The sequence below is a fragment of the Diplocloster hominis genome, assembly GCF_032380655.1.
Lineage (GTDB): Bacteria > Bacillota > Clostridia > Lachnospirales > Lachnospiraceae > Diplocloster > Diplocloster hominis.
In genome coordinates, this window is the sequence record NZ_JAWDIY010000034.1 from 1 (window position 1) to 50,414 (window position 50,414).

Genomic DNA, 50,414 nt, shown 5'->3' on the forward strand with positions numbered 1-50,414 from the left:
CGGGCCCTGCCAATAAGAGGTTCTCCCGTCTTCGGAGTTAGCCGTTCTTAGGTCCGGCCGAAGTGATTTGGCCCCGCGAGATTTGCTGCCCGGCTCCCCAAGACACGCCGCTTCCCTTCCGCCCGGACCTCAGTATCAAAATCCCCATTTACCAAAGCTGGCCGTGAATAATAACAAGAAATTTATTATTTTTGAAAAACTGTATTGACATTGAATGAGTGAGAATATATAATGATTGATATAGAGTACACGTGTACGCAAATAAAAATCACGAAAGAACTGGAGAAGAGTAACGGTAACTGTGGGCAAATTCCATGAAAAATGGAAAGAAATCTGTCTGATTGTACAAGACAGAAAGAAAATGGAGGAAAATTATGAGAATGAAAAAATGGTGGAGTTTACTGATCGCGGCAGTGCTGGTGGGCAGTTCCCTGGCCGGCTGCGGCAGCAAGCAGGAGGAGGCACCAGCGGATGCCGGGGCGCCTGCACAGAGTGAAAGCCCTGCGAAGGATGCGGCTGGTACGGCTGCGCCGGATGCCGGGGGAGAAACCGGGGAAGCGGTTACTTTGAACTTCTGGAACGTGTTTACCGGGTCTGATGGAGATATCCTTCGGGAGATCGTGGATAAATACAATGAGACAAATACGGATAACATTACGATAAATATGGACATTATGCCCAATGATACCCTTCAGCAGAAGCTGCCGGCTTCCATCGCAACGAATACCGCGCCGGATTTTGTACTGTTTGGCGTTGAGAATATCGCTCCCTATGTGAGCAATGATTCCCTGGAAGATATCAGCGATTTCTGGGATACGGCGGGAGTGGATAAGTCCAATTTCCTGGATAATGTGGTAGACTTATCTTATGTGGACGGCAAGCTTTACGGAACGCCGATGCAGTACAATGTGCAGTACTTATACTGGAATAAGGATCTGTTCAAAGCGGCGGGACTGGACCCCGATACACCTCCGGCCACGATGGAGGAACTGGCTGATTTTGCAGTGAAACTGACGGATGCTTCGAAGAAGCAGTACGGCCTGGCACTGCCCACCAGTGTTACCTATATGCAGTTCCTGTGGGCCAACGGCGGAGACGCGGATGATACGGAAACGAATACGAACCTGCTGAACTCCGAAGAGAACTTAAAGACTCTGGAATGGCTTCAGGATCTGGCTGTAAATAAAAAAGTGACACCGGAGAATATCACCGGACCTGATGCGGATACTATGCTGCAGGCGGGACAGGTGGCTATGTACATGAGCGGTCCGTGGCAGATCAACGGTCTGAATGAGGCAGGAATTAATTTTGGTATCGCTCCCTGTGTGGCGGGCAGCGCGGGTTCCTTCTCACCGGCAGGCGGATGCAGCTTTGTGATTCCCAAGGGAACTGATGAAGTGAAGAAAGCTGCTGCTTACAAATTTATGAAATATTGGCTGACGGACGAAGTGCTCAAAGAGTGGTCCCAGAGAAATGGTTTCCCGGTATGGTCCAAGACGCTGACGGAAGATCCTGAGATCCAGAATGACGAAGTCTTGAGTTCTATTTCCAAAGCTACAGAGATCGGCCGTTCCTATAACCTGGGATATTCCCTGGCAAGCCAGATCGATAACGATGTTATGATACCGCTGTTTGAAAAAGTAATTACCGGTGCCAGCACGCCGAAGGATGCGCTGGATGAAGCGTCCAAAGCGATGGATGCCGTGTTAGGCAGTAACTAAAAAAGGCGGCTCCCGGCTGATACAGCCGGGGGCCGAAAAAAGGAGCAGATTATGAGCAAAAAGAAAAAATTCCGGCCCCATCAGCAAAGACAGGCATATCTGTTTATTCTTCCGTCGATGATCATCCTGTCGGTCTTTGTGTTCATACCGCTGGGAGCTTCCCTTGTGATCAGCCTGCTGAACATGAATATTTTTATGAAGGATATTTCTTTTGCGGGGATCCATAATTTTGTCAAATTATTTTCGGATCACAGAGTGGCAAATGCGACGTTTAACAGTTTCTATTTTACCCTTTTTGAAGTACCGCTCCAGGTGGGCCTGGCGCTTCTGCTGACCATGTATGTGGCGAAAAACAATAAATATACGAAATTACTGAGATCGACCTACTATCTGCCATTTGTCTGCTCCATGACAGCCATGGGTATCGTCTGGTCCATGATGCTGGACCCGAATATGGGTCTGGTTCCCTATTGGCTCAGTAAGATCGGGATAGATTCGATTTCCTTTTTAAAGGACCCGAACCTTGCTATGCCCACGGTCATTGCCGTGACAGCCTGGAAAGGATTTGGCTATACATTGACGCTTCTGACCGCTGCGGTCCTGAATATTTCCTCCTCCCTGTATGAGGCAGCCGATATGGATGGCGCGGGCCAATGGAAGAAATTTATACATATTACCATCCCCGGTATCTTTCCGACGATCAGCTTCTGCATCGTGACGACCACGATCAGTTCCCTGCAGGTCTTTGACCAGACCTACGTCATGACCCAGGGAGGGCCGTTAAACCGTACGGAGACGGTGGTTCAGTATATCTATGACAGAGGCTTTCAGACTGCGCCTTATGATCTGGGTTATGCTTCGGCCATATCCGTTTATTTATTTGTCATCATCGCCATTGTAACTTTTGTGCTGAAACGTTTTGTTCTGAATAAGGGGGAGGAAGCCAATGACTAAAAAAGTAAAACCGGTCAAAATCGTGGGCTTTGTCCTGACCTTTCTGATCGCCCTCAGTGTTTTGGTCCCGATCATCTGGCTGTTTGTTTCATCTTTTAAGACAGATGTGGGCGTCATCCAGTATCCGCCCAAATTTTTTCCGACGGAGTGGACACTGAAGCAGTATCAGCACGTAACGAAGAGTATTCCTATATTTAAGATGGCGAAAAATACCTTCATCTTTGCCGGCGCCGTAACGGTGATCAGTGTATTCTTCGATTCCATGGCGGGCTATGCTTTTGCGCGGATGAACTTCAAAGGATCGAAACTGATCTTTTCCATCATTTTGCTGACGATGATGGTACCCTTCCAGATTATCATGACCCCGTTATACATTGAAGTATACAAATTAAACCTGCTGGATACCTATGCCGGACTGATCCTGCCAAGAGCCACCAGCGCTTTTGGTATCTACATGATGCGTTCTTTCTTCGCCGGACTTCCAAAGTCCATCGAAGAGTCCGGGCGTATGGACGGAATGGGAGAGTTCCGCATCTATTGGTCCCTGATGCTTCCATTATGTAAACCGGCTATTGCCAGCCTTGGAATCTTTCATTTTATGAATAACTGGAACGACCTTTTATATCCTCTGATGCTGACCAGTTCCGCCGACAAGCGAACGCTGTCCGCAGGTCTGGCCGTCCTGGTGGGAAATAAAGTGATCAAATACGGACCTACTCTGGCAGCGACCATGATCTCGCTGGCACCATTGTTAATACTATACATATTCTGTCAGAAATATTTCGTGGAAGGAATCGCGACCGCTGGCATGAAGGAATAAAGGAGCATAAAAACGATGAAGAAAGCATCTATGATCATCAACAGAAATTTTACAAGAGGTCAGATTGACCCGCGGATCTACAGCTCATTTGTGGAGCACATGGGACGGGTGGTCTATTCGGGAATCTACGAGCCCGGCCATCCGGCAGCGGACGCCGACGGATTCCGGACCGACGTATTAGATAAAGTAAAGGAAATGGGAGTGACCGGGGTTCGCTATCCCGGGGGCAATTTTGTCTCCTGCTATGACTGGCGGGACGGAGTGGGCCCTGTGGACAAACGGCCCAGGCGTCTGGAAATTGCCTGGCGTTCCATCGAAACCAACCATTTTGGTATCAATGAGTTTATGAAGTGGGCCGGGAAAGCCGGAGTCGAACCGGTATTCGCGGTTAATCTGGGAACAAAGGGGATCGAAAATGCCGTATCTATGGTGGAATACTGCAACATACCCGGCGGTACTTTATACAGTGATCTTCGAAAAGAACACGGAATAGAAAACCCCTATGGAATCAAAACCTGGTGTCTGGGCAATGAGATGGACGGAGACTGGCAGGTGGGCCATAAGACAGCCGAAGAATACGGACGAATCGCACAGGAGACCGCCAAAGCCATGAAATTGGTAGACACAGATATCCAATTGGTATCCTGCGGCAGTTCCAAATCCTCCATGGCCACCTATCCCGAGTGGGAAGCCCAGACCCTGGAATATACCTACCCCTACGTAGACTACATATCCCTGCATCAATACTACGACGGCCAGGACCGGGGCACCCCCTACTTCCTCGCCCAGTCCCTGGATATGGAGAACTACATCCGCACCGTAATCGGAACCTGCGACTACGTAAAAGCCAAAAAGCGTTCCAACAAAGAGCTCTTCATCAGCTTCGACGAATGGGGTGTCTGGTCTATGGCAGACAAAGAAGTGGCCGCTCAGGTCGACGAAAAGCCCTGGCAGATCGCACCCAGGATCAGCGAACAGATCTACAGCCTGGAGGACAGCCTGCTCTTCGCCAGCATGATGATGAATTTCCTCAAATACTCCGACCGCATCAAGATCGCATGCCAATCCCTGCTGACCAACATCAGCGCCGCGATCATGACCAAGCAGGGCGGCGAAGTATGGGTACAGCCCATCTTCTACCCGTTTTCCTACATGTCCCGCTACGGAAGAGGCCAAACCCTTCAATCCGTCCTGGACTGTCCCACCTACGACGCGCAGGAGTTCAGACAGGTCCCCTTCATAGACAGTGTAGCGGTGTACGATCGGGACCAGAGTGAAATAGCCGTCTTCCTGGTAAACAGAAGCGAAGACGAGACCATCCCCTTTGACATCCAGCTGGAAGACTTCGGTGCAGGCACACCGGTCCAGCATATAGAACTGACCTCCCAGGACAAAAAAGCCACAAACCAATACCGGCACGACACCGTAGTTCCACGAGAACGAAAGGATCTGACATCCGATCCCACGAATCATACGGTAACGTGCAAATTAACCCCTCTCTCCTGGAACATGATCCGCATCGCAGTAACAGAGCCTTTGAAAACCAGGGAATGAGATTTGCCGTCCATCCCCCAGGTCCCGCCGCCTCTCTCACCTTCCGGCCCATAGCCGCCCCCAGCCCAGTATCCGATACATCTGGACAACGACCGGAAAAAAGGACTATAATAGGAAAAGATACAGTATCCGGGCTTAAGTATTCGGTCTGGAGATAGGACTGTAAAGAAAAAATGAGTAAGGGTGTGTGGAGGAGAAATGGGAATCACATCGAAAGAGCTGGCGGAACTGTGCGGGGTGTCCAGAACAACGGTGCACAGGGCTTTATATAATACCGGCAGGATTAATCCGGAGACAAAAGAGATGATTTTGAGAAAGGCCAAGGAATATGATTTTCGGCCGGATCTGCTGGCCAGAGGGCTTGTGACCGGAAAGACTTTTTATATCGGAGTCGTGATTATGGACTCGGACAACCGGTATTTTTCGCAGATGCTGAATGCGATTGTCCGGGAAGCCAGGAAAAAAGGCTATTCGGTTAATATTACCTTTCATGAGAATAATGCGGATATTGAAAAAGAGCAGATCTGCAGATTGGTTGATTACCGGGTGGATGGTATTATCTTGTCTTCCATACGCAAAGGGACCGAATACCGGAAATTTTTGAAGGGCCTGAATACGCCGGTGGTTACCATCGATAATAAGGTGGCGAAAGATCTGCCTTTTGTGGGGATCAATGGGAAAAAAGCGACTTATGAGGCTGCGGAGCAGATCATAGGAAAAGGATATGAGAAAGTGGTGCTGGTATGTCCGCCGCTTGCGGATGCCGCCAGGGAAAATGTGTATGTTCATGAGGAAAGAGCGGCGGGCTTCAGTAAGGCAATGAGAAAACACCCGGATGTAAAAAGTGTGATCATTGATGACTGGGACTATGCAAAAAAGGCGTTTCAGGAGCTCGTGGATTCTGATGTAAGAACTGCGTTTTTCTGCACTGCAGATATCTTTGCCCTGGAGATCATGCAGTATTTCCGGGAGCAAGGGAAAAAGGTGCAGAGGGATTATGGAATTATGGGCTTTGACAATATTGATATTTTGAGGTATATTTCTCCGAAGCTTTGTACGATCTATAATTCCGTGGAAGAAGTGGCCAGGAATGCGGTGGATCTTTTGTTTGCGCTGATGGATGAGGAAGAGGCGCCTGTGGAGAAAATTGTGGATTATATCCCTGTGGATGGGGAGACATTATAGCAGATAGCAATTTATGCAAAGAGTTGGTGCGTTCGGAGTGAGAGCGCATTGACTCTTTTTTTAAAATGGAAGAAAAAGGAAAGCGTTCGAACACTTCTACATTTTTCGACACGTATCTGAAATAAGATGGTTCTTAGAACTCCGGATGTTGTGAGAAATGTGAGTCTGGCTTATGTATTATTGTTAAATATGCCAATGCCAAAAACACGGCAATCAGATTGACAGAAAGTTACGAAAAGACTATAATATAGCTAGTGGACACGTGTACGCATAACAATTCAGGAGGGGTAATATGAACAAAAGATTAAAAAAGATTCTGGCGTTATTATTGACGGCAGCTATGGTCTTTGGCTGCTCTGTCACGGCATTTGCTCAAATGACGGGCAATGGAACAGCGGCAATGAGTATCTCTTTTCAGACAGCTTTTGAAGAACAGGCGATTACCTATACCAGAATTTTGTGTCTGAAGAACAGCGGTAATGCGAATGGAACACTGCTGATGACCTGTGACCAGCATTCCTGGGTAGACGGCGAACAGGTATGGCCGATTTACCGGAGTACGGATAATGGAAATACCTGGTCTCATGTCTCGGATGTGAAGGATACGGTATTCGGTACGAACCGAAAGGCGCAGCCCATGCTGTTCGAGCTTCCGCAGGCAGTCGGGAATCTGCCGAAGGGAACGGTACTGCTGGCAGGCAACCTGGTTCCGGACGACCAGTCTTCCTCCAGAATCGTAATCTATAAGAGTGCGAATCAGGGAAGCTCCTGGGAATATGTAAGCACCGTGGATACCGGAGGCCCCTTTGAGTATGATCCGTCTCCGACATCGACCACGACCACCGTATGGGAACCGTTTCTGTATATGGATGCTTACGGACATCTGGTCTGCGCGTATTCGGATGAACGGCAGAAGGCCAATGGGGTTTTGCAGGCCCTGAGCCTGCGGTATACGTCTGACGGTACTAACTGGAGCGAACTGCAGAATATCGTGGCTGTCGGTAACCAGAACGACCGTCCCGGTATGATTACCGTAGATCAGATGCCGAACGGTAAATTCATCGCCACCTACGAGGTGGTAAATAAACCAAGCCTGAGCCAGAACAGTTCCATAGTATACTATAAGACTTCCGACGACGGACTGTCCTGGAACCCGTCGGACGTGGGGACTTTACTGGAGACAGAGGATGGATTGTGCCTGGGCTCCTCCCCCTATGTTAAATGGGTAAATGCGGGCGGGCCGAACGGAATGGTCATCGTCGGCTCCAAATGGGCAATCAATAAGAACGGCGATATCCAGGAGGGCGGTCAGAATTTCTTTGTCAACTATAATCTGGGAGAAGGACCGTGGGAACGCTATCCGCAGCCACTGACCTGGGATGCGGAAGGGATCAAATATCTGGATGCGTTCAGTCAGTGTATTGAGACAAATGTGGATGACACGGTACTATATGAATCAGCCAATATACTAAGCCCTGACGGATCGGGAATCGATGTCCGATTCGGGACGCTGCCGCTGACCTATGCGCTGTATGAAGCGGAAAATGCCGGTCTGACCAATGTACAGAGCATAGAGTGTTATGATTCCTCCGGCGGATATGAAGTGGGATATATCAACTATTCCGACAGCAAGGTGCTGTTTGACAAAGTGGTGGTTCCGGAAAGCGGAACGTATACCGTCTATGTGCGCTATAATAACGGGACAGGAAGCAACAGCAGCCATAAAGTATCTGTGAACGGCGGCAGCAGTTCGACGGTGACCTATCCGGCGACTGCGGACTGGAACCGGTATCAGTGGGCTTCCTTCGATTGTCCTTTAAAAGCGGGCAATAACACCATTCAATTCAGCTTCAACGGAACTTACGCGGAACTGGACTGTATCATGGTAGGAAAAGCAGGGACGGATCTGAACCGTGATTTTATGATCAAAAACAAAAACAGCGGGTTATATCTGGAGACTCCCAGCATGGGGACCGCTGACAATGCGGTGTTAGGACAGTATTCCAAGACCGTGTATCCCTGCCAGCTCTGGGAAATCAAAGCTTCCGGCAGCGGCAGTACCCTGATGAACCGCAACAGCGGCAAATACTGCCAGATTCAGAATGCTTCCACGGCAGACGGGGCGAAGGCGGTACAGTACACCTACAGCGGTGCCCCGACACAGATCTGGTCCTTTGAGAATGTGTCCGGCGGTTATTTCTTCCTTAAGAATCAGAACAGCCAGAAGCTGTTGGAAATAGCCGGAAATTCCACGGAGCTGGGGGCTGAAGCCGGCCAGTGGGGAGATACCGGTTATGACTGCCAGAAATGGACGCTGGTGAAAGAAAGCATGCGTTAGAGAGTGAGGATCAGGGGAGGTACAGATAGAAGGAAACAGCAAACCGAAGAGAGGAAAACGATGTCGCTATGAATCAAACGGATACAGCAAAAACATGGGCCATACAGCCCTGGATCATGCAGCGGGCAGACCCGTATGTCTACCGGCATACAGATGGATATTATTATTTTACCGCATCGGTGCCGGAGTATGACAGGATTATCCTCAGGCGCGGAAAAAGCCTGCAGGAGCTGGCGGATACGGAAGAAGCGGTGCTGTGGCATAGACATGAGAGCGGAATTATGAGCTGCCATATCTGGGCCCCGGAACTGCATTATCTGGACAATGCCTGGTATATTTACTTTGCGGCCGGCGCCGCCGGGGATATCTGGGCCATACGTCCTTATGTAATCAGATGCACCGGGGAGGACCCGATTGCCGGACCCTGGGAGGAACTGGGACAGGTACAGCCGTATGATGACTATACCTTTCAGGATTTTTCTCTGGATATGACGGTCTTTACTCATCGGGAAAAGTTATATGCGGTCTGGGCGGAAAAAGTGAGTGTCGGCAAAAAGATTTCGAATCTGTATATAGCGGAAATGGAGAATCCCTGGAAACTGGGTACTCAGCAGGTCCTTTTAAGTTCCCCCGATTACGGCTGGGAGAGAGAGGATTTTTGGGTCAATGAAGGGCCTGCTGTGATCCGGCATGGCAAAAAGCTGTTCCTGACCTACTCGGCAAGCGCTACCGGCGCCTGCTACTGCATGGGGCTGTTGAGTATTGAGGAGGACCGGGACCTTCTGGACCCGGAAAACTGGGAAAAATCCAGGTCTCCGGTCTTAATGACGCAGGAGGAGCTGGGGATCTATGGGCCGGGACATAACAGCTTTACCGTGGACGAAACGGGAGAAAATGATATCTGCGTATATCATGCAAGACCTTACAGGGATATTGTGGGAGATCCGCTGTACGATCCTAACCGGCATGCCTACTTAATGAATATGAAGTGGGATGAGCGGGGCTATCCTGTGTTTTCCCCTGCCCCGTAACAGCCGGATAAAACTGGGTGTCACTTAAATCTGCAATAGCACCTTCGATTTCCATCTAAAGGATGGCAAGCGAAGGTGCTATTTATTTCAGGACAAAGGGATCTTATCTGCCGGTTCTCAAGCTTTGTAGTTTTGCTTCTGTGTTTGAAATTTTCTCCGTTGCCTAATCGTAAAGGATAGTGTATGATAGGTAAGGTGAATTTTTTTATCTAATTGTATTTTTTATAATAATGTAGGAGTTCAAAAAGAATGGAGATATTAAAACGTTTCTGGCACTGGCTGGAACATTTGATGCGCATTATAATTACCTGGTTTCTGGGACTGTTTCATAAGGAGATTTCGGACGAGCAGTGGAACTCATTTATGCAGTTTGTAAAATTCTCGGTTGTGGGACTGAGCAACACGGTCGTCTCCTATGTCATATTTTTAATCGGAGTTTCCCTGGGATTCCATTATCAGATCAGCAATCTGATCGGTTACATGCTGGGAATCCTGAATTCTTTCTTCTGGAATAACCGGCTGGTGTTTGAGAAGAAAGAGGAAGAAGAGCGGAATATGTGGCAGGCGCTGGTGAAGGTGTATGCCTCCTACGCATTTTCCTATGTGGTATCCGCGGTACTCTTATTCCTCTGGGTGGATCTGCTGCATGTGCCGGAATTCCTGGGACCGATCATCACCGTGGTGGTCACCACGCCGATTAACTTTATTCTGAATAAATTCTGGGCTTTCAAAGGAAAGAAAAGCACAGCGAAAGAGAAAGAAGAGTCAGAACGGATATAGGATTAGATACAGAGCAATGAGATACAGGTAAATGGGTAAAGAAAGAACGGTGATGCAGGTGGGTATGATTCGGACTGCAAAATTAGTATATGATTATATTAAACGGGACGAAGAGGGAAACGTCGAAGAAGTGGACCGGGCAGTTGACCACGTGGATCTGGATGTGGAAAAAGGGGATTTTGTAGCGATTCTGGGCCATAACGGTTCCGGAAAATCCACGCTGGCCAAGCATATCAACGCGATCCTGGTGCCCTCAGAAGGCACTGTCTGGATCGGGGATATGGATACCAGGGACGAACGGCATCTGTGGGATATCCGTCAGTCAGCCGGTATGGTGTTCCAGAATCCGGATAATCAGATCATTGGAACCATTGTGGAGGAGGATGTGGGATTCGGCCCGGAGAATATGGGCGTACCCACAAAGGAAATCTGGGAACGGGTAGACGAAAGTCTGAAGGCAGTAGGTATGACTGCCTACCGTCATCACTCGCCCAATAAACTGTCCGGCGGCCAGAAACAGCGGGTGGCCATCGCCGGAGTAGTGGCCATGCATCCCCAGTGTATTATTCTGGATGAGCCGACAGCCATGCTGGACCCCAATGGACGCAAAGAAGTGATCCGAACCATCCGTGCGTTAAATCAGGTGGAGGATGTGACGGTACTTCTGATTACCCACTATATGGAAGAAGTGGTATACGCCGATAAAGTGGTGGTGATGGACGAGGGAAAGATCGTCATGCGAGGAACACCCAGGGAAATATTCAGCAGGGTGGACGAATTGAAACAGTACCGGCTGGATGTGCCGCAGGTGACTTTGCTGGCACATGAGCTGAAAAAAGAAGGGATTCCGCTGCCAGATGGAATTCTCTCAATCGATGAGTTGGTGAATGCATTATGTCAGAATTAAAAGTGATACCGGTCTTAAAAGCAGAACATGTCAATTATATATATGCAGCGGAGACCGCCTACGAGATCCAGGCGCTCAAAGATATCAGCCTGGAGATCCCCAAAGGGCAGTTTGTCGGCCTGATCGGTCATACCGGTTCGGGAAAATCCACGCTGATCCAGCATCTGAACGGATTGATCCGGGCTACCAGCGGCCATATCTATTTCCAGGGGCAGGACATCTACGGGGCACACTATAATATGAAGGATCTGCGCAGCCGGGTCGGGCTGGTATTTCAGTATCCGGAACACCAGCTGTTCGAGATCGACGTGCTGAGCGATGTCTGCTATGGGCCAAAAAACCAGGGTTTCACCCGTGAGGAGGCCGAGGAACGCGCGAAGGAAGCGCTGCGGCTGGTAGGGGTATCGGAGGAATTCTACGGGCACTCCCCGTTTGAACTCTCCGGCGGACAGAAGCGCCGGGTGGCGATCGCCGGCGTGCTGGCTATGAAGCCGGAGGTTCTGATCCTGGATGAACCTACCGCCGGGCTGGACCCGAAGGGGCGGGATGATATCCTTGACCAGATCGCGAAGCTGCATCAGGAGAGCGGATTGACCGTCATTTTAGTCTCACACAGTATGGAAGACATTGCCAAATATGTGGACAGGATCATAGTGATGAATCAGGGAGCGGTCATGTTTGACGCGGTACCAAAAGAAGTATTCCGGCATTACAAAGAACTGGAGCAAGTCGGTCTGGCAGCGCCTCAGGTCACCTACATCATGCACCGGCTGCAGGAGCGGGGATTGGATGTGGATACCGATGCCACCACAGTGGAGGAGGCGAGGGAACAGATCGTAAAGGCATGGAAGAAAAAGCACGACAGCGCAGGGAATAGGTGTGAGAATGTATGATTAGGGATATAACGATAGGACAATATTATCCGGTGGATTCCCCGATTCACCGGCTGGACCCCAGGACAAAGCTGATCGGTACGCTGACCTTTATCATTTCTTTGTTCCTGTTTAAAAGTATCGCCGGATACCTGGTGGCCACGGCATTTCTTGTCACGGTCATCAGGCTATCCAAGGTCCCGTTTAAATTTATGGTACGGGGATTAAAGGCTATCCTGCTGATCCTGATCATTGCCATGCTGTTCAATGTGCTGCTGATCCGGGACGGCAACGTCCTTTTTGATAAATGGTTTATCCGAATCACGGACCAGGGACTGTACACCGCCGCTTTTATGGCGGTGCGGCTTGCGTATCTGGTCATCGGGTCCTCGGTCATGACATTGACCACAACGCCCAACGACCTGACGGACGGATTAGAGAGCGTACTGGGCCCTTTGAAAAAAATCCATATACCCGTGCATGAAATCGCCATGATGATGTCCATCGCCCTTCGGTTTATTCCAATTCTTCTGGAAGAAACCGATAAAATTATGAAAGCGCAGATTGCCCGGGGAGCGGATTTTGAAAATGGGAATCTGATTCAAAAAGCAAAGAACATGGTGCCGCTTCTCGTTCCGCTGTTTATCTCCGCGTTCCGCCGGGCGGACGATCTGGCGATGGCCATGGAAGCCAGATGCTATCACGGCGGAGAAGGCAGAACGAAAATGAAACCGCTGCATTATGGTAAAAATGATGCGGCCGCATTTGTGTTCTTGTTGATATACCTGGCAGCGATCCTGGTGGCCAAGCAATTCTGGATCATTTTGTAGATATCCATTATATAACTGTATATACGGGACAGGATAGTTCACTAAAACAGCATGGCTATCCAATTCTAATGGAAAACCGAAGCGAGGAATACCCATTTTTCAGGTGAGTATATATGAAAAGAATTAAACTAATCGTCGCTTATGACGGGACGAACTATAGTGGATTTCAAATCCAGAACAACGCGCCCACGATAGAGGGGGAGCTTAAAAGGTTCCTGACAACACTTCTGCAGGAAGAAGTAGAACTAATTGGCGCCAGCCGCACCGATTCAGGGGTCCATGCGCTGGGAAATGTAGCGGTCTTTGACACTGCCACCAGGATACCGGCGGAAAAGATCTCCTATGCCTTAAACGTCCGTCTCCCGGAGGATATAAGGATACAGGACTCCTGTGAGGTACCGCCTGACTGGCATCCCCGATATCAGAGCTCGATAAAAACATACGAATACCGGATCTACAACCGGCCGTTTCCCAACCCGGTCGTCAGGCTCTACAGCCATCATGTCTATTGGCCTCTGGATACGGCCAAAATGGCGGAGGCGGCAAAGTACCTGACAGGAGAACATGATTTCGCCAGCTTCTGCAGTGCCGGCGCCCAGGTCCAGACCACGGTGCGCACGATCTTTGAGGCTGGGGTACAGGCAGAAGAAACAGGAATGATTACGATTCGCCTGAAAGGAAACGGATTTCTCTATAATATGGTCCGCATTATTGCAGGAACGCTCATGGAAGCCGGTAGAGGAAGTCTGTCGCCGGAGCAGATCCGGGATATATTGGCGTCCTGTGACAGATCTAAGGCAGGGCCCACCGCCCCGGCCAAAGGACTGACCCTTATGGGCATCCAATATATGTAAAACGCGGGGAGGGGTTTTATGAATCTGAAAAAAATATTCGGTGCCGTGGATATGACGGAGGGTATCCCATGGCATAAAATCTTATTTTTCACGGTTCCCATGCTGATCGGAAATATAGCCCAGCAGCTATATAACACGGTAGACAGTGTGGTCGTCGGTAATTATGTAGGGGATAACGCCCTGGCTGCCGTAGGCAGTGCAGGGCCCATTTTAAACCTGTTAATCGTGCTTTTTATCGGAATCAGCGTGGGAGCCGGAATTATGGTATCCCAATATTTCGGTGCGAAAAAGAGAGAAGAACTATCCAGTACCATCGGAAACTGTCTCGTGCTGACTGCCCTGGCGTCCGTCTTTGTTATGATCGTTGCCACGCTGGCCGCCAGGCCCTTGCTGCAGCTGTTAAATACTCCCGACAGTATCATTGACTGGTGTACCTCCTATTTAAGAATCCTCTTTCTGGGAGTTGCCGGACTGGCCTTTTACAATATATTAAGCGGTATCCTCCGGGGGCTCGGAGATTCTGTCTCTGCCCTTTTGTACCTGGTCATATCCTGTATCCTGAATATTATCCTGGATCTGGTATTCGTGATCTATTTCCATATGGGGGTTTCCGGAGTAGCGCTGGCTACCATCATCGCCCAGGCGGTATCCGCTGTCCTGTGTTACATTAAGCTGTCCCGCATGACCGAGGTCTTCGACCTGAAAGCAAGGTATATGAAGCTTCACAAAAAGCATTCCACGGCCATCATCAGACTGGGGCTGCCTTCCGGAATCACCCAGGCGATCATGTCCATGGCTATGATCGTAGTCCAGTCCCTGACCAACAGCTACGGGGAAATGTTCATCGCAGCCAACGTTATGGTCATGCGGGTGGACGGATTCGCAATGCTGCCCAATTTTTCCTTCGGAACAGCCATGACTACCTACACAGGACAAAACGTCGGTGCTCAGCGCTATGACAATGTACATACCGGAGCAAAGCAGGGCACCGTAATGGCCGTCCTTACCTCCGCAGCCATAACCCTCCTGATTCTCCTGTTCGGCCGCCATCTGATGGGGATCTTCACCAACACCCCTGATCTGGTGACCTTAAGTATGCGCATGATGCAGATCCTTGCAGTGGGTTACATCGCCATGGCAGTCACGCAGAGCCTGTCCGGTGTCATGAGAGGGGCCGGCGATACCATGACGCCCATGTGGATCTCCATCGTCACCACCATCATAATCCGGGTTCCTATCGCCTACGGAATTGCTTTTCTCACCAGGAGTCCTGAGTTCCCTGGCGGCAGGCAGGAATGTGTATACATTTCCCTGCTGATCTCCTGGCTGCTGGGCGCTGTCATCACCTGGTTTTTCTACTGCCGGGGGAAATGGCGGGAGAAAGCGATCTGAGCCATTTGCATTTGCAGCATTTTTATAATTATTTAGAAGTTTTAGAAGTATTTAGAAGTAAATTAAAAAAATCGGAAAATTTACTTGACACACACGGATCAGTATAATATAATATCTCAATGTGACGAAGTGCGTAAATGTCTGAATCCAAGCCCCGGTAACAGGCATTTTCCATATGAAGGAAACTGAGATTTAAGGAGGAAAACCAATGAAGAGTTACATGGCTAGTCCGGCAACAGTGGAAAGAAAATGGTATGTAGTTGACGCTACTGGACATACATTAGGCCGTTTGGCATCAGAAGTAGCAAAAGTTTTAAGAGGTAAGAACAAACCGATCTTCACTCCTCACGTGGATACCGGTGATTACGTAATCGTAGTCAATGCCGACAAGATCAAAGTTACCGGCAAGAAAATGGATCAGAAAATTTATTACCATCATTCCGATTATGTGGGCGGTATGAGAGAAACCACCTTAAAAGAGATGATGGACAAAAAACCGGAAAAAGTTCTGGAATTAGCTGTAAAAGGCATGCTTCCGAAAGGACCTTTGGGAAGACAAATGTATAAGAAACTTCATGTATACGCAGGCGCAGAGCACGGACATGAGGCTCAGAAGCCCGAAGTATTAACATTTTAAGAAAGGTACGATAAGGAGGTAAATTACAGTGGCGAAAGCAAGATATTATGGAACCGGAAGAAGAAAAAAATCGATTGCCAGAGTATATTTGGTACCTGGAACCGGTAATATTACAATAAATAAAAGAAGCATCGACGAGTATCTGGGAATGGAAACCTTAAAGGTTATCGTTCGTCAGCCTCTGACCGCGACCGAGACAGCAGACAAGTTTGACGTGCTGGTAAATGTACGCGGAGGCGGCTTCACAGGACAGGCGGGTGCGATCCGTCATGGTATCGCAAGAGCTCTGCTTCAGGCAGATCCGGAATATCGTCCGATCCTGAAAAAGGCCGGATACCTGACCAGAGATCCGAGAATGAAAGAGCGTAAGAAATATGGTCTCAAAGCAGCCCGTAGAGCTCCTCAGTTCTCAAAACGATAGGAAATTGCATATCTTATTGTATGGTAAACCCACAAACATCGTGTTTGTGGGTTTTTTTTAGGTGATAACTGTGGTAAACTTATATTAATAAATGATGCTGGGAGGGATGGCATTGTACCAAATAGGCAATTTTAAAGAAATAAATAGACTTGAAAAAATAGCAATTACAAAACATGCCAAGGAAAGACTGGAAGAACGTGGAATAAAAGTCGATGATGATACTCATTGTATTGATACAGGAGAGATAATCAAACAGTATGAGGATGATAAACCATTGCCAAGCTGTTTATTATTAGGGGAAACGGCTGATAATAAATACATGCATATAGTGCTTAGCAGAGACGAAGACTTTATATATCTGATAACAGCCTATTATCCCGACCCTGCACAATGGGAATCAGATTTAAAGACTAGAAAGGAGCGATAAATATGTTATGTATGGAATGTGGCGCTAAGGCAGAAAAAGGATTCACAACAGATGTGACAGATTTGGGAAACTGTCTGGTGATTGTCAGAAATGTTCCCTGCTATAAATGCACAGAGTGCAATGAGGTGATTTACACGGCAGATGTAGTGAAGCAGTTGGAAAATATTGTGGAGCAGGCAAAGAAAGTAATGCAGGAAATTTCTATTATTGATTATAGTAAAGTGGCATGATTTATATTTAAAGTAATAGTATGCACATATATGAGAGCATATGGGTAACTAACACGTAAGTGACAAATGGCTCAAAAATCCTTTAAAATGGGTGTTCGGAGTTATTCAAGAGATAGGAAATTGCATATTATTTATGTATGGAAAACCCGCAAACATCAAGTTTGTGGGTTTTTTTAAGGTGATAACTGTGGTAAACTTATATTATCAAGTAAATATAGTCAACTATATATGCGATAGAATGAAATGAGGAGGTAAATATAATGCCAGAGATATCGTTGTTTTATGGAATCAGAGTTACAATGTATTATGATGACCATAATCCTCCACATTTCCATGCGGAATATAATGGAAATAAGGCGATTATCGAAATTGATGCAGCAAGGTGTATAAAAGGTGCATTACCATCACGGCAACTCAAATTGATTTTAGCATGGTGTGTTATACATCAGGATGAACTGATGCAGAATTGGGAATTATCAAAAGATGGAAAACCAATGAACCGAATCAATCCGTTAGTTTAAAAGTGAGGTGAACGTTATGTTTCCGAAGGTTGTGCAGGTAATACCAATGGATAATTATTCGGTATATGTATACTTTGAAGATGGTAAAATCGTATATTATGATATGACTCAGATGATTGAGAAAGAGGTATTTCGTCCATTGAAAGATATCACTGTTTTTAAAGAGGCCTGTACAGTGATGAATGATACATTGGCATGGGATATCGGGGGGAGCCGAGATAATACGAAATGTTTGGATATTGACCCGGACACACTGTATGAATTACCGATGGCGGTGGAAAAGATAGCATAATATATGGTCTGGTGACAGTATGCGCACATATGAGCGTATATGGGTAACTGACACGTAACTGACAAATGGCTTGAAAATGATGTATTTACAGCGTTTGGAGTTCAGCAAGAGATAATCAGATATTATCAGTCAATAAGGCACAAAAACCCCGGAATGAAGGCTTTCCGGGGTTTTCTTATTTCATAGGAAAGTGCTCCTATGAAATAAAACGCTCCGCGGGGATCGCACTGCGGCGGAAAGGAAGATGCCGCTTACGCGGCCCGCCGCAGGCGGAGAGTTTCGCAAGCGAAACTCTTTTTCATGCCCGGATCGCTGACTTGGTTTGCCTGTTTTTGGTTGGATTTAAGCTGTTCGCATACAGCATCACCGAAGCAGTGAAGGTGTCCGTAGTGTAGGTGAAATCGGCCATGCCGCCGTATCTTGCGGCCATTGCCCGGACGCTGGCGATGCCCACGCCCTCGGCTTTGTTCCGGCCCGGCTTGCCGGACAAAAACCGTCCGCCCTCCTGGCAGACCAGCCCGCCGTAGCCGTTCTCCATGCGGATTAAAATTTGGTCCTCCTGTGCCTGTACCTGCAGGCGGATAAACTTTCGGCCTTCGCCCGCGTCCAGCGCGGCGGCGACAGCGTTCTCCCACAGATTGCCCAGGATAACCGCCAGATCACTGCCCGTGACCCCTGGCTCATTAGGCAGCGACGCGCTGATGGAAACCTCCACCCCCGCCTGCCTTGCCAGCGTTTCATAGCGGCGGCAGAGGGTGTCGGCCACAAAGTTTTCGCACAGCGGCGGCTGGATAGCCTTTGCCATACTCCCCTCGTAATCCTCCAGATAGGTAAGGGCCTCCGGCACCTCTCCCTTCTCCAGCAAGCCCCGCAGCACCTTCACATGCTGTCTGCGGTCGTGGCGGATGCGCTTCATTTCCTCGGCGTGGCTCTCCAAATCCTCCACCCGTGCCCGCTGCAAATCAAGCTGGTGAGTGAGCTGGGCACGGGTTTCCGCTTCCTTTGCCGCCTTTGCGCTGTTGGAAACGGCGGAGGCCATCTGTGAATAGGTCATAAAAGCACACACGCAGATGATAATGCGAAAGCCGTTTGCCACGGTGAAATTGTTATTGACGGAATAGAGATTGCTCTGCATGAAATATAAAAACACAAAAAACAGGGGGATGACCCACAACCAAAGATATTGTTTTAAATCAGCAGACAGGAGCTTGTGATAAAGCCTCTGGCAAAAAACAGCCAGCGGCAGTGTAATCAGCAGGCGTGGGATGCAAAAACCGAGGATATCGGCCCAGTGGAACGTCCCCTCCGCCAGGGCTGGAAAGAAAAGCCCGTATGTAAAGTAGGTCACAGCCTGACAGACATGAAGGGTCTGCACCGAGAGAAGCAGGACAAACACCAGGCGGCTCCAATTCTCTTTGCTGGCCCACCGCAAAAGAAGCAGGCCGGCAATGAGCCACAGCGGCAGCGCGGTGATGGTATAGTCCATGGTGAAAGGGAGCCTCCCGTTTACAAAGGCAGCCGCGCCGAGGCTTGCCGCAGCGCCGAAAAGCGTCAGCGCCGCCGCAATGCCGCACAATACAGGCGTCCGCACCCGCAGGCGGTCTTTGAGGACATAGAGGCAGAAGTATATCGTCATCGATATGTCGATGACCCACACAATATATTCCGAAAGAACAGCTTCCATACTCATACCTCCATCCGCCAGCGATTTCAATTTGACCAGACCATTATATCATAAAATTCGCCCGGTTTGCGGCAAAAAAATCCGGCTTAGGCTCTATGGGAACAGCTTCGCCCATGAAACAGAGATCGCCGGGCATCGCCGTGTACCGACCGGAAATGAGAATACGTAAATTATTTGAGTTGTAACTATTTGTCGAATAACTTCTTTATTTTCTATATTCTGTCACACAGCTGTCATACATTATCCTAATAAATTGACATTTGTCATTTTTTATGATAGACTTATTTGGTATAGGTACACAGAATGTTGACCGTGAAAATATTCCCTCCAATAATTAAAGTTGGAGATACAGATGTTCGGACGATCTTATAAAGAGGGGATTCCAACTGCACACTGGCCCTCTGGTAGTAGGAACGCATGAAATATCAATGAATCACTGAAGTCAAAAGAACGTAAAACAGCCTTCAGGGGAAAAGATGAGATGAAATACGATCAATATCAATATGACAGAATATTTGAAATATTTAAGAACAAAATCGAATCCGGACTGATGCCGAAAGGTACTGTACTCCCTTCTTATGCCAATCTTTGCAGGGAGTACAAAGTATCTAACAAAACCATACGCCGCGTGGTGGCAATGCTGTCTGATGCAGGACTCATTGAGACAAAAGAACGGCAGCTTTCTGTGGTTGTTTTTGACCAAGCAGATCCCGGAAGCGATACTACGGACAATCTGAAAGAGCCAAATGTGCCCGTTATGACAGACATTTTAAAAACAGCGGAATGTCTCTACTATCCGTTTATATGTCATGGGATTTCTCTGTGCAGCAGGGACGATTGGGATATTCCCGAAAAAATAGCCCGACAATTGAATCCAAAGTTCCCCAAACTTTTTTGGAAAAATTCTAAACTGATCTGGCGGTTTTTTATTGCCAGATGCGAAAACGAGTTAAGCCTCCATATTGTTGATGCTCTCGGCTTTCTAGGGGTGGAATACAGGGAAAATAACTTTAGTTCACGTGTCACGTATCAGCAGACTCTCATTGATTTTATTGAAAAGAGTAGAATCGCGGCACCTACAAGTGATGCCATCAAAGATTTCCTTGCGTATATTCATTTTATTACGATATCAAGGGAAGATTTCCAATGTTACGTTCCTGCTGATTCCCCCTTTCGCATAGGCGTTCAGGGGCTTAATCAATGGATGAAAACAGCGGAAGAACGCTATTCCAGTGTATACCTGGATATTTTGGGCCTGATCGCTATCGGTTATTATAAGCCTGGAGACAGACTCCCTTCCCATGTCCAGATGCAGAAGCAGTATGGTGTCAGTGTAAACACAACGACGCAAGCGATTCAGTGTTTACAAAAATGGGGCATTGTAGAAGCGGTCCGAGGAAAAGGAATTTTTGTTTCTGCGAATAGAGAGGCGTTTAACGATATTTATGTGGACCCTGAATTAATTGCCAGCCATATCAGAAGATATTTTGAGTGTTTGGAGTTGATTTCCTTAACGGTAGAGGGAGTGGCTTATCATGTTGCATCTCATGTTTCTTATGAGCAAATACAAAAATTAATTCAACGATTAGATGAAGCAAAAAAATATGATCGTTTATATCAACCGGCACCTGTTGTTCTGCTGGAATTTTTAATTGAGCATATTACATATGAAGCCCTGCGATCGATCTATACGATAATGCTCAAAAACTATCGAATTGGCCGAAAAATACCAAAACTAATAAACAGGGCCAACGGATCCGGAAAACTGGAAATACACAGCAAGTGTGTAGAAGCGGCAAATGTATTGATCGGCGGAGACCGAAGCGCATTTTCCAAACAAGTCGCGGAGATGTTCGCATATACACATCAGCTTATTGTTGAAGAGTGTAAAAAACTGGGCTACTGGAAGACCGTTAAGGATATATATGACGGCTCTCAGCTGTGGAAATAGTTTAGTTTACACTATAATCAAATAAAGCCATTGGTACTTGTGGTGCCATTCTATGCTGGGAGCGGATAAGCACAAGGAAAAGAGAAATGAATGAAAAGACCAAAAATGGCGGAACAACAATTCTGCCGCGGCAGCTTACACTGCGGTGGGATTAAAAGGATAAAGTGCAGACACAAGGAAATATCTCACAGAAACAATCAGGTTTTTGCGGGACAGTTATTTAAGCAGGAGTCTATATGAAACATTCTATAAGACAATCAATAAGGTATAGTAAAAAAGTTTTTGCTGTGATGGTATTGCTTGTCACATTGCTTTCAAGTGCCGATTCGGTTTTTGCCGCTGAAGAACAATCTGTCCGGCTTCGAATCCCATTTCCGGAAACGGAAGGCTTTACGATGACAGACGAAAACGGGAAACGCTCCGGCCTGGTCGTGGATTATTTGTATGAAATCGCAAAATACACCGGCTGGTCATACGAATTTATTGATACAGATGCCAATGACATGACAAAGGAGTTTATTGCCGGTGAATATGATCTTATGGGCGGTACCTATTATTCAGAGGCGTTTGAAAAATACTTTGCCTACCCGGATTATAACTGTGGCAGGACTAAGGCGGTATTGTTGGCCCGCCAGGATAATGACGCCATTAAAGGATATGATTTAAGGGATTTGAACGGGAAAACCATAGGCGTTGTTAAGCGGGCAACCGATAATGTGCGCCGGCTGGAAGAGTTCCTCAGTGCCAATGGATTAAGCTATACACTCAAACCCTATACCTCCGAAGAAGTAGCCGCCAATCAAATCAATCTGGATTTGGAAGCCGGAATCATTGACCTTAAACTTGGGAATGCGACGGATGATACAGGTGAGTTCCGAGCGGTAGCGTACTTTGATGCCCAGCCTCATTATCTGGTTACGCAGCCGGACAACAAGGAACTGCTTGACCAGCTGAATTGGGCAATGGAGCGCATTCTGTTGTCTGATCCTCATTTTTCGGAAGAAGTATATAAGCGGTATTTTGATGATACAGGTGTGGAAAACCTGTTGCTGACCAGGGAAGAAAAAGCCTATATTGAACAGAAGGGGACAGTGACAGTGGCGGTTCCCGACTTTTATCATCCTCTTTATTGTATTGGTTACGAGGACGGTGACCATGTTGGCCTGATTCCGGAGCTGTTGGAAAAAATAACCGTGCGATATGGGATTGAGTTTTCCTACATATTGGCAGACTCCTATGCCCATGCGCAACAACTCGTTATCGAAGGCAAAGCCGATATGGCCGGCATTTTCTTCGATGATTCCGCGGATGCCATGCGCAGTGAATTGGTTCAGACCAAGTCCTATGCCGCATTAAATGACTTAATCGTACGCAACCGATCTGTGACCTATCCGGCAGATGGATTAACCTGCGGCCTTTTGGAAGGACGCCAATTGCCTTCCTATGTAAAAGCAAGTGATGTAACGTATTTTACGACCATTGTAGACGTTTTGTCTGCAGTGGATACCGGTAAGGTGGATTTTGCCTGTGGGCTTTCAGCGCGGATTGAACAGTTGATGCAGGACAAGATTTATACAAACGTGGTTCCTGTCACTTTATCGTCAAACCGCATGAACATCAGCTTTGCTATGCCTATGCCCGCTGATCCGGTGCTGCTGTCCATCATTAACAAGGGCATTAACAGCCTGTCCGAGGATGACAGAAACTCTCTTTTGGATCATAATCTGATCTCTATCGGAGACACTAAGGTATCATTGAGAAGTTTTGTCAAGACCAATCCAATTTTAACAATCGTATCTGTAGCAGCTTTTTTGCTGCTCGTCACAATGGTGATTATTGTAATTGCCATAATGCGTGTAAAGAACGCCGAAATGCAAAAAAATATTGTGAAGGCAGAGGCGGATAATAAAGTAAAAAGTGAATTTCTCTCCCGTATGAGCCACGAAATCCGTACACCAATGAACGCCATCGTTGGAACGACCGCGCTCATCGCAATGAAAGATGATGTACCCGAAAGTATAAAAGGAAATTTGGAAAAGCTGAACTCAACTTCGCAATATTTATTGGGGCTAATCAATGATATTTTAGATATGAGCCGAATTGAAAACGGTATGCTGTCAATTGCATATGAAGACTTCTCCTTACGGCAGCTGCTTGATGAACTTTGCAGTATGATGCAGACACAGGTACAGGCCCGGGAATTGGAACTTTGCTGTGAGACTAATTTCAGGCATTCTGATTTGAAGGGGGATGCGATCCGATTAAAGCAGGTTTTGATGAATTTGGTTTCCAACGCCATTAAATTTACACCACCAGGTGGAACGGTACGTCTGAGCGTGGAGGAAATGGAAGCCTCTGAACTGCAGGCTTCCTATGTGTTTAAGGTTACTGATACCGGCATTGGAATCAAAGAAGAGGATTTGGAGCGTATTTTTGAATCTTTTGAACAAGTCGGGGCGAATCAAATGCGCAGTCAGGGAACCGGGCTGGGCTTACCGATCAGTCGGAATATTATACAGCTTATGGGCGGTACACTGAAAGTGAAAAGTAAGATAAATGCGGGAAGCGAATTTTTCTTTTGCATTCCCCTTTCATTAGGAAAATCCATAGAATTCAAAACGCCGCCTGCTCCTTCAGTCCGTTTTGAAAATACAAGGATTTTGCTGGCTGAGGATCATCCGATCAATGCAGAGATTGCCATTGACATATTAGAATTAAAAGGTATACAGGTGGAGCTTGCTGAGGATGGAGCAGAAGCGGTTAAACGCTTTGAGCAAAGTACCCCTGGGTATTATGATCTTATTTTAATGGATATGAGAATGCCCAACATGGGAGGTTTAGAGGCAACAAAGACAATACGGGCTTCTGGCCACCCTGACGCAGAAAAAATCCCTATTGTCGCCCTAACTGCAAACTCATTCCAAGAGGATAAAGATATGGCAAAAGAAGCCGGAATGAATGATTTCCTTTCTAAACCATTGGAAATAGATTTGCTTTATACCGTGCTTCACAAGTGGTTGCCAAAAAAATAGAATACAGGGAATTTTGTGGGGAACACACAGGGTCACAATAAGATATACAGGTAAGGCTAAATATGGCAATGACAAAAGAAAGACTGATAAACAGAGGCTTTTAAGATGGCCGCTGCCTATCAGTCTGCGCACATCGACAATTGAAACCGCCGTGTACTCGCTTCTTTAATAATCACAAATCTCGATTCCCAACATATTGCCGAGGGCGGTCAATTCCGCCTTGACATCCCGGTATATCACGGCAAAGTGGGGTTCGAATCCTGCCTTCACGCTCCGTGTAACCACTTCCTTCACAGGGGAATCCGCCTTGACCACCACGCTTGTTCCGGTAAATTGTTTCGGTTTGGGAAGGGCCGAACCGTTTAACACAAAGAAACGGAAGGACCCGTCCGGCTTCCGGCCGATCCGGAACACGGTGACCGCCCCGCATCCTTTGCAGCCAAAGTCCTGGCAGGGACCGATCTTCCGGTTGGGATGTACGCCTACGCAGGCGCCGGTATTATCGCCGGCCAGAGAGCAGGCCGCCATGCCGCAGTGCCAGTAAGTGAGCGTATTCTCCTGTTCATCCAGGGATACCGGGTCGCCGAAGAATACTGCCTGGCCGGATAGCTTCATTCCTATGTACATGGAGAGAGCGCCGTAGATATCCGCCTCACAGCTGGCAGCGATGTGTTCGTCATTGAGCAGGGATAAGACGGAACAGACCGGCGTGCCGTAACTGGTAAAGAAATCCGGCCAGCAGCGGGAGGCAAGCGCTCCAATCCCCTGAGCGGAAACATATTCTTTATAAGCTTTATAAAGTCTGGCAAACCCCATGCGGTTTTCTGCCGGTGTCTTTTCCAGGCCGCACATCTGCCGGGAGGCTTCTTCCAGATAAGGAAGGCATTCTTCCTCTTCGTAACTTTTCGCCGCGTCAATCAGTTCTCTTGCTTCTATCGATTCCAAAGTCACGCCAAACACCTGAAGCAGTTCCAGATCCAGCGCGCGCCCGAAGCCAAAACCCTGGGGCGTGTGGCCGACAGCGGCCATTTTCAGGGATTTCATGGAATACAGTGCTTCCGCTGCGCGGATACAGACGGATAGTTGGCGTTTAACCTCTTCTTCTTCCGGCGCACCGAAGATATACTCAAAATGAGAGTGCTGCAGTCCGGTCATGGCATTGGCTGCTGAATAGGCGCCGGTCAGGGAATTTAAACGAAGCCGGCCGCCGTCGATCGTTGGTTCCCGCAGTGTCCACAGCAGTATCGGGCAGTCGAAACGCTTCAGAATTTCGCTGGCATAGGCAGAGTTTGCAAAGGTTACATTCTGCAGGATAATGAGATGGGGAGAGAGCCGGTCCGCATATTCACACAGATCCTCTGGGGACAACAGCATTTTGTCCGGATAAACCCCGCTGGTTGTAAAGGAAGAGATGACCTTTACTGATTTTTCGAATTCTTTTTGGGCGCTTTCCAGATGGAAAGTCGGAACACCAATCGGTATGTACGCTACCTGGAAATCTGTCATAGAAATACCTTCCTCGTCTATTTTATTTTTTTAAAGACTTTAAAATAATTGAAACAGTGAGAAATAATAGTGGCTTTACTACAGTATAACATTTAACGGAGATGTTTTCAATAATTAATTAAAACTCTTAATAAAATACTATTGACACTCCCTATAATCTCCAATATAATGTGAATATACAGAGAGAAATAGTGGAGAATGGAAAAGTTAAAACTGTTAATCAGATGATTTGCCCGGATGGCGGGAGGAAAGGTGGCACTATGGTTGACAAATTCACATTTCACATGCCTACAACGGTGTGCTTTGAAAATGGGATTGCGAAAAAGGTGAAAGATTACATAGCGGGAGAAAATGTCTGCATTATTTCAGACCCTTTTCTGTTTGAAAATGGAACGGCACAGGCGGTCGGCGAGGCTATGGAAGGCAAGAAGGTGGTATATTTCAGCGGAATTGAACCGAATCCTTCCTGCGAGAGTGTGGATGAAGCGGCGGAATGTATAAGGGAAGCGAAAGCGGACTGCGTGATCGGGCTCGGCGGGGGAAGTTCCCTGGATGTATCTAAGATGGCGGCCTGTCTGGGGGATAATGAAGGCAGTATCTATGATTATTACGCAGAAGGGAATAGAACGCTCAAAAAAAGAAAGACACAGCTGATCTGTATCCCCACCACTGCCGGTACAGGAAGTGAAGTGACCAACGTAGGCGTATATACGAACAAAAAGGCGGGAATTAAAATGCCCATGGTCAACCAGGAATTCTGGCCCGATTATGCACTGATCGACGGGGAACTGACTGTCAGCCTGCCGCCGTGTGTCACGGCATCTACCGGGATGGACGCGTTCTGCCATGCCATTGAGGCGTATTGGAACAAGGAATCCCTGCCGGTTTGTGACATGCTTTCCATGGGAGCGTTGAAAAGTATACAGGAACATATAAAAACCGCATATGACCATCCGGAGGATCTGAATGCCCGCGGGGCCATGATCACGGCCAGTCTGATCGCCGGTATTTCCTTCAGCCAGACCAGGACGACCGGTATTCACGCGTTGAGCTTCCCGCTTACGACAGAGTTCGGCGCGAACCACGGCACGGCATGCTCGATCACCCTTCCGGCGTTCATACGAAAAAGCACGGAACAGGCCAAAGAGAAAATGCAGCAGCTCTGCGCTTACCTCGGCTATCCGGATGTGGAAGCGCTGGCGGACGGGGTGGAAGAACTGATGAAGAGTATGGGAATGCCGGTAAGGCTGTCCCAGATCGGTGTCAGGGAGGAGGATCTGGAACATATTGCCCAGGTGGGTCTATCCGCGGCGATCATTCAGCTGACACCGGCTGTCATGAATGAACAGACGGTATATGAATTACTCAGATCCATTCTTTAAATATTTTTTTTGGAGAATTATTTAAAAGGTTTAATAAAATAGATAGAAGGATAGAACTTGGAAGGAAACGGAAACACACAAAATTTCAGGAGGAGTGGAAATGCCAGAGAACAGAATAGAAATGCTCAAAAACCGTGCGGATGAGATCCGAAAGCTTACAATCCGGTCCATCGGAAGCCTGGGGACCGGCCATATTGGAGGGGCTCTTTCCCTGTGCGAGGTACTGGCAGCGCTGTATTTTGACGTGATGAATATTGATCCGAAGGATTCCAAAAAACCGGACAGAGACCGCTTTGTATTATCGAAAGGCCATGGAGGGCCCGCCCTCTATGCCGCTCTGGCTCTCAGAGGATTTCTTGCGGAGGAGGAACTGGACACCTTAAACCGCCCGAATACCCATCTGCCCAGTCACTGCGATATGCGCCTTACCAACGGAATCGATATGTCCACCGGCTCCCTGGGTCAGGGCTTTTCCGCGTCGGTGGGGATGGCGCTGGCTGCGCAGCTGGATCAAAAGGATCTGTATGTGTATTCCATCATCGGTGACGGGGAAAGCCAGGAAGGGCAGGTCTGGGAAGCAGCGATGCTGGCCGGCAGCCGGAAGCTGGACCATCTCATAGCGTTTACGGATTACAACAAAATGCAGATAGATGGTTATATCGAAGAAGTCAACGGGCTGGAACCCCTGGACAAAAAATGGGAAGCCTTTGGTTTCCATGTACAAAATATCAATGGGCACGAGATCAAAGAGATTCTGTATGCAATCGACAACGCTAAGAAAATAAAGGGAAAACCTTCGATGATCCTTTTGAACACGATAAAGGGAAAAGGCGCTTATTTCTGCGAGAACCAGGTGGCTTCCCACAATATGAATATTACAGAAGACATGTGGAAAAAGGCTGTAGCATTACTGGAGAGGGAGGGATGAAGCAATGACAGGAAGGAAGGAAGCAGCAGAAAAAAGGGAAGCCGCAGCAGGGAAAAAGGAAGAACGGTGGCTAAGAGAGACCTATGTGGATCTGCTGATCGGGGCAGGTGAGCAAAACCCGGATATCGTCATTCTGGAAGCCGATCTTATGAAGGCAGCGGGTACCATACGTTTTAAAGAACGGTTCCCGGAACGCGCGATCAATGTGGGAATCGCCGAGGCCAATATGATGTCGGTAGCGGCAGGAATGTCCGCTATGGGGAAAATTCCCTTTACCCATACCTTTACGCCGTTTACCACCAGAAGAGCCTGCGACCAGGTGACGTTATCCATTGCCTACGCAGGGCTGAATGTGAAAATGATGGGAAGTGATCCTGGCGTCACGGCCGAACTGAACGGCGGTACCCATATGAGTATGGAAGATATGGCAGTCATGAGAAACATTCCGGGGATGGTGATCTACGAGCCGGTAGACAGCGTGCAGCTTCGGAAGATATTCCCTCAGATCGTCTCCCACTATGGGCCGGTCTATATCCGTCTGCTCCGCAGAAACGCCGTATCCATCTTTGAGGAGGACCAGGAGTTCACCCTGGGGAAAGGCACCGTGATCAAGGAAGGAACCGATGTCACCATACTGGCGACAGGGATCATGGTGGCGGAAGCGGTGGAAGCGGAAAAGGAGCTGAAGAGGGAGGGGATCGATGCGGAAGTCATTAATATACATACGCTGAAGCCTCTGGATGAAGAATTAGTGCTACAAAGCGCCAAAAAGACAAAAGCTGTCGTGACCGCGGAAAACCATAGTGTGATCGGAGCGCTGGGAGGGGCAGTCAGCGAATTCCTGTCGGGAACCTGTCCGGTTCCGGTGATCCGGGTCGGCGTGCAGGATCACTTCGGGGAAGTCGGGTTCACCGGATTCCTGCAGGAAAAGTACGGATTGACAAAAAAAGAAATTACTGCCGCTGCAAAACAGGCAATCCAAATCAGGAGGGAGCAGGCATGAAAAAGATAGTGATCGGATCAGACAAATCAGGATTTACTTTAAAAGAGGCGGTCAAAGCGCATCTGGCCGAAGCGGGATACGAAGTGGAAGACTGCGGGACAAAAAATATGGAGGAGCCCATGCCCTATTTTCAGGTGGCGCCCATCCTGGCAAAAAAGATACAGGACCAGGAATATGAGAAAGGCATCCTTATCTGCGGTACGGGGATGGGAATGGCGGTCGTGGCCAACAAATTCAGGGGTGTATATGCCGCCGTCTGTGAAAGCACCTACGCAGCCAGAATGTGCCGTGCGGTAAATGATGCCAACGTGCTGACCATGGGAGGATGGGTGACGGCTGAGGTATTGGGCTGTGAGATGGCAGACGTATTCTTAAACACCGGGTTTACCCAGGGGCTGGAGGAGTGGCGGCAGAAATTCCTTCAGAATGCAAGAGAGGAAGTTTTCTCGCTGGAAGAACAGATCTATGCTGCAGAAGCGAAGTGAACGGGATTATTAAGATATTGAGAGCCGATGGAAAGGAGCAGCTATGAAATATTTTTTAGACAGTGCCAGATTAGAGGAAATCGAATACGCCTATGAGAACTATTGTATCGACGGGGTGACCACGAACCCGAAGCATATCAAAATGAGCGGGAAACCTTTTATGCAGGTGGTGCGGGATATTGCGTCCTGGATCGAAAAAAAGGGTCTCCAGGGCATAGACAGGTTCCCGGTATCCTTTGAGATCAATCCCCATCTGGATACATGGGAAGAGATGGTAAAGGCGGCCAAAGAAGTAGCCTCCCATTCGCCCAACTACGCGATTAAAATTCCCTGCTGTGAACAGGGGCTGATCGCTGCGAAGAAGCTGGAGGAAGCCGGTATCCGCACGAATGTAACGCTGGTATTCAGCACGTCTCAGGCTATACCGGCGGGCAAGCTGAATGCAAAGTTCGTCTCCCCTTTTGTGGGCTGGAAAGAAAACAGCGGTGACAGTGCGGATTACATACAGAATATTATTCAAGTTTACAAAAAATACAATTTCAGGACCGAGATCATCGTCGCAGCAGTCCGCAACGGCAGACAGATCGGAGATTTCGCCGCCATGGGAGCGGATATCGTAACCTGCGGCCTCGACGTCTATCAGGCGAGCTTCGAGCATCCCTTTACCACCTATGGGCTGGAAATCTTCCGGGATGCCTGGGACAACACCGTCCAGGAATAACAATAGGGGAGGGGACTGGCATCTTTCGGCAGTAAAGCGGAACCTTCAAGCAACTGCGCGGAGAAAGGGGCCTGTCCCCGGATGCCGGCCTATCCGAGGAAAAAGAAGCCTGCTCCCTGGATGTGGGACGATTCGAGTCAACATCCGGGGACAGGCCCCTTTCTCCGTGCAGTTACTTGAAAGCCTGGCTTTACTGCCGAAAGGTGCCAGTCCCCTCCATAAGTAAGAAAAATATTATGCGGCTGTACGGCCTGTCTCCGGGGAAAGCTCCGCAAGCGGAATTTAAGTGGTACAGCCATGCAGAAACGAGGTAAAAGATGAGCGAATACTTAGGAAAGTTACATGAAACGGCCATACGTTTCCCGAATACGGACATCTGGATGGATTCGTGCGGGGAAGAAGAACTGAATTACGGACTGGAACGGGGGATCGTGGGAGCGACCAGCAATCCGATCATTGTCGGCAGCGTGATCAAAAATGAGCTTGCCACGTGGGAACCCAGGATCCGCGCGTTAATCGCTGAGAATCAGGAAGCGGACGAGGACGAGATCGCCTGGAAGCTGATCGATGAAATCGGAGCCCTGAGAAGCCAAAAGCTTCTTCCTGTATTCCATAAATTCCACGGAAAAAAAGGCCGTCTGTCCATCCAGACCAACGCCAAATACTACCGGAACACAGGGAAAATGATAAATCAGGCATTACACCTGAATTCCCTGGGTGAGAACATGCAGATCAAGATGCCGGCCTGCGAAGCGGGGATAGCGGCAATGGAAGAAGTCACATACCAGGGTGTCAGTATCAATGCGACGGTTTCCTTCACCGTAGCCCAAGCAGTCTGCGTGGCCGAAGCCGTGGAGCGGGGGCTGGAACGCAGAAAAGCAGAAGGCCTTCCGGTTGAGCACATGGCGCCGATCTGCACCATCATGATCGGAAGAACGGACGACTGGATGAAAGAATACATAAAAAAGACGGGAATGGTCATCGAACCGGAAGCGCTGGAATGGGCCGGTGTCGCCGTCATGAAAAAAGCATACCGAATCTTCAGGGAACAAGGATACACCACCCGGCTTCTGACCGCGGCAAACCGCAACCAATACCACTGGTCCGAATTTATCGGAGGGGATCTGGCCCAGACTATCAACTATTCCTGGCACAAACGTTTAAACGCCTGCCAGGTAGAAGTAAAAGACCGGATCCAAGAACCAATAAAAGAGGAATACTTAAGGGAATTAAACCGTATGGAGGAGTTCCGCAAAGCATACGACGAATATGGGATGCGCCCCTGTGACTTCGAGACCTACGGAGCGTTCCAGGCTACCCTTGACACCTTCATTGCCGGATACGATGATCTGTGCAGGCTGATCCGGGGCTATATGATATACCCGCTGCCAGCCCCCGGCCCGGTTCTGTCCCAGACCGCAGCGGCCGTTCAGACAGAAGCGCAGCTTAAACAGCGCGGACAGCTATGATAAAACCAAAACAAACCCTGCCGTTACTGCTGCTGGCTCTCATATGGGGAAGCTACTATGTGGCCAGCCAGAAAGCGGTACAGGGCCTGAGTGTATTTTCCGTCGGCATCGTCATCCGTTTTATCACCCTGATCCTATTAACCATCCTGATGTGGAAAAAGGGAGAACTCAAACTACTATTGCACACAAAGGGTGTGATCCTCCGGCTCATCCTGATCGGCTGTCTCGGCTTCCTGCTGGACCTAACCGCCTTCATAGGCTTGTCCCTGTCGGCAGCCGGGATCGGTACCGCCCTGTTAAAATGCGATATCATCTTCGTAAACCTGATATCCGTCATCATCTACAAAGAGCGCTTCACAAAATTCGACTGGGCCTACACCTTCGTCATGCTCTTTGGCGTATTCCTGGTTATGGGCGTAGACTTCGGCAGTTTAAGCCTGGGAGGCCGCGGTGACATCTTCTTTATCCTGAGCGCCCTGTTCGTATCCATCAACGCGTTCGTCATAAAGAGCGTCCAGCTGGACAAAAAGAATCCCATAGCCGACAACGTGGTAGCCTACTACAACAACATTGTCACCATGATCCTGTTCACCATCTCCACCATCCTGATGGGACGTCTCGGAGAACTCAAAGTCCTGATCCAGGACAAATCCACATTAACCGCGGCGCTCCTGGCCGGCCTTGGACAGACCCTGGTATACATCGTCTACTATTACAACCTGCGTCGGTTTCCAGTCTGGATCGTAAAAGTATTCCTTCTCCTGATGCCGATCGTCTCCACTCTGATCTGCTTTGTGCTCTTCAAAGAAAAGCTGGCTCCCATGCAGCTCCTGGGAATCACGGTCGTACTGGCGGGGGCCTTCGGAATCCTGATGGAACAGAAGAAGAAAGTGATTTGTGCGCGGGAATGAGGGGGGGGGGGGGATAGCGGGCCGGGGCAAGGGCGTTCGTAAGGCAGGGGGAGGAACGGGCGCCGAATCGCTTTGCCTTTGTCTTAGAACGGGCTGCTCCGAAGAGATCGAAACCCCGCAGGGCCCGGGACGGTTCTTCCACGGGGGTGGGTATGGACGTTGCTTATGGCTGGGGACAGTGGACGGTATCCGGGGGGGATCCCGGCGGCCGGGTTCTTTTGTGTCTCCTTGGGAGCGCTTAGGGCTTGCGCTGGCATCCGCTAAGTGAAATCGAAAAGCCGGGTTCAGGAATCGAGCCTATTCACCAGGAACACATGATGTGTTCCCGGTTCAGAGGCTCTTGCCCGTCGGACGTGAAGTCCGCCGTGCATCCTGAACCCGGCTTTCCGATTTCACTAAGCGGATGCTCAGCCGCCCTATGCGCTCCCAAGGAGACACAAAAGAACCCGGCCGCCGGGATCCCCCCCGGATACCGTCCACTGTCCCCAGCCATAAACAGCGTCCATACCCACCCCCGCGGAAGAACCGTCCCGGGCCCTGCGGGGTTTCGACCTCTTCTGCGTAGCCCGTTCTAAGACAAAGGCAAAGCGATTCGGCACCCGTTCCTTCCCCCCCTGCCTTACGAACGCCCTCGCCCCGGCCCGCTCCAGCCCCGGTGAAGCCCCACTTTCATGTGCAGGAGTTCAGTCAACGAAAGCCCTGTAAGAGTATATAAAACTAAAAAAGAGAGAGCGATCAATAAACGATTGGCTGTAATCTTTAAGTTACCTGCAACACTTTTAAGCGGCCACAGGCGGACGAAATTATGAACCCGTACTTAACATCCTACGAAGCACACACAACATATAAGAAATAACAAATATACGAAATAACATATATACGAAATAGAAATAAACTAAATAGCAAATAAACTAAAAGAAATAAACTAAATAGCCAATAAACTATATAACAAATAAACTAAATTCAACTATACAAAATAACAAATATACCAGATATACGAAAAACAAATAATGCTATAGAAACGAAATACATAGGCAGTTCAACAGACATATACCAGTTAAAAACGGAAATGAAACCAGAGGAAGATAATCCAAATTCCGAGATTCCGACAGTCTGAATATGTATCAGATATATCCGATCACCTCAAACCGGCCCGGAGTAAGAAATATTCAAGAGCTAAACGAACAGCAGTATTTTGCACATGGAACTGAGCATATATTAAAGTAGGTGAGGGAAGGCGCGGGGGGCGGCTCCGGGGGCGGGGCATCTGTATCGGGCGCCAAATCGCTTGAGGTCAGGCCTTAGAACGGGTTACGCAGATGGCGGGAGAACCTCGCAGGGCCTGGAACACTGTCCGAGCCGTTATTTTGGCGAGTTTGTTCCAGGCCCTGCCAATAAGAGGTTCTCCCGCCATCGGAGTTACCCGTTCTTAGGTCTGGCCGATGCGATTTGGCGCCCGATACAGATGCCCCGCCCCCGGAGCCGCCCCCCGCGCCTTCCCTCGCCGGCCCCCCATCAAAGCAAATGTCCGCCCGACTCAAAAAAGCGGTTAATGATCGTATAAGCCGGCCCGATCGTCTCCAGCTCCAGATTAAAGTGGCTGAACGAGACCCGCTCGCTTACGGAGAAGAACTTCAGATTCTGATTCAGTACTTCGCGGAATCTGGCGCTCTCGAAGAGCTCACCGTATAAAATGACGGAAGAGGGATCCAGAATGCAGATCGAATTCTTGATGGCCAAAGACAGATAATAGATCACCTTCTCCATGGCTTTTACTATGGGAGGATCATTTTGTTCGTAGGCTTCCACAAGCGCTTCCACCGTGAATTTCTCAGGATTCCCATCCAGAAGTTCATAGAGGATCGGTGTGTTTTCTTTGGAAAAGACGTCGGAAATGGAGCGCTCTATGGAAGAATAGCTGGCTATGGTTTCCAGACAGCCGTGGTTCCCGCAGATGCAGGCAAGACCATCCGGTTCCACGATCAGATGGCCCAGTTCGATGGCCTTATAGTCGAAATCATGGGTGGTGTGCCGGTAATTCAGTCTGGCTGCGCCGACACCGGGGCCGTATTTTACAAATAGCATATTATCCAGATATTCCCGCCGGGACAAAAATGCCTCGCCGTGGGCCAGCGCGCATATATTGTTGGTCAGGACGATCGGTATATGCAGGGCGGCTTCCAGATAGCCGCTTACCTGTACATTTTCTTCCCAGATGCCATAGGATTTCACACTGATCCCCTGGCGGGACTTTACAATACCGTTCACGCAGACACCCATCCCAAGGAGGGTGCGTCCGCTTAAGATTTTACTATTTTCTAATAAGCTGGTGACGCTTTGGCAGAGCTTCTCGAGTATTTTGGAAGAGTCATAATAACAGTCTGCCGTTAACACGGTATCCTCAAACAGGATCGTGTTCTTCAGATCCATACACATAATGCGGAATTTGTGTTTGCTGATATAAACGCCGATTGCCGCGAATCTTTTGCCGCGTATTTCTAACAGGATTTCTTTGCGTCCTTTACGTCCGACATTGGAGGACTCATAGCTGCTTTCTTCCAAAAGCCCTTCCTCGATCAGGTCGTTGGTGATTAGTGTGATGGCTGCCGGAGTAAGTCCCAATGCGGTGGCGATCTCCTTTCTGGAAATACTGCCATTTTGATAAATCAGCCGGAGAATCGAACCTCGGTTCCTTTTCTTGACATCCAGCATATTAATTCCATTTGTTTCCGCCATAGTACATACCCTCTTCATAAAAATGTTATTTTATACGGGAGCTTCGCAATCGAAACTCTCTTGTCAGAACCTGATCTGCAGATTCTCCCCATGGATACCGACATAAGCGCCTTTGGAGGCGGGGACACTGTCTTGATGGGCAATCAGCCATTTGTTTTTCATCCAGATCAGCTGATCCTCCGCAGTGGCTGCTTCCGGCAGCGAAGAGAGCGGTTCGTTGGTGCCTGCTGTCAGGACAATTATACTTTTAAATCCTTCCGGGCTTACCCTGCAGGGGGCAAAGTGAAGCGTGGTGGCATAGAGCTCCACCGCTGTCCCGCGTGGTACATAAAAAGCGGTGACCTGATCGGAGGAAAGCTGATTGTCATGGATCCTACGCACATCGCTTAACAGCAGGACGAGATCTGTGACTGCGATATCCAGCTCGGAGCATTTGTGGTACTCCATGGCGTTTAACCGGTCGGTATTGCCGTTGCAGTAACCCACCTGGCATGGTATTCCCGCATAAAAATGCGAGGTCATCAGTGACGCGAAATCCGTGTGCATCAGATCCGGATCGGATGCAATATACTTGTTCCCGCATTCCGGAATCTCCTTATGTTCCATGACCCCGAGGACTTCGTCCAACGGATAACCGGTGATAATACGGCCGTATTGTGCAAAGGCGGCGTCCGTAACCGGCCAGAAGGAAAGGTCCGGATTTTTTTCTTTTAGGCGCTCAAAGCTCATAGTCTCTTATCCTCTCTTTAATTAAAAATTTTAAGTGAAACAGGAAAAATGGATCTGTAATAGTTAAAATATTAAATGTATCATATCAAATTCGGGCTGTATTTGCAATTGAAAATGAGAAAATATCATTGGTTTATAAAATTGATTAAAATATTTAATGAAAAATGAAAATGTCTATTTACATTTGTCTATAAATACTATATAATCATGTTTGTAAGGAAAAACGTATAACGAATTGTACAGCGCTATCATAGAAAATAGGGATGAATTGTTCAATGTTATACGGCTTTCCTAAAATTTTACCTATTAAATTAAAACATTTAATTAAAAAGGAAAATCAAGTAAAGGAAAGTGGGAAAGGAAGGTATTGCTTTATGAAAAAAAGATTTCTGGCATTGGCGTTGACGGTAGTATTGGGGATTACCTCGCTGACAGGATGCGGGGCAAAAGAAGAACCGGCGGACAGTGGTGCGAAGAGTGAAGCCGGATCAGAGACGAAAGAAACTCCGGCAAAGACAGAAGGAACCGGCTCCGGGGAAATGGTTACTTTGAACTTTCCGAATATCTGGGTGGGTACGGACAGCAAGGCGGAAGTTTTCGGCAAAATGATTGCCGGCTTTAATGAGCAGTATAAAGGGCAGTACGAGGTAAAGGTGGAGGAACAGACCGATTATGACGCTTACCGCGATAAGATCCGTACTCTGATATCCACCGGGGCCGCACCGGACATTTTTACCGTTGACAGTATGGCAGACCTGACTCTGTTTGCAGAATCCGGCAAAATAATGGATACCACTTCCTATGTGGAAGAGAAACTGGCCGACCGGTTTGTGGAGAGTGCCATTGACAATGCGAAAATAGACGGCGTATGTTACGGCGTACCTTATGAGATGGCTGTGGTTCCATTTATGTATAACCAGAAGCTGCTGGATGCAGCAGGCATAACGGAACTGCCCGCATCCTTTGAAGAGTTCTTCGAAGATTGTGAAAAATTAAAAGCAAACGGTGTATTCCCCACCACGCAGATGACCAACGATAACGCATGGACTTCCATGCTCTGGTATTCTTACGCGCTTGCAGCCTGCGGCGGAGCAGATGTCTATGAAAAAGGGCTGGATGATGAAGCGTTCGTCAAAGCAGCGGAAATTCTCAAAAAAATGTTTGACTACACCTCCTCCGACGCTGTGGGAGCAGACGCAAGCGTAGTAAACGGTCATTTCTTCAATGAGAGAGCTGCTATCTATACAAACGGAAGCTGGATTCTCGGACGAATCAAGACAGAAGGCGCAGAAGGTCTGTATGACAACCTGTCGATCAGCCCCGGATTATCTATAGACGGGAAAAACGGCGGAGCATATGTGAACTCGGTGCTGGCTTACATCGTATTAGGAAAACAGGATGATCCCAACAAGCAGGCGGCTGCCGAAGCATTCTTAGAGTACATAACCGATCCCGACCGGGTGCTGGAGCTGTCCAATTCCTCAGGTGCCATGTTTGCGGTCAGCTATGATGCCAGTAAGATTACCGACCCGCTGCAGTCTGAGATTATGGACCAGAGCAAAGCGGCGCCGTTTATGATTCCCTATTTTAACGCGGCTATGCCGACCGCAGTGGCCAACGCATTCCCCAGCGCTTTGGAATCCCTGGTATTGGGAGATGTGGATGCACAGGGCTTTGTGGATATGCTGAAGAGTGCCCAATAAAACGGATGTATCCAAACTTCCCCGCCTGCCGGCGGCCGTGTGCCGCCGGACAGACGGGGTATATAAAGGGGGTCAATTTATGAAGCATAAGAGACAAAACACGGTGGGCATTATACTATTTTTACTTCCGGCTCTGTTCCTGTTTATTGTCTTTTTTATTTTTCCCATATTTTTTGTCGGTATCATGAGCCTGTTTGACTGGAATGGTATAACGGACGCCGGATTTGCCGGTTTACAAAATTATGCGCAAATATTCAGTGATAAGGTATTCTGGCGGAGTCTGCGGAACAATGTCATCTGGGCATTATCCGCCTGCTTTATCCAGGTGCCGCTGGCATTGTTGATGGCTCTGATCCTTTCGAAAAAGCCGAAGTTCTGGAAGTTCTTCCGAACCGTCTACTTTCTTCCCCAGGTAATATCCGGTATCGCCATTGCCACGCTCTGGTCGGCTGTCTACAACAGTGAGTTCGGTCTGCTGAACGGGATACTAAGAGCGGTGGGACTGGGGGACCAGGCGAAAAACTGGCTGGGCAATCCGGGCACCGCATTTATCTGCGTCCTGATCTACGGATTGTTCTACATAGGATATTACATGGTGATTATGATGGCCGGTATCACGGGAATCGACCAGACCTACTATGAGGCGGCCCGGATCGACGGGGCCAATGTGTTCCAGACGGATATCCATATCACCATACCACTGATCAAGTATTCGCTGTCCACCTGCGTGACCCTGGCTGCGGTATTCGGCCTGCGTACGTTTGAACAGGTTTACCTGCTCACAAACGGGGGCCCGGCAAACCGGACTTCTGTCCTGGTACTCTATTTGTATAACCAGATGCGCAATAATAATTACGGCGGAGCCAATGCGTCCAGTGTTATGCTGATTCTGACCGGCGCGCTTGTCATCGTATGCATACGGAAAATGTTTTCATCCAGGGATGAGTAGGAGGGGGATCAGATGGTAAAAACAGCAAAGAAAAATAAAATACATGAGCAGCTGACGCCGAAAACAGCGGTTTTGAAAATCGCCAAATGGTTTTTGATCCTGTTTTTCGGGATCTATACCCTGTTTCCACTGGTCTGGCTCTTTGTCACGTCACTTAAGACTAACGCGGAATACTTTGACAATCCGTTTTCCCTGCCGGCGGTGATCCAGTTCCAGAATTATGTGAATGCGTTTTCCCAGGCAAATCTGGGACGGATGATCGTCAATTCCATTACGGTTTCCGTGATTGCCACTTTTATCAATATCATGGCGGCTGCCATGGCCTCCTACGCCATCTCCCGTTATCAGTTCAAGGGAAAGGAAGCCATATTTGCCATGTTTTCCGCTGGGGTTATGGTGCCGCTGAACGCTCTGATGGTCCCGTATTTTACGATCTTCAGCAGAGCGGGGCTGCTGGATTCCCTGAATTCCCTTCGGATTCTGTATGCGGCTATCGGGCTGCCGATGTCGGTCTTTATCGTCCGTGGGTTTATGGATTCCTTTCCGAAGGAGATCGAGGAGGCTGCCTATGTGGATGGCTGCGGATTCTATGGAAGGTTCCTGCGTATCGTGCTGCCGCTGACCAAAACGGGGCTTGTAACCGCCGCTACCTTCCAGTTCCTGACCTGCTGGAATGAATTCGTCTATGCCAACCTGCTGACTTCCTCGCCGGCGACCAAGACGATCCAGATAGGAATCCGTTATTTTACCAATCAGTTTACAACCGATTATGTTTCCATGTATGCGGCGATCGTGATCGCTATTATACCGAGTATTATCGGATACATGCTGTTCCAGGAGCAGATCATATCGGGCCTGACCAGCGGAGCGGTTAAGGGGTAGCCGGTGTACCAGACGTCACCATTTAAACAGGAGTAAAGGATGGAGCTTATTCATGTAAATATATTGGAAGATGGAGAAGTCCTGGAGGATTCTTTTATCAGGACAGAAAATGGATGGATTCAGGATATAGATACCATGGAACATTACCGGAGGAGTCAGGAAGAAGTCTTTGACGGGGAACATCAATTCCTGTGTTCCGGTTTTATCGATATACATAATCACGGAGCAGTTGGATTTGACGCGATGGATGGGACTGGGGAAGCGCTGTCCGCGATCGCGGGTTTTCATTTTCAGAACGGGGTGACCTCCTTTCTGGCGACGACGATGACCGCTCCGCTGGAACAGGTAAAAAAACTGGCGGACCTGCTGAAGGGCGGGTTAAAGACAGACGCGGACATACTGGGCATCCATATGGAAGGGCCGTTTCTTTCGGAAAAAAATAAGGGGGCGCAGCCAGGGCAGTATCTTCTTAAACCGGAAGAGGAGCATTTCAGGATGCTGGATGCGATGAAACCATGGATTCGGCTGATTACGGTCTCGCCGGATGTACCTCATATCGGATTGTTACTGGAGTATTGCAGAGGGAATGGAATTACGGTCTCGGGCGGTCATGACGGGGCCATCGATGAGGAGATCTACCGGGCAGTGGAAGGCGGTATGAAAAGCGTGACGCACCTGTACTGCTGCAGTTCCTCCATTTCCAGAAGACAGGATGCCGTAAAGCACATCGGGCTTACGGAAATCGGTCTGGAGGACGACCGGTTATACGCGGAGGTGGTAGCGGACGGGCATCATATACCTGAGGCTTTATTCCGGCTGATCTATAAATGCAAAGGTTACCGGAAAATCTGCCTTGTCTCCGATGAAATCCGGGCGGCAGGCCTGGGGGAAGGGGAATTCATGCTGGGCAGCGGGGAACATGGGGTTTTGGTTACTGTAAAGGATGGGATTGCCTTATTAAAGAGTGAAAATGTATATGCCGGAAGCGTGACGCCAATCAGCCGGATGGTGGAGCAGCTGGTTACAGCGGGGACTGTCCCGATCGGACAGGCCTGCTATATGGCTTCCTCCGCACCGGCGGAACTGCTTGGCTTAAGAGACCGGGGGCATATCCGGGCAGGCTGTGCAGCTCATTTTAATATACTGGACCGGGAAGGCCGCCTGCGCAGAACCATAAAAGAACATATATAACTGTTTATGCACAGATTAGAAATAATGCAGTCTAAAAAGAAGGGCGGAAAAGGATTTGAAACCACTGGAAGAGATTACAAAAGAGGAGTTAGGGGCCGGCAGCCCCATCGCGCTGGAGATCGTGGATACGGAGGAAGATATCTATTATCACATGGCGATTGACATGTTTGAACATATCACAGCCAATAATCAGGCAGGGAAGAACACCGTTTTTATTGTACCGGTGGGTCCGGTGGGACAGTATAAAAAGCTTGCGTGGCTCTGCAATAAAAACAGGGTGAGCTTAAAAAATGTCTGGTTTTTTAACATGGATGAATATCTGGATGATCAGGACCAGCCGATTCCACCATCCCATCCCTTAAGTTTCGAGGGATTTATGTACCGGGAATTCTATGATGTGATGGAGGAGGAATTAAATATTCCAACCGGACAGCGTATCTTTCCGAAGCCGGGGAGAGAGGATGAGATCTTCCGTCTGATGCAGGAAGCCGGCGGCGTGGATGTGGCTTACGGAGGAATAGGGATCAACGGACATATCGCGTTTAATGAACCTCCGGAAAAGGAGGTGCCCTATGAGGAATTCCGGGAATATAAGACACGGGTGTTAAGTCTTACCAGGGAAACCCGGACAGTGAACGCCATCACCGCGGCCAACGGGTTTATTGATTATATACCGCCACGCTGTATCACTGTGGGGATGAAAGAGATCCTGTCGGCCAGGGAGATTCGTTTTTATATGAACCGTATGTGGCAGAAAGGGATCGTGAGGAAGATTCTGCACGGGAAAGTGACTTCCTGTGTGCCGGCCTCCCTGTTCCAGAACCATCCGGATGCAAAGCTTACGATCACGTCTTATGTAGCGGAACCACCGGTGGGGCAGCTTCGTTAAAAGAGGATAAGAATAGCCGTGACCACGGCAGGAGGGAATCGTATTGTGGAAGCGATAAAAACAGCCGTAATCGGAGTCGGGATGATGGGATATTCCCAGATCAGGAATTGCCTGGAGCCGCTTGCGGAATATGATATCACAGCCGTCTGTGAGGTTTACGAACCGAATATCAGAAGAATAGCCGATTATTTTGAAGGAAAGGGCAAAGCTGTTCCGGTGTACCGGGACTACCGGGAATTGCTGGAAAAGGAAGAATTTTCCCTGGCTGTCATCGTCACGCCGGATTATCTGCACGAAGAGATCGCGGTGGCCTGCCTTGGGGCAGGAAAACATATCCGTCTGGAAAAGCCTATGGCCACCACGATGGAAGGGCTTAAGAAGGTCCTGGAGGCCAGCCGGGAACATCCGGAGTGTATCGTGCAGATCGGCTATGAGCTGCGCTACGCCGACGTCATTGTAAAGATGAAAAACAGCCTTACGCAGATCGGCAGTCCGAAAATGATCTGGTGCCATGAGTTCCGGCATCCCTTTTTAAAAAAAGAGGGATTGATTCCGGACTGGATTAGGAAAAAAGCCTATTCCGGGGGGACCCTGCTGGAAAAGAACTGCCATCACTTTGACCTGTTTAATATGATCGCAGATGCGAAACCTCTGCGGGTCTATGCTACAGGGGATAACTCGGTGGAATATCAGGACACGGATGTGCTGGATCACGCGTTTGTCACAGTGGATTATGAGAACGGGATGCGGGCGAATCTGTCCCTGTGTATGTTCAGTCCGGAGCTAAAAGGGCAGAAACATATGCATGCGCTGGAAATCGGGGTCATGGGCGATCAGGGACGGCTGGAAATCCGGGATGATGATCTCTATGTATGGGACCGGGAAGCGAAGCGGGAGGAGCATTATACTTATCTGCGCGATAATTTTGAGGCGCACAGCGAAGATATCCTTCCCTCCTTAAGGGAACTGGCCTGCTGTATCCGGGAGAAACGGCAGCCGTTTACGGACGTCCGTACGGGAGTGCAGAGCGCTATGCTCGCGCTGGCAGCGGAGGCATCAGCCTATGAACAGCGGATCGTGACGATTCAGGAGATGGAAGAGCGCTATGGAATCTCCTACCAGGTATAATCTCCAGACTGCTCCACATCGGCGGGAATCGTAAGCTGTACAGCAAATACCAGGGTGGAAGGAAGGAAAGGTTGAAGATCATAAAAGTGGAGAAATCGTTTGAATTGTGTGCGGAAGCGGGCTGGTACGGGTATAATGTTTATTTTGATGAAAAGGCCGGGGAGGAATTCATCCGGGCACTGGCCCCGATGGGTGAGCTGCTGTATATGGACCAGCTGAGGGCTCCGTTTTTCCGGGTCCAGGGTCCGGGTTTCCTGATCAAGGGAGTACAGGGGGACAACCATCTGCGGATCGGGGTGGAAAATAATGATACACAGCTTTTGCAGGAGTTATTGAAGAAGCTTTCCCGACATCCGGCTGCCGTATGAGTGCCGCCGAAAAGGATTGGCATAAAGGAATGTAAACGTTCATTACTGTTTGGGCTGCCGGCCGGGCGGCGGATAGGAGATTCGTATGCAGTTGATAGAGAAGAGAGACGGGTTTGAAGTGTGGCAGGGGAAGCGGCTCCTGCTGAGCCATTCACCCCAGAATCCGTGTTTTTATGTGGGGCGCGGAGAAGAAACGGTGGAGATGTACCGGGGTAATTTTCAGATGGAAGATTATCTGACAGAGAGGGTTCCCCTTCGCGGTGCTGTGAGGGAAGAGACTGGAGAACAGGGCGTATGCCGCTACCGCCTTCAGGATCGGCTTCTGTTGGAAATAGAGGTCGGCCAGGATACGGTTACTTTGCATATTTCCGGGATCATGGATGCCGGGAACCGGCTCTGGATCCGGATTAACGGGGAGAAGGAGGAAACGGTATACGGCTGCGGGGAACAGATGTCATATTTTAATCTGCGGGGCCGGCATTTTCCTCTGTGGTCATCTGAGCCCGGTGTCGGACGGGATAAAAGTACCTATATGACCTGGCGGTGCGATGTGGATAACAAGTCCGGCGGTGATTATTATAATACAAATTATCCGCAGCCGACCTATATATCCAGCCGCAGGTATTTTCTGCACGCTGATACGACGGTCTATGCGGACTTTGATTTCCGGCATGAGGAATATCATGAGCTGTCCTTCTGGGGGATTCCTGGACAGATCCGGATTCAGGAGGCGGATGATTTCCTGTCGCTTATGGAAAAGGTGACGGCTTATTTCGGAAGGCAGCCCGTGCTTCCGGAATGGATCTATAACGGGGCCATACTGGGCCTGCAGGGCGGAACGAAACGGGTGTTTGATCTGGTGGATAAATCTCTGGACAGAGGAATTCCGGTTGCCGGTATCTGGTGCCAGGACTGGGAGGGAAAAAGAGAAACCTCCTTTGGAAAACGTCTGCAATGGGAGTGGAGATGGGATGAAAAGCTGTATCCCTGCCTGCCGGAAAAGATCGGGGAATATGGGAAGAAGGGTATCCGCTTTCTGGGATATATCAACCCATATCTGGTAAAGGACACGCCGCTTTACCAGGAGGGGAGAGAGAATGGATATTTTGCGGTGGACAGTCAGGGCGGTGATTATTTAGTGGATTTTGGAGAATTTGACTGTGGGGTCGTAGATTTTACGAATCCGGCTGCTTTTGAATGGTTTAAGGGAATCATTAAGAAAAACCTCATCGAATTCGGATTATCCGGCTGGATGGCTGATTTTGGAGAGTACCTGCCCACCGATGTATCTCTGTTTAACGGAGAATCCGCCATGACGGAACATAACCACTGGCCGGTCCTCTGGGCGAAATGCAATTATGAGGCCCTTGAAGAAACCGGGAAATTATCGGAACTGGTGTACTTCATGCGGGCGGGAGGTACAGGTACCCAGAGGTACTGTCCGCTGTTGTGGGCGGGGGATCAGTGTGTGGACTTTTCCATCCACGACGGTTTGGCGTCTGTGATCTGCGCAGCTCTGAGCGCTGCGGTCATAGGAAATGGGCTGCACCACTGCGATATCGGGGGCTATACCTCCCTCTATGAGAATGTCAGGACGAAAGAAGTATTTCTGCGCTGGGCGGAGATGGCCGCCTTCACACCGGTGATGCGGACCCATGAGGGGAACCGGCCGGATACGAACTTTCAGTATTATGACGATGAGGATACCATGAGGGAATTTGGCAGGCTGACAAGAATCCATGTGGCATTGACGCCATATCTGAAGAATCTGGTGGAGGAAAATGCGTCCAGGGGAATTCCGGTTCAGCGTCCATTGTTCTTCCATTATGAAAATGATCCAAAGACATATCAGATACAGACGGAATACTTGCTGGGAGAAGACCTGCTGGTGGCGCCGGTATATTTATCCGGGAAGGATGAGTGGGAAGCGTACCTGCCGGAGGATGAGTGGGTCCATCTGTGGTCAGGGAAAGAATACCGGAAGGGGAAAATAAAGGTAGCTGCGAAGATGGGGGAGATCCCCGTATTCTACCGGAAGGCAAGCCGTTACCGGCCTTTATTTGAAAACATCGCCGGCAGATAGGAAAATACCGCCGGAAGGGAGGGGACTGGCTCCTTTCGGCGGCAAAACAGAACAGCCAGGAACAAAAAGAGAAAGGTGCCTGTCCCAGGATACCGGCGGTTAGAGCATATCTATACCGGCCGGCTTCCGGGGACAGGCACCTTTCTCGCCCGGAAGACCGGCAGGCCCGGTCACTTTCCGAAAGGAGTCCCCTCTCTTAGAAATATCCCGAAAGTATTTCGAAATATCCCGAAAGAAATATGCATAGCAATCTCTTATAATCAAGGTATACCAAAACATCAAACAGCGCCTTTCCCGAACTGGAGATCAGGAAAGACGGCCGCAGAAAAGAGGAGAAGCTATGATAAGAAGAGCGATGGATGTTACTTTGAATGTAAAACCTTTGATGGGCATCTTGGTACATACTGATTTCTGGGAAGGCCCGTGCCGCGCAGGCATCAAGGAAGAGATGATGCCGGACGCGGAGCGTCGTACCGCACGGGAAAAATTTGAGAAATGCAAGGAAGTACTGGAACATCTGATCCCACAGGTCAGGGTACTGGAGCCGGTATACTTCCCCTATACGGAATCCTTCCTGCAGGAGAAGGAGATCGTGGAAGAAGTCAATAAAGACATCGGTGAAACAGACTGCATAATGATCTTAAACCAGCGGATACCAAAGATCGAGCGTTTCGGGAAACCGGTCATTTCTTATACCCATGCCGTCAGCGGAGCGGATGTGTCCGCCTATCTGCGCAGTATCGGCCGGGAAGCCTATTATGCCATTGACCTGCCGGAATTAAACGATCTGCTGCATATGCTCTGGGTAAGAAAAGCGGTGCAAAATACAAGGGCACTGATCCTGACCGCCGGGGAAGCGCCAACCTGGGGGTTGCAGAGCAATATCCGGGATCTGGAGAAGCTGCGGGCCAAATATGGATTTGAAGTGGTGAAGAAGCCATTTACCGATATCTTCACTATCATGGAAAAGATAAGCGATGACGAGGCGGAGGCAAAGACAAAAGAGCTGATGGAGAATGCCAAAGAGAATAAAGTGGCCTACCAGTATCTGATCAATGATGTAAAATACTACATGGCAGCGGAGCGGATGCTGGAACAGTATGACTGTAACGCATTCTCCACCGCCTGTGTGGAACTGTGCCGTTCCCGGATTCCTCAGGAGAAGAAATTCGTTCCCTGTATCGCACATTCCCTGTTCAAGGACAGAGGGATACCCAGCGGCTGTGAAGAAGATCTGAACGCGCTGCTGGCCATGATCATGATGATGTATACCGCGGAAAAACCCGCGTTTATGGGGAATCCGCTGTTTGAGTCGGAAGAAATCATTTCCCTGCACCATTCCGTTCCGTGCCTGCAGATGAACGGATTTGACAAACCGAAGCTTAATTACAGCATTTACCATTTTACCGGGCAGGGGTTCGGCGGAAAGCTCCAGATCGATTTCTCACAGAATGAGGACAGAAAAGTAACGCTGGGACGTTTCGACCCGTCCGGGGAAAAACTTCTGGTAACAGTGGGAGATGTGCTGTCCTCGAAATATACGGATACCTACTGCAGCCCTTATTACTTCCTGCAGGTGGGAGATTCCAGGAAATTTATACATAGCATCATGAATTTTGGCCACCATCAGGTATTGATTTTCGGGGATTATAAAAAGAAGCTGAAAGAGTTGGCCTGGCTTCTGGACTTTGAAGTCGTCGAAGGCAATTAAAGTCGGCTGGGATTCACAGCTGCGGAAGCTGCGCAGATCCACAGCTATAGAAAAGCAGCAGATCCACAGCTATAGAACTCAGCAGTGAAAAAGGAGGAGGGCGTATGATTTATCTGAATCATGCCGCTACATCCTATCCCAGGCTGCCGGAGGTGAAGGAAGCGGTACAGAATTGTATGGACCGGCTTCCTTCGTCCGAATTCCGGAGCAATGCCGCCGGGAATGTTTCTTTGGCAGCGGCCTGCCGGGAAAAGCTTGGAAAATTGTTCCAGATAAAAGATTATGAGCGGATAATATTTACATCGGGAGCTACCGAAGCGGCCAATCTGATCATTAACGGGCTTTTGCTGGAGGGAAAAACGGTCCTGACCGCCGCCGATACCCATAACTGTATCCTGCGTCCGCTCTATAACAGTGATAAGCACCCTGTGCTGAAAAAGATACCGCATCATTCTTCCGGTGAGCTGGATTTGGATATCTTAGAGGAAGAGTTAAAAAAAGGCGCCTACGCCTTATTTGTGAACCACTGCTCCAATGTCACCGGTATCCTTACAGACATCGGGAAGGTGTGCGCTTTGGCAAAGAAATACGGTACACTGGTATTTGCAGACGTGTCCCAGTCGGCAGGCTGCCTTCCGGTCAGCATGGATCAGTGGCAGGCCGACGGACTGATCTTCACGGCGCACAAAAGCCTTCTGGGTATACAGGGGCTGGGCGGCTTCTATATGAGAAAACCAGACCTACTGCGGCCGGTCAAATTCGGGGGGACCGGAAAAGACAGCCATATCCTAAAGTATCCGGATGGACACGGGGCTGCTTTTGAAGTGGGCACACAAAATGAGCCTGCGATCGCCGCTTTGGATGCGTCTCTTCAGGTATTACTTCGGATAACACCGGAAGTAATACATAAGCAGGAGGGGGAAATGATGCGCTATCTGGCGGAACAGTTAAGGGAGCTGGAACCGGTAACGCTGTACGGAGATACCCCAAAACCCAAAGGGCCGGTTTTGTCCCTGAGAATCCGGGGCCTGTCCGTATCTGACATCGGTTATATCCTGGAAAACGGCTACGGGATCATCGTGAGAACCGGCCTGCACTGCGCCCCTTTGATCCACGAAGACCTGGGCACGGCCGGGGAGGGGACAGTGAGAATCAGCATCTCCTTCCTGACCAGGTGGGAGGAGATCAACGCCTTTGTGGAAGCTGTCAGGGAGATAGCAGGCTCTTGCGGTACATCGAAGGGGTGAGCCCCGTTATCTTCTTAAATGAGGTATTAAAGGAAGAGACAGAATGAAAGCCGCAGGAGAGGGAGATGTCCGTAATCGACTGGTTCCCTGTGGCCAACATAAGCTGAGCCTGGCGGATTCGGATCAATTCGATATATTCCCAGAGCGTCATGTTGGTAACCTTTTTGAAATAGGTGCTGAAATAAGACTTGCTCATAAAGGAACGCTCGGCCAACTCCTCCAGCGTCAGTTCCTGCTCGAAATTCTCGTTGATATATTGGATGGACGGACGAATTTTTTCATATTGGTTTTGGTAGGAGAGGGTGCTTTTTAAAGTATCCTCTCTTTTTAAATAGCGGTACAGGATACCGGTTAATTCCATCAGTTTAGCCTTGATCAAAAGCCGGTACCCGGGTTCCTTCCGGGTCCATTCCTCTTCCAGGTCCTCAAAGATCCGGTGGATCTGCTCCATCCCCACTGTTCCCAGCTCCAGTTTATTGCTGAAATAAGCATGTTTGCTGTAAAAGGGTGCCAGCAGGTCAAGGTTTTCCGCGGTATTCTGAAACAGCAGGCCGGGGTCAAATAAGATGATTTTCATTTTCAGATCCCCCCCGGACACTGCGATATGATGTTCCAGGTTATTGATAAGATAGAGCTCTCCGGCTTTCATCTCATATTTTTTATCTTCGATATAATTGGTTCCGCTTCCGCAGATCACATAATTCAGCTCCAGGCAGTCATGCCGGTGCAGGACGGGCGGCAGCACCATGTTCCCTTTGGCATTGTTCATTTCAAAAGGAAAACCGTCGGCAAAAACAGCAGTATATATATTTTCCATGTTATCCTCCAGGGGCGCAGATACTGCGCCATCAGTTAAGACCAGTCCCTCCGGCTAAAGTCAGCCCTTCCAGCTGCCATTCCGGTGTCAGCTGCGCATCTGTGATCATCATCTGGATATCGGCTAACGGACAGATCGAATAGAAAGACATCTGTCCCAGTTTGCTGTGATCGGCCAGCAGAACGGACTGCTCCGAACGGCGGATCACGGCCTGTCTTAACACGGCTTCCTCTTCACTGGTATCGGACAGTCCATTTTCCAAACTGACACCGCGGCAGGAGAAAAAGGCGCGGTCAAAGTGATAGTGAGAAATGGCCTCCAATGCGGAGTGGCCGATATAAGACAAGCTGTTCTCGCGTAAGCGGCCTCCGGTACAGAAAATCCGGGCATCGCGCAGCTTGGTAAGATACAGAACTGCCTGTGCCCCATTGGTAACGATCTTTAACTGCTTATGCTCTGTTAGAAAGGGAATCATAAAACCGGTAGTGGAAGAGGAGTCCAAAAATATGGATTCTCCATCCTTAACAGTCCCGGCGGCGGTTCTGGCCAGTTCTTTTTTGATCTCTTTAAATGAAGTCTCCCGGATGAACAGAGGGATTTCTGCGTCCATGCCCTCCCGCAGGATGGCACCGCCATGTACTCTGGAGATGGCTCCGCTGTCCGCCAGATAATTCAGATCCCTGCGGACCGTCGCTTCGTGGAGGTAGAGCTCTTTGGAAAGCTGATGCACCGAAACGGATTTTTTCTTTTTCATCATATCTAAGATCAGATTTCTCCGCTGGCTGGGAGTCAGATCGGATTGTTCATAATTGTCCATAACATTCTCCGTTATTGTCCATAAATGTTAAATAAACGAATGAAACGCAGGATATTGACAAAATCTTAAAGGAATCATACAATGAGCAAGGCAAAAAGTCAAGAAATGGAAAGATACATTTTTGTTTTTCTGTTACGATTCACGGCCAACTTTGGTAAATGATTTTGTGGACGAAGGTCCGGGAAGGGAGGGAGGCGGTCCGGCCTCTGGAACCGGGCGGCGAATCCCGTGGGGCCAAATCACTTCGGCCGGACCTAAGAATGGCTAACTCCGAAGGCGGGAGAACCTCTTATTGGCAGGGCCCGGAACAAACTCGCCACAGGACG

The 50,414-nt window shown here is 48.9% G+C and carries 44 protein-coding genes; 38 read left to right on the forward strand and 6 right to left on the reverse strand.

All coding sequences use genetic code 11. The features are described from left to right. Positions 1 to 374 precede the first annotated feature (374 nt). The 19 genes from ABC831_RS21640 (at position 375) to ABC831_RS21730 (ending at position 17,766) form a co-directional block, all read left to right on the forward strand. Complete coding sequence (locus ABC831_RS21640) at positions 375 to 1,721, forward strand: ABC transporter substrate-binding protein (RefSeq protein WP_343250153.1); 1,347 nt, start codon at positions 375 to 377, stop codon at positions 1,719 to 1,721. Positions 1,722 to 1,772: 51 nt separating this feature from the next. Continuing rightward, entirely contained in the window at positions 1,773 to 2,675 is a 903-nt protein-coding gene (locus ABC831_RS21645; protein ID WP_158345559.1) for a carbohydrate ABC transporter permease, read from the forward strand. Then, positions 2,668 to 3,495: a carbohydrate ABC transporter permease gene (locus tag ABC831_RS21650; RefSeq protein ID WP_343250154.1), complete on the forward strand. Its 828-nt coding sequence runs from the start codon at positions 2,668 to 2,670 to the stop codon at positions 3,493 to 3,495. Before ABC831_RS21645 ends, ABC831_RS21650 begins: the two co-directional genes overlap by 8 nt. 15 nt (positions 3,496 to 3,510) lie before the next feature. Next, positions 3,511 to 5,049 (forward strand): arabinosylfuranosidase ArfA, encoded by a 1,539-nt coding sequence (gene arfA, locus ABC831_RS21655; RefSeq protein ID WP_343250155.1) that lies wholly within the window; start codon positions 3,511 to 3,513, stop codon positions 5,047 to 5,049. A gap of 198 nt (positions 5,050 to 5,247) precedes the next feature. Further along, positions 5,248 to 6,234: a LacI family DNA-binding transcriptional regulator gene (locus ABC831_RS21660; RefSeq protein WP_343250156.1), complete on the forward strand. Its 987-nt coding sequence runs from the start codon at positions 5,248 to 5,250 to the stop codon at positions 6,232 to 6,234. 292 nt (positions 6,235 to 6,526) lie between these two features. Continuing rightward, positions 6,527 to 8,572: an RICIN domain-containing protein gene (locus ABC831_RS21665; protein ID WP_343250157.1), complete on the forward strand. Its 2,046-nt coding sequence runs from the start codon at positions 6,527 to 6,529 to the stop codon at positions 8,570 to 8,572. Positions 8,573 to 8,640: 68 nt separating this feature from the next. Continuing rightward, positions 8,641 to 9,603 carry a family 43 glycosylhydrolase gene (locus ABC831_RS21670; protein ID WP_343250158.1) on the forward strand — a complete coding sequence of 321 codons (963 nt, stop codon included), beginning with the start codon at positions 8,641 to 8,643 and terminating at the stop codon, positions 9,601 to 9,603. Between the two features lie 249 nt (positions 9,604 to 9,852). Further along, positions 9,853 to 10,383: a GtrA family protein gene (locus ABC831_RS21675; protein WP_343250159.1), complete on the forward strand. Its 531-nt coding sequence runs from the start codon at positions 9,853 to 9,855 to the stop codon at positions 10,381 to 10,383. Positions 10,384 to 10,414: 31 nt separating this feature from the next. Continuing rightward, positions 10,415 to 11,290, forward strand: a complete 876-nt coding sequence (locus tag ABC831_RS21680) for an energy-coupling factor transporter ATPase (protein WP_425524614.1) — start codon at positions 10,415 to 10,417, stop codon at positions 11,288 to 11,290. After that, positions 11,278 to 12,183 (forward strand): energy-coupling factor transporter ATPase, encoded by a 906-nt coding sequence (locus ABC831_RS21685; RefSeq protein ID WP_343250160.1) that lies wholly within the window; start codon positions 11,278 to 11,280, stop codon positions 12,181 to 12,183. Before ABC831_RS21680 ends, ABC831_RS21685 begins: the two co-directional genes overlap by 13 nt. Then, positions 12,180 to 12,992: an energy-coupling factor transporter transmembrane component T family protein gene (locus ABC831_RS21690; RefSeq protein WP_343250161.1), complete on the forward strand. Its 813-nt coding sequence runs from the start codon at positions 12,180 to 12,182 to the stop codon at positions 12,990 to 12,992. Before ABC831_RS21685 ends, ABC831_RS21690 begins: the two co-directional genes overlap by 4 nt. Before the next feature lie 113 nt (positions 12,993 to 13,105). Further along, entirely contained in the window at positions 13,106 to 13,846 is a 741-nt protein-coding gene (gene truA / locus ABC831_RS21695) for a tRNA pseudouridine(38-40) synthase TruA (RefSeq protein ID WP_343250162.1), read from the forward strand. 18 nt (positions 13,847 to 13,864) lie between these two features. After that, entirely contained in the window at positions 13,865 to 15,238 is a 1,374-nt protein-coding gene (locus ABC831_RS21700; RefSeq protein WP_343250163.1) for an MATE family efflux transporter, read from the forward strand. Between the two features lie 208 nt (positions 15,239 to 15,446). Beyond that, the gene (gene rplM, locus ABC831_RS21705) at positions 15,447 to 15,875 is read left to right on the forward strand and encodes a 50S ribosomal protein L13 (RefSeq protein ID WP_343250164.1); all 429 of its coding nucleotides are present in this window, start codon (positions 15,447 to 15,449) and stop codon (positions 15,873 to 15,875) included. Positions 15,876 to 15,903: 28 nt separating this feature from the next. Next, the gene (gene rpsI, locus ABC831_RS21710) at positions 15,904 to 16,296 is read left to right on the forward strand and encodes a 30S ribosomal protein S9 (RefSeq protein WP_158345587.1); all 393 of its coding nucleotides are present in this window, start codon (positions 15,904 to 15,906) and stop codon (positions 16,294 to 16,296) included. A gap of 106 nt (positions 16,297 to 16,402) precedes the next feature. Beyond that, positions 16,403 to 16,723, forward strand: coding sequence for a DUF4258 domain-containing protein (locus ABC831_RS21715; protein ID WP_343250165.1), 321 nt, complete (start codon positions 16,403 to 16,405; stop codon positions 16,721 to 16,723). 2 nt (positions 16,724 to 16,725) lie between these two features. Then, positions 16,726 to 16,953 (forward strand): type II toxin-antitoxin system MqsA family antitoxin, encoded by a 228-nt coding sequence (locus ABC831_RS21720; protein ID WP_343250166.1) that lies wholly within the window; start codon positions 16,726 to 16,728, stop codon positions 16,951 to 16,953. A 260-nt stretch (positions 16,954 to 17,213) separates the two neighbouring features. Further along, a complete protein-coding gene (locus ABC831_RS21725; protein ID WP_343250167.1) occupies positions 17,214 to 17,474 on the forward strand; it encodes a DUF4160 domain-containing protein in 261 nt (86 codons plus the stop codon). Positions 17,475 to 17,490: 16 nt separating this feature from the next. Next, positions 17,491 to 17,766 carry a DUF2442 domain-containing protein gene (locus tag ABC831_RS21730; protein WP_343250168.1) on the forward strand — a complete coding sequence of 92 codons (276 nt, stop codon included), beginning with the start codon at positions 17,491 to 17,493 and terminating at the stop codon, positions 17,764 to 17,766. 298 nt (positions 17,767 to 18,064) lie between these two features. Here the strand turns inward: ABC831_RS21730 and ABC831_RS21735 are convergent, their stop codons facing one another. Further along, positions 18,065 to 19,450: a sensor histidine kinase gene (locus ABC831_RS21735; RefSeq protein ID WP_343250169.1), complete on the reverse strand. Its 1,386-nt coding sequence runs from the start codon at positions 19,448 to 19,450 to the stop codon at positions 18,065 to 18,067. A gap of 481 nt (positions 19,451 to 19,931) precedes the next feature. Between ABC831_RS21735 and ABC831_RS21740 the strand changes: the two genes are divergently transcribed. Together ABC831_RS21740 and ABC831_RS21745 are read left to right on the forward strand one after the other, a co-directional pair. Next, entirely contained in the window at positions 19,932 to 21,401 is a 1,470-nt protein-coding gene (locus tag ABC831_RS21740; protein ID WP_343250170.1) for a GntR family transcriptional regulator, read from the forward strand. Positions 21,402 to 21,637: 236 nt separating this feature from the next. Further along, positions 21,638 to 24,433 (forward strand): ATP-binding protein, encoded by a 2,796-nt coding sequence (locus tag ABC831_RS21745; protein ID WP_343250171.1) that lies wholly within the window; start codon positions 21,638 to 21,640, stop codon positions 24,431 to 24,433. A 165-nt stretch (positions 24,434 to 24,598) separates the two neighbouring features. Here ABC831_RS21745 and ABC831_RS21750 read toward each other — a convergent pair whose 3' ends face one another. Then, a complete protein-coding gene (locus tag ABC831_RS21750; RefSeq protein ID WP_343250172.1) occupies positions 24,599 to 25,939 on the reverse strand; it encodes a fucose isomerase in 1,341 nt (446 codons plus the stop codon). Positions 25,940 to 26,199: 260 nt separating this feature from the next. On the opposite strand from ABC831_RS21750, the gene ABC831_RS21755 reads away from it, so the two are divergent. From ABC831_RS21755 to ABC831_RS21785, 7 genes are all read left to right on the forward strand, one after another. Then, a complete protein-coding gene (locus ABC831_RS21755) occupies positions 26,200 to 27,321 on the forward strand; it encodes an iron-containing alcohol dehydrogenase family protein (protein ID WP_343250173.1) in 1,122 nt (373 codons plus the stop codon). A gap of 100 nt (positions 27,322 to 27,421) precedes the next feature. Beyond that, complete coding sequence (locus tag ABC831_RS21760; protein WP_343250174.1) at positions 27,422 to 28,249, forward strand: transketolase; 828 nt, start codon at positions 27,422 to 27,424, stop codon at positions 28,247 to 28,249. Positions 28,250 to 28,253: 4 nt separating this feature from the next. Next, positions 28,254 to 29,252: a transketolase family protein gene (locus ABC831_RS21765; protein ID WP_343250175.1), complete on the forward strand. Its 999-nt coding sequence runs from the start codon at positions 28,254 to 28,256 to the stop codon at positions 29,250 to 29,252. Continuing rightward, complete coding sequence (locus ABC831_RS21770; RefSeq protein WP_343250176.1) at positions 29,249 to 29,737, forward strand: RpiB/LacA/LacB family sugar-phosphate isomerase; 489 nt, start codon at positions 29,249 to 29,251, stop codon at positions 29,735 to 29,737. The genes ABC831_RS21765 and ABC831_RS21770 overlap by 4 nt, the downstream gene beginning before the upstream one ends. 43 nt (positions 29,738 to 29,780) lie before the next feature. Beyond that, complete coding sequence (locus tag ABC831_RS21775; protein ID WP_343250177.1) at positions 29,781 to 30,458, forward strand: transaldolase family protein; 678 nt, start codon at positions 29,781 to 29,783, stop codon at positions 30,456 to 30,458. Between the two features lie 317 nt (positions 30,459 to 30,775). Further along, positions 30,776 to 31,927, forward strand: coding sequence for a transaldolase family protein (locus ABC831_RS21780; protein WP_343250178.1), 1,152 nt, complete (start codon positions 30,776 to 30,778; stop codon positions 31,925 to 31,927). After that, positions 31,924 to 32,838: a DMT family transporter gene (locus ABC831_RS21785; RefSeq protein WP_343250179.1), complete on the forward strand. Its 915-nt coding sequence runs from the start codon at positions 31,924 to 31,926 to the stop codon at positions 32,836 to 32,838. The genes ABC831_RS21780 and ABC831_RS21785 overlap by 4 nt, the downstream gene beginning before the upstream one ends. 1,515 nt (positions 32,839 to 34,353) lie before the next feature. Here ABC831_RS21785 and ABC831_RS21790 read toward each other — a convergent pair. Next, on the reverse strand, positions 34,354 to 35,574 hold the full coding sequence (locus tag ABC831_RS21790) for an ROK family transcriptional regulator (RefSeq protein ID WP_343250180.1): 1,221 nt from the start codon (positions 35,572 to 35,574) through the stop codon (positions 34,354 to 34,356). Positions 35,575 to 35,637: 63 nt separating this feature from the next. After that, positions 35,638 to 36,303: a DUF4867 family protein gene (locus tag ABC831_RS21795; RefSeq protein WP_343250181.1), complete on the reverse strand. Its 666-nt coding sequence runs from the start codon at positions 36,301 to 36,303 to the stop codon at positions 35,638 to 35,640. A 374-nt stretch (positions 36,304 to 36,677) separates the two neighbouring features. On the opposite strand from ABC831_RS21795, the gene ABC831_RS21800 reads away from it, so the two are divergent. The 10 genes from ABC831_RS21800 (at position 36,678) to ABC831_RS21845 (ending at position 48,454) form a co-directional block, all read left to right on the forward strand. Beyond that, complete coding sequence (locus tag ABC831_RS21800; protein ID WP_343250182.1) at positions 36,678 to 38,006, forward strand: ABC transporter substrate-binding protein; 1,329 nt, start codon at positions 36,678 to 36,680, stop codon at positions 38,004 to 38,006. Positions 38,007 to 38,085: 79 nt separating this feature from the next. Then, positions 38,086 to 38,955: a carbohydrate ABC transporter permease gene (locus tag ABC831_RS21805; RefSeq protein ID WP_343250183.1), complete on the forward strand. Its 870-nt coding sequence runs from the start codon at positions 38,086 to 38,088 to the stop codon at positions 38,953 to 38,955. A gap of 12 nt (positions 38,956 to 38,967) precedes the next feature. After that, positions 38,968 to 39,837: a carbohydrate ABC transporter permease gene (locus ABC831_RS21810; protein WP_343250184.1), complete on the forward strand. Its 870-nt coding sequence runs from the start codon at positions 38,968 to 38,970 to the stop codon at positions 39,835 to 39,837. Between the two features lie 39 nt (positions 39,838 to 39,876). Next, positions 39,877 to 41,028, forward strand: coding sequence for an N-acetylglucosamine-6-phosphate deacetylase (locus tag ABC831_RS21815; protein ID WP_343250185.1), 1,152 nt, complete (start codon positions 39,877 to 39,879; stop codon positions 41,026 to 41,028). Between the two features lie 55 nt (positions 41,029 to 41,083). Next, complete coding sequence (locus tag ABC831_RS21820; protein ID WP_343250186.1) at positions 41,084 to 41,917, forward strand: sugar phosphate isomerase family; 834 nt, start codon at positions 41,084 to 41,086, stop codon at positions 41,915 to 41,917. A gap of 45 nt (positions 41,918 to 41,962) precedes the next feature. Beyond that, positions 41,963 to 43,045, forward strand: coding sequence for a Gfo/Idh/MocA family protein (locus tag ABC831_RS21825; RefSeq protein WP_343250187.1), 1,083 nt, complete (start codon positions 41,963 to 41,965; stop codon positions 43,043 to 43,045). Positions 43,046 to 43,116: 71 nt separating this feature from the next. Further along, positions 43,117 to 43,413, forward strand: a complete 297-nt coding sequence (locus tag ABC831_RS21830; protein WP_343250188.1) for a hypothetical protein — start codon at positions 43,117 to 43,119, stop codon at positions 43,411 to 43,413. An 85-nt stretch (positions 43,414 to 43,498) separates the two neighbouring features. After that, positions 43,499 to 45,496 carry an alpha-glucosidase gene (locus ABC831_RS21835; protein WP_343250189.1) on the forward strand — a complete coding sequence of 666 codons (1,998 nt, stop codon included), beginning with the start codon at positions 43,499 to 43,501 and terminating at the stop codon, positions 45,494 to 45,496. Between the two features lie 340 nt (positions 45,497 to 45,836). Next, complete coding sequence (locus tag ABC831_RS21840; protein WP_343250190.1) at positions 45,837 to 47,207, forward strand: hypothetical protein; 1,371 nt, start codon at positions 45,837 to 45,839, stop codon at positions 47,205 to 47,207. Positions 47,208 to 47,311: 104 nt separating this feature from the next. Then, positions 47,312 to 48,454 carry an aminotransferase class V-fold PLP-dependent enzyme gene (locus ABC831_RS21845; protein WP_343250191.1) on the forward strand — a complete coding sequence of 381 codons (1,143 nt, stop codon included), beginning with the start codon at positions 47,312 to 47,314 and terminating at the stop codon, positions 48,452 to 48,454. On the opposite strand, the gene ABC831_RS21850 is transcribed toward ABC831_RS21845, so the two are convergent. Together ABC831_RS21850 and ABC831_RS21855 are read right to left on the reverse strand one after the other, a co-directional pair. Then, on the reverse strand, positions 48,414 to 49,271 hold the full coding sequence (locus ABC831_RS21850) for an AraC family transcriptional regulator (RefSeq protein ID WP_343250192.1): 858 nt from the start codon (positions 49,269 to 49,271) through the stop codon (positions 48,414 to 48,416). The genes ABC831_RS21845 and ABC831_RS21850 overlap by 41 nt on opposite strands. 31 nt (positions 49,272 to 49,302) lie before the next feature. Continuing rightward, positions 49,303 to 50,088 carry a DeoR/GlpR family DNA-binding transcription regulator gene (locus ABC831_RS21855; protein ID WP_343250193.1) on the reverse strand — a complete coding sequence of 262 codons (786 nt, stop codon included), beginning with the start codon at positions 50,086 to 50,088 and terminating at the stop codon, positions 49,303 to 49,305. Positions 50,089 to 50,414: the final 326 nt, after the last annotated feature.

Excerpts from the sequence above, each read along its gene's own strand:
- ABC831_RS21640 (WP_343250153.1), top strand. The coding sequence starts at position 375 with ATGAGAATGAAAAAATGGTGGAGTTTACTGATCGCGGCAGTGCTGGTG.
- ABC831_RS21645 (WP_158345559.1), top strand. The coding sequence starts at position 1,773 with ATGAGCAAAAAGAAAAAATTCCGGCCCCATCAGCAAAGACAGGCATAT.
- ABC831_RS21650 (WP_343250154.1), top strand. The coding sequence starts at position 2,668 with ATGACTAAAAAAGTAAAACCGGTCAAAATCGTGGGCTTTGTCCTGACC.
- arfA (WP_343250155.1), top strand. The coding sequence starts at position 3,511 with ATGAAGAAAGCATCTATGATCATCAACAGAAATTTTACAAGAGGTCAG.
- ABC831_RS21660 (WP_343250156.1), top strand. The coding sequence starts at position 5,248 with ATGGGAATCACATCGAAAGAGCTGGCGGAACTGTGCGGGGTGTCCAGA.
- ABC831_RS21665 (WP_343250157.1), top strand. The coding sequence starts at position 6,527 with ATGAACAAAAGATTAAAAAAGATTCTGGCGTTATTATTGACGGCAGCT.
- ABC831_RS21670 (WP_343250158.1), top strand. The coding sequence starts at position 8,641 with ATGAATCAAACGGATACAGCAAAAACATGGGCCATACAGCCCTGGATC.
- ABC831_RS21675 (WP_343250159.1), top strand. The coding sequence starts at position 9,853 with ATGGAGATATTAAAACGTTTCTGGCACTGGCTGGAACATTTGATGCGC.
- ABC831_RS21680 (WP_425524614.1), top strand. The coding sequence starts at position 10,415 with ATGGGTAAAGAAAGAACGGTGATGCAGGTGGGTATGATTCGGACTGCA.
- ABC831_RS21685 (WP_343250160.1), top strand. The coding sequence starts at position 11,278 with ATGTCAGAATTAAAAGTGATACCGGTCTTAAAAGCAGAACATGTCAAT.
- ABC831_RS21690 (WP_343250161.1), top strand. The coding sequence starts at position 12,180 with ATGATTAGGGATATAACGATAGGACAATATTATCCGGTGGATTCCCCG.
- truA (WP_343250162.1), top strand. The coding sequence starts at position 13,106 with ATGAAAAGAATTAAACTAATCGTCGCTTATGACGGGACGAACTATAGT.
- ABC831_RS21700 (WP_343250163.1), top strand. The coding sequence starts at position 13,865 with ATGAATCTGAAAAAAATATTCGGTGCCGTGGATATGACGGAGGGTATC.
- rplM (WP_343250164.1), top strand. The coding sequence starts at position 15,447 with ATGAAGAGTTACATGGCTAGTCCGGCAACAGTGGAAAGAAAATGGTAT.
- ABC831_RS21715 (WP_343250165.1), top strand. The coding sequence starts at position 16,403 with ATGGCATTGTACCAAATAGGCAATTTTAAAGAAATAAATAGACTTGAA.
- ABC831_RS21720 (WP_343250166.1), top strand. The coding sequence starts at position 16,726 with ATGTTATGTATGGAATGTGGCGCTAAGGCAGAAAAAGGATTCACAACA.
- ABC831_RS21725 (WP_343250167.1), top strand. The coding sequence starts at position 17,214 with ATGCCAGAGATATCGTTGTTTTATGGAATCAGAGTTACAATGTATTAT.
- ABC831_RS21730 (WP_343250168.1), top strand. The coding sequence starts at position 17,491 with ATGTTTCCGAAGGTTGTGCAGGTAATACCAATGGATAATTATTCGGTA.
- ABC831_RS21735 (WP_343250169.1), bottom strand. The coding sequence starts at position 19,450 with ATGGAAGCTGTTCTTTCGGAATATATTGTGTGGGTCATCGACATATCG.
- ABC831_RS21740 (WP_343250170.1), top strand. The coding sequence starts at position 19,932 with ATGAAATACGATCAATATCAATATGACAGAATATTTGAAATATTTAAG.
- ABC831_RS21745 (WP_343250171.1), top strand. The coding sequence starts at position 21,638 with ATGAAACATTCTATAAGACAATCAATAAGGTATAGTAAAAAAGTTTTT.
- ABC831_RS21750 (WP_343250172.1), bottom strand. The coding sequence starts at position 25,939 with ATGACAGATTTCCAGGTAGCGTACATACCGATTGGTGTTCCGACTTTC.
- ABC831_RS21755 (WP_343250173.1), top strand. The coding sequence starts at position 26,200 with ATGGTTGACAAATTCACATTTCACATGCCTACAACGGTGTGCTTTGAA.
- ABC831_RS21760 (WP_343250174.1), top strand. The coding sequence starts at position 27,422 with ATGCCAGAGAACAGAATAGAAATGCTCAAAAACCGTGCGGATGAGATC.
- ABC831_RS21765 (WP_343250175.1), top strand. The coding sequence starts at position 28,254 with ATGACAGGAAGGAAGGAAGCAGCAGAAAAAAGGGAAGCCGCAGCAGGG.
- ABC831_RS21770 (WP_343250176.1), top strand. The coding sequence starts at position 29,249 with ATGAAAAAGATAGTGATCGGATCAGACAAATCAGGATTTACTTTAAAA.
- ABC831_RS21775 (WP_343250177.1), top strand. The coding sequence starts at position 29,781 with ATGAAATATTTTTTAGACAGTGCCAGATTAGAGGAAATCGAATACGCC.
- ABC831_RS21780 (WP_343250178.1), top strand. The coding sequence starts at position 30,776 with ATGAGCGAATACTTAGGAAAGTTACATGAAACGGCCATACGTTTCCCG.
- ABC831_RS21785 (WP_343250179.1), top strand. The coding sequence starts at position 31,924 with ATGATAAAACCAAAACAAACCCTGCCGTTACTGCTGCTGGCTCTCATA.
- ABC831_RS21790 (WP_343250180.1), bottom strand. The coding sequence starts at position 35,574 with ATGGCGGAAACAAATGGAATTAATATGCTGGATGTCAAGAAAAGGAAC.
- ABC831_RS21795 (WP_343250181.1), bottom strand. The coding sequence starts at position 36,303 with ATGAGCTTTGAGCGCCTAAAAGAAAAAAATCCGGACCTTTCCTTCTGG.
- ABC831_RS21800 (WP_343250182.1), top strand. The coding sequence starts at position 36,678 with ATGAAAAAAAGATTTCTGGCATTGGCGTTGACGGTAGTATTGGGGATT.
- ABC831_RS21805 (WP_343250183.1), top strand. The coding sequence starts at position 38,086 with ATGAAGCATAAGAGACAAAACACGGTGGGCATTATACTATTTTTACTT.
- ABC831_RS21810 (WP_343250184.1), top strand. The coding sequence starts at position 38,968 with ATGGTAAAAACAGCAAAGAAAAATAAAATACATGAGCAGCTGACGCCG.
- ABC831_RS21815 (WP_343250185.1), top strand. The coding sequence starts at position 39,877 with ATGGAGCTTATTCATGTAAATATATTGGAAGATGGAGAAGTCCTGGAG.
- ABC831_RS21835 (WP_343250189.1), top strand. The coding sequence starts at position 43,499 with ATGCAGTTGATAGAGAAGAGAGACGGGTTTGAAGTGTGGCAGGGGAAG.
- ABC831_RS21840 (WP_343250190.1), top strand. The coding sequence starts at position 45,837 with ATGATAAGAAGAGCGATGGATGTTACTTTGAATGTAAAACCTTTGATG.
- ABC831_RS21845 (WP_343250191.1), top strand. The coding sequence starts at position 47,312 with ATGATTTATCTGAATCATGCCGCTACATCCTATCCCAGGCTGCCGGAG.
- ABC831_RS21850 (WP_343250192.1), bottom strand. The coding sequence starts at position 49,271 with ATGGAAAATATATATACTGCTGTTTTTGCCGACGGTTTTCCTTTTGAA.
- ABC831_RS21855 (WP_343250193.1), bottom strand. The coding sequence starts at position 50,088 with ATGGACAATTATGAACAATCCGATCTGACTCCCAGCCAGCGGAGAAAT.